This window comes from Haemophilus haemolyticus (assembly GCF_003490595.1).
In the GTDB taxonomy this organism is placed as follows: domain Bacteria; phylum Pseudomonadota; class Gammaproteobacteria; order Enterobacterales; family Pasteurellaceae; genus Haemophilus; species Haemophilus haemolyticus_L.
Genome location: NZ_QQGY01000009.1, coordinates 57,672 through 100,442, shown reverse-complemented (window position 1 = coordinate 100,442; position 42,771 = coordinate 57,672). Strand labels below are relative to the sequence as shown.

Annotated in this window: 39 protein-coding genes and 4 tRNA genes (1 of these 43 cut by a window edge); 26 read left to right on the top strand and 17 right to left on the bottom strand. The window is 38.1% G+C overall.

Features of this window, described 5'->3' with window-relative positions; translation table 11 throughout:
* The 3 genes from DV415_RS08230 to DV415_RS08220 form a co-directional block, all read left to right on the top strand.
* A partial coding sequence (locus tag DV415_RS08230) for an IS3 family transposase (protein ID WP_133253116.1) occupies positions 1-101 on the top strand: 101 nt, incomplete at its 5' end.
* Between the two features lie 114 nt (positions 102-215).
* Entirely contained in the window at positions 216-1,742 is a 1,527-nt protein-coding gene (locus tag DV415_RS08225; protein ID WP_118790888.1) for a sodium-dependent transporter, read from the top strand.
* Position 1,743: 1 nt separating this feature from the next.
* Positions 1,744-1,839: a methionine/alanine import family NSS transporter small subunit gene (locus DV415_RS08220; protein ID WP_114908471.1), complete on the top strand. Its 96-nt coding sequence runs from the start codon at positions 1,744-1,746 to the stop codon at positions 1,837-1,839.
* 236 nt (positions 1,840-2,075) lie between these two features.
* Here DV415_RS08220 and DV415_RS08215 read toward each other — a convergent pair whose 3' ends face one another.
* Positions 2,076-4,316, bottom strand: a complete 2,241-nt coding sequence (locus tag DV415_RS08215; protein ID WP_118790887.1) for a nitric-oxide reductase large subunit — start codon at positions 4,314-4,316, stop codon at positions 2,076-2,078.
* Between the two features lie 389 nt (positions 4,317-4,705).
* On the opposite strand from DV415_RS08215, the gene DV415_RS08210 reads away from it, so the two are divergent.
* The 5 genes from DV415_RS08210 (at position 4,706) to DV415_RS08190 (ending at position 8,633) form a co-directional block, all read left to right on the top strand.
* Positions 4,706-5,836, top strand: coding sequence for a cytochrome-c peroxidase (locus tag DV415_RS08210; protein ID WP_118790886.1), 1,131 nt, complete (start codon positions 4,706-4,708; stop codon positions 5,834-5,836).
* Positions 5,837-5,916: 80 nt separating this feature from the next.
* Positions 5,917-7,356: a DNA recombination protein RmuC gene (locus DV415_RS08205; RefSeq protein ID WP_118790885.1), complete on the top strand. Its 1,440-nt coding sequence runs from the start codon at positions 5,917-5,919 to the stop codon at positions 7,354-7,356.
* 85 nt (positions 7,357-7,441) lie between these two features.
* A complete protein-coding gene (locus DV415_RS08200) occupies positions 7,442-7,993 on the top strand; it encodes a TIGR00645 family protein (RefSeq protein WP_005635695.1) in 552 nt (183 codons plus the stop codon).
* Between the two features lie 143 nt (positions 7,994-8,136).
* Complete coding sequence (locus DV415_RS08195; RefSeq protein WP_005632698.1) at positions 8,137-8,418, top strand: BrnT family toxin; 282 nt, start codon at positions 8,137-8,139, stop codon at positions 8,416-8,418.
* Positions 8,415-8,633 (top strand): BrnA antitoxin family protein, encoded by a 219-nt coding sequence (locus tag DV415_RS08190; protein ID WP_239990918.1) that lies wholly within the window; start codon positions 8,415-8,417, stop codon positions 8,631-8,633. Before DV415_RS08195 ends, DV415_RS08190 begins: the two co-directional genes overlap by 4 nt.
* A 38-nt stretch (positions 8,634-8,671) precedes the next feature.
* Here the strand turns inward: DV415_RS08190 and DV415_RS08185 are convergent, their stop codons facing one another.
* The gene (locus DV415_RS08185) at positions 8,672-9,874 is read right to left on the bottom strand and encodes an aromatic amino acid transporter (protein ID WP_118790884.1); all 1,203 of its coding nucleotides are present in this window, start codon (positions 9,872-9,874) and stop codon (positions 8,672-8,674) included.
* A gap of 185 nt (positions 9,875-10,059) precedes the next feature.
* Between DV415_RS08185 and DV415_RS08180 the strand changes: the two genes are divergently transcribed.
* Both DV415_RS08180 and ygfZ read left to right on the top strand, forming a co-directional pair.
* Positions 10,060-10,923: a YicC/YloC family endoribonuclease gene (locus DV415_RS08180; RefSeq protein ID WP_118790883.1), complete on the top strand. Its 864-nt coding sequence runs from the start codon at positions 10,060-10,062 to the stop codon at positions 10,921-10,923.
* A gap of 9 nt (positions 10,924-10,932) precedes the next feature.
* Positions 10,933-11,775 carry a CAF17-like 4Fe-4S cluster assembly/insertion protein YgfZ gene (gene ygfZ, locus DV415_RS08175; RefSeq protein WP_118790882.1) on the top strand — a complete coding sequence of 281 codons (843 nt, stop codon included), beginning with the start codon at positions 10,933-10,935 and terminating at the stop codon, positions 11,773-11,775.
* A 30-nt stretch (positions 11,776-11,805) separates the two neighbouring features.
* Here the strand turns inward: ygfZ and xerC are convergent, their stop codons facing one another.
* Both xerC and DV415_RS08165 read right to left on the bottom strand, forming a co-directional pair.
* Positions 11,806-12,693, bottom strand: a complete 888-nt coding sequence (xerC, locus tag DV415_RS08170) for a tyrosine recombinase XerC (RefSeq protein ID WP_118794471.1) — start codon at positions 12,691-12,693, stop codon at positions 11,806-11,808.
* On the bottom strand, positions 12,693-13,127 hold the full coding sequence (locus DV415_RS08165; protein WP_005629228.1) for a GNAT family N-acetyltransferase: 435 nt from the start codon (positions 13,125-13,127) through the stop codon (positions 12,693-12,695). Before DV415_RS08165 ends, xerC begins: the two co-directional genes overlap by 1 nt.
* Positions 13,128-13,292: 165 nt before the next feature.
* Here DV415_RS08165 and tpiA point away from each other — a divergent pair, with 165 nt between their 5' ends.
* Entirely contained in the window at positions 13,293-14,084 is a 792-nt protein-coding gene (gene tpiA, locus DV415_RS08160) for a triose-phosphate isomerase (RefSeq protein ID WP_118782524.1), read from the top strand.
* A gap of 361 nt (positions 14,085-14,445) precedes the next feature.
* Here the strand turns inward: tpiA and DV415_RS08155 are convergent, their stop codons facing one another.
* Both DV415_RS08155 and DV415_RS08150 read right to left on the bottom strand, forming a co-directional pair.
* Positions 14,446-17,346 (bottom strand): TonB-dependent hemoglobin/transferrin/lactoferrin family receptor, encoded by a 2,901-nt coding sequence (locus DV415_RS08155; protein ID WP_118790879.1) that lies wholly within the window; start codon positions 17,344-17,346, stop codon positions 14,446-14,448.
* A 102-nt stretch (positions 17,347-17,448) separates the two neighbouring features.
* Entirely contained in the window at positions 17,449-20,523 is a 3,075-nt protein-coding gene (locus DV415_RS08150; protein ID WP_192879113.1) for a TonB-dependent hemoglobin/transferrin/lactoferrin family receptor, read from the bottom strand.
* Positions 20,524-20,823: 300 nt separating this feature from the next.
* Between DV415_RS08150 and DV415_RS08140 the strand changes: the two genes are divergently transcribed.
* Together DV415_RS08140 and DV415_RS08135 are read left to right on the top strand one after the other, a co-directional pair.
* Entirely contained in the window at positions 20,824-22,569 is a 1,746-nt protein-coding gene (locus DV415_RS08140) for an ABC transporter ATP-binding protein/permease (protein ID WP_118790877.1), read from the top strand.
* A complete protein-coding gene (locus DV415_RS08135; RefSeq protein ID WP_118790876.1) occupies positions 22,562-24,220 on the top strand; it encodes an ABC transporter ATP-binding protein in 1,659 nt (552 codons plus the stop codon). Before DV415_RS08140 ends, DV415_RS08135 begins: the two co-directional genes overlap by 8 nt.
* Before the next feature lie 103 nt (positions 24,221-24,323).
* On the opposite strand, the gene coaA is transcribed toward DV415_RS08135, so the two are convergent.
* Entirely contained in the window at positions 24,324-25,259 is a 936-nt protein-coding gene (gene coaA, locus DV415_RS08130) for a type I pantothenate kinase (RefSeq protein WP_118790875.1), read from the bottom strand.
* Between the two features lie 214 nt (positions 25,260-25,473).
* Between coaA and DV415_RS08125 the strand changes: the two genes are divergently transcribed.
* The 5 genes from DV415_RS08125 to tuf all read left to right on the top strand — a co-directional run bounded on the left by DV415_RS08125 (position 25,474) and on the right by tuf (position 27,146).
* Positions 25,474-25,549: transfer RNA gene (locus DV415_RS08125), tRNA-Thr, on the top strand.
* Between the two features lie 30 nt (positions 25,550-25,579).
* Positions 25,580-25,664 (top strand) — tRNA-Tyr (locus tag DV415_RS08120).
* Positions 25,665-25,706: 42 nt separating this feature from the next.
* Positions 25,707-25,781: transfer RNA gene (locus DV415_RS08115), tRNA-Gly, on the top strand.
* Positions 25,782-25,784: 3 nt separating this feature from the next.
* Positions 25,785-25,860: transfer RNA gene (locus DV415_RS08110), tRNA-Thr, on the top strand.
* 101 nt (positions 25,861-25,961) lie between these two features.
* Complete coding sequence (gene tuf, locus DV415_RS08105) at positions 25,962-27,146, top strand: elongation factor Tu (RefSeq protein ID WP_005646706.1); 1,185 nt, start codon at positions 25,962-25,964, stop codon at positions 27,144-27,146.
* Positions 27,147-27,273: 127 nt separating this feature from the next.
* Here tuf and DV415_RS08100 read toward each other — a convergent pair whose 3' ends face one another.
* From DV415_RS08100 to fkpA, 5 genes are all read right to left on the bottom strand, one after another.
* Complete coding sequence (locus DV415_RS08100; RefSeq protein ID WP_118790874.1) at positions 27,274-27,561, bottom strand: DsrH/TusB family sulfur relay protein; 288 nt, start codon at positions 27,559-27,561, stop codon at positions 27,274-27,276.
* Between the two features lie 8 nt (positions 27,562-27,569).
* Positions 27,570-27,929 carry a sulfurtransferase complex subunit TusC gene (gene tusC / locus DV415_RS08095; protein WP_118790873.1) on the bottom strand — a complete coding sequence of 120 codons (360 nt, stop codon included), beginning with the start codon at positions 27,927-27,929 and terminating at the stop codon, positions 27,570-27,572.
* Positions 27,926-28,306, bottom strand: a complete 381-nt coding sequence (gene tusD, locus DV415_RS08090) for a sulfurtransferase complex subunit TusD (RefSeq protein WP_118790872.1) — start codon at positions 28,304-28,306, stop codon at positions 27,926-27,928. Before tusD ends, tusC begins: the two co-directional genes overlap by 4 nt.
* The gene (locus tag DV415_RS08085; protein WP_118790871.1) at positions 28,306-28,971 is read right to left on the bottom strand and encodes a helix-turn-helix transcriptional regulator; all 666 of its coding nucleotides are present in this window, start codon (positions 28,969-28,971) and stop codon (positions 28,306-28,308) included. Before DV415_RS08085 ends, tusD begins: the two co-directional genes overlap by 1 nt.
* An 88-nt stretch (positions 28,972-29,059) precedes the next feature.
* Positions 29,060-29,785, bottom strand: coding sequence for an FKBP-type peptidyl-prolyl cis-trans isomerase (gene fkpA / locus DV415_RS08080; RefSeq protein ID WP_118776369.1), 726 nt, complete (start codon positions 29,783-29,785; stop codon positions 29,060-29,062).
* A gap of 97 nt (positions 29,786-29,882) precedes the next feature.
* Between fkpA and DV415_RS08075 the strand changes: the two genes are divergently transcribed.
* Positions 29,883-30,104 carry a SlyX family protein gene (locus DV415_RS08075; RefSeq protein WP_005630530.1) on the top strand — a complete coding sequence of 74 codons (222 nt, stop codon included), beginning with the start codon at positions 29,883-29,885 and terminating at the stop codon, positions 30,102-30,104.
* A 91-nt stretch (positions 30,105-30,195) separates the two neighbouring features.
* On the opposite strand, the gene pgdx is transcribed toward DV415_RS08075, so the two are convergent.
* Positions 30,196-30,921 carry a hybrid peroxiredoxin PGdx gene (gene pgdx / locus DV415_RS08070; RefSeq protein ID WP_005630531.1) on the bottom strand — a complete coding sequence of 242 codons (726 nt, stop codon included), beginning with the start codon at positions 30,919-30,921 and terminating at the stop codon, positions 30,196-30,198.
* A 122-nt stretch (positions 30,922-31,043) separates the two neighbouring features.
* On the opposite strand from pgdx, the gene oxyR reads away from it, so the two are divergent.
* Entirely contained in the window at positions 31,044-31,949 is a 906-nt protein-coding gene (oxyR, locus tag DV415_RS08065; protein WP_005635648.1) for a DNA-binding transcriptional regulator OxyR, read from the top strand.
* Entirely contained in the window at positions 31,949-32,566 is a 618-nt protein-coding gene (fabR, locus tag DV415_RS08060; RefSeq protein ID WP_005629669.1) for an HTH-type transcriptional repressor FabR, read from the top strand. The genes oxyR and fabR overlap by 1 nt, the downstream gene beginning before the upstream one ends.
* Positions 32,567-32,622: 56 nt before the next feature.
* Here the strand turns inward: fabR and greB are convergent, their stop codons facing one another.
* Positions 32,623-33,099, bottom strand: coding sequence for a transcription elongation factor GreB (gene greB / locus DV415_RS08055; protein ID WP_053466032.1), 477 nt, complete (start codon positions 33,097-33,099; stop codon positions 32,623-32,625).
* 107 nt (positions 33,100-33,206) lie between these two features.
* Here greB and DV415_RS08050 point away from each other — a divergent pair, with 107 nt between their 5' ends.
* The 4 genes from DV415_RS08050 to DV415_RS08035 all read left to right on the top strand — a co-directional run bounded on the left by DV415_RS08050 (position 33,207) and on the right by DV415_RS08035 (position 39,603).
* The gene (locus DV415_RS08050; RefSeq protein ID WP_118790870.1) at positions 33,207-35,516 is read left to right on the top strand and encodes a Tex family protein; all 2,310 of its coding nucleotides are present in this window, start codon (positions 33,207-33,209) and stop codon (positions 35,514-35,516) included.
* Between the two features lie 125 nt (positions 35,517-35,641).
* Complete coding sequence (gene gyrB / locus DV415_RS08045; RefSeq protein ID WP_118790869.1) at positions 35,642-38,062, top strand: DNA topoisomerase (ATP-hydrolyzing) subunit B; 2,421 nt, start codon at positions 35,642-35,644, stop codon at positions 38,060-38,062.
* Between the two features lie 146 nt (positions 38,063-38,208).
* Positions 38,209-38,883, top strand: coding sequence for a ribulose-phosphate 3-epimerase (gene rpe, locus DV415_RS08040; RefSeq protein ID WP_118789340.1), 675 nt, complete (start codon positions 38,209-38,211; stop codon positions 38,881-38,883).
* Positions 38,884-38,928: 45 nt separating this feature from the next.
* Complete coding sequence (locus tag DV415_RS08035; protein WP_118782567.1) at positions 38,929-39,603, top strand: phosphoglycolate phosphatase; 675 nt, start codon at positions 38,929-38,931, stop codon at positions 39,601-39,603.
* A gap of 229 nt (positions 39,604-39,832) precedes the next feature.
* Here the strand turns inward: DV415_RS08035 and hslU are convergent, their stop codons facing one another.
* Complete coding sequence (gene hslU / locus DV415_RS08030; RefSeq protein ID WP_114908444.1) at positions 39,833-41,167, bottom strand: HslU--HslV peptidase ATPase subunit; 1,335 nt, start codon at positions 41,165-41,167, stop codon at positions 39,833-39,835.
* 10 nt (positions 41,168-41,177) lie between these two features.
* Positions 41,178-41,705, bottom strand: a complete 528-nt coding sequence (hslV, locus tag DV415_RS08025; protein WP_005629407.1) for an ATP-dependent protease subunit HslV — start codon at positions 41,703-41,705, stop codon at positions 41,178-41,180.
* 217 nt (positions 41,706-41,922) lie between these two features.
* Between hslV and aphA the strand changes: the two genes are divergently transcribed.
* Entirely contained in the window at positions 41,923-42,630 is a 708-nt protein-coding gene (gene aphA / locus DV415_RS08020) for an acid phosphatase AphA (protein ID WP_118776364.1), read from the top strand.
* Positions 42,631-42,698: 68 nt separating this feature from the next.
* On the opposite strand, the gene secB is transcribed toward aphA, so the two are convergent.
* Positions 42,699-42,771, bottom strand: the final stretch of a protein-coding gene (gene secB / locus DV415_RS08015; RefSeq protein ID WP_005629412.1) for a protein-export chaperone SecB. The gene runs 437 nt beyond the window's last position; only the last 73 of its 510 coding nucleotides appear in the window; its start codon lies beyond the right edge, outside the window; the stop codon is at positions 42,699-42,701.

The following is a 42,771-nucleotide window of genomic DNA, read 5'->3' as shown; positions in this document are numbered from 1 at the left end:
ATGCTGTCAGAGATTATTTGGATTACTATAATCATCGACGGATTCAACTAAAATTAAAAGGACTGAGTCCGATACAATATCGAAAACAATCCTTTAAATAACAGTCTAACTTTTTGGGGTCAGATCATTTTTACCGCTCTTTTGGCTTATTTATTGACTGATGATTAGATTTCATTATATTAAAACTCTTTTCATTTTTTTACATAGGATAATTTATGGCGCACTCAGCTCAAAAAGCGCAAAAGCGAGAGACTTTTTCTGGTCGTCGTGCATTTATTATGGCCGCGATTGGTTCGGCCGTCGGTCTTGGTAATATTTGGCGTTTCCCTTATACCACTTATGAAAATGGTGGTGGAGCATTTATCATCCCTTACCTTATCGCGTTGTTAACCGCAGGGATTCCTCTTTTATTCTTAGATTATGCCATTGGGCACCGTCATCGTGGTGGCGCGCCACTTTCTTATCGCCGTTTTAGTGCACACTTTGAAGTGTTTGGCTGGTGGCAAATGATGGTAAATGTCATCATCGGACTATATTACGCCGTGGTATTAGGTTGGGCAGCAAGCTATACATATTTTTCTTTCACTGGTGCGTGGGGTGATAAGCCTATTGATTTCTTCATCGGCGAATTTTTAAAAATGGGCGATATTAAAAATGGTATCAGCTTTGAATTTGTTGGTATGGTAACCGCACCATTAATTGCGATGTGGATTGTTGCCTTAGGCGTACTTTCTATGGGCGTCCAAAAAGGAATTGCTAAGGTCTCCTCAGTATTAATGCCAGTGCTCGTTGTAATGTTTATGGCGCTTGTGATTTATTCCTTATTCTTACCCGGCGCGGCAAAAGGTTTAGATGCGTTATTTACACCAGATTGGACAAAATTATCCAACCCGAGTGTGTGGATTGCCGCTTATGGACAAATCTTCTTCTCTCTTTCAATCGGCTTTGGGATTATGGTGACTTACGCCTCTTATCTTAAAAAAGAATCCGATTTAACGGGAAGTGGTTTAGTTGTAGGTTTTGCTAACAGTAGCTTTGAAGTATTAGCGGGTATCGGTGTATTTGCAGCATTAGGTTTTATTGCAACTGCGCAAGGTCAAGAAGTGAGTGAAGTGGCAAAAGGTGGAATTGGTTTAGCATTTTTCGCGTTCCCAACCATCATCAACAAAGCACCATTTGGCGAAGTGCTAGGCGTGTTATTCTTTGGTTCATTAACCTTTGCCGCATTGACTTCATTCATCTCAGTTATCGAAGTAATTATTTCCGCAATTCAGGATAAAATTCGCATTAGCCGTGGGAAAGTAACATTCATCGTTGGTGTACCAATGATGTTAGTTTCTGTCATTTTATTTGGTACGACAACTGGCTTACCAATGTTAGATGTGTTCGACAAATTCGTGAACTATTTCGGTATTGTTGCCGTAGCATTTGCTTCTTTAATTGCGATTGTGGCAAATGAAAAACTCGGTTTATTAGGTAATCACTTAAACGAAACATCATCTTTCAAAGTAGGTTTCTTCTGGCGTTTATGTATTGTATTAACGAGTGGCGTTTTAGCATTCATGCTTTTCAGCGAAGGGGCAAAAGTCTTCTCTGAAGGTTACGAAGGTTATCCAAACTGGTTTGTAAACACCTTTGGTTGGGGGATGTCTATTAGCTTACTTGTCGTGGCGTTCTTCCTCTCTCGCTTAAAATGGAAAAGCGACACCAAATTAACGATTGATGAAACTAAAGGAGAATAAAATGACTACTGGTGCAATTATTATGATGATCGTGTCTCTCGCGTTAGTATGGGGCGGATTAATTTATGCCCTAATTCGATTACCAAAAGAAGAATAATCATAAATCTGACCGCACGTTGATCTGTCCCCCCAAATTTGGACTAAATAACCAATTGATTAAGGTGTAGGGTATTAACAAACATTATTCAATATTATTTAAGGGGCTGAAGCAGATTAACATAATTGATAATCTACTTTAGCCTCTAATATTTTTAATGTTTATATATAAGATATGATAGATGAGAATAAAAAAGCGACCTACTTTCACATAAGTCGCTTTGGGGGATAACCTAACTAAGTATGTTTAGGTCTGAAGAAAATCATCGTAAAGATTTGCCAGAAGAAGGCGAGTGCGCCTAATATAAATACAACATCACCTACTATACGAATCCACCGCAATGTATCGAATAATGATTGTTGCATAAATTCTTCACTACGTGCATACCATAAGCCTTCTGAGATACTTGCATATCCTTGGATAACGCCGATAGGTAGTAAGCTCGACACGATCATGAGTACTAAACCACCGTTTAATAACCAGAAGCCCCATTTCATTAATTTATCGTTAAATGGTGTATTTGGACGTAAGTAACGAGCGATTAAGAATACGAAGCCTAATGCTAAGAAGCCATACACGCCGAATAATGCTGCGTGAGCGTGAACAGCAGTTGTGTTCAAGCCTTGAACATAGTAGAGTGAAATTGGTGGGTTGATTAAGAAACCAAATACACCAGCACCTAACATATTCCAAAATGCAACGGCTACGAAGCAGTAAAGAGGCCATTTTAAGCGTTCCATCCAAGGTGCTTTTTGTTTCATAGCCCAGTGTTCCCAAGCTTCGTGACCTAATAATACTAACGGTACCACTTCAAGCGCAGAGAAAGAAGCACCTACAGCAATGATTGGGGTTGTTGCACCCGCGAAGTATAGATGGTGGAACGTACCTGGAATACCACCGATTAAGAACAATGCCGCTTCAGTAATGGTTGCCACCGTCGCAGTACGACGTGAAACTAAACCTAAACTTACAAAAATGAATGAAAGCGCTGCTACAGAGAATACTTCAAAGAAGCCTTCTACCCATAGGTGAACCACCCACCAGCGCCAGTATTCCATCACAGAAATGTGAGTGTGCTCGCCGTAGAATAATGCTGGACCATAGAACAAACCGATTGCAATTACGGAAGCGAAGAACAATGCCAATAAGTTTTTGTCTCCTGGTTGTTTGAATGCGTTCACTGTACCGCGAAGCATTAAGACTAACCAGAATAAGATACCTGCAAATTTTACCGCTTGCCAGAAACGACCTAAGTCAATGAATTCGTAACCTTGATGACCGAACATAAAGCTCCATTCTTCAGGAAGAATATGAGCAATTGCTAAGTAGCTACCAGTGAATGAACCTATTACTAATACTACTAATGCCCAGTATAGAACATCCACACCCAATTTTTGAAATTTCGGATCTTTACCGCCATTAATGATTGGTGCAAGGAATAAACCGCCAGCTAAGAATGCCATCGCAATCCAGAATAAGGCTGATTGAATATGCCAAGTACGTATTAATGAATAAGGAAAATATTGGGAAATATCAATACCGTAAAATTCTTGCCCCTCAACAGTGTAGTGAGCAACAATCGCCCCTAAGTTCACTTGCAGTAAGAATAATGCAAGCACAGTGAAGAGGTATTTACCTAACGAACGTTGAGAAGGGGTAAGTTGTAATTTTGTAAGTGGATCGAACTCAGGTGTTGCTGGTTCTTTTTCATCTTCACGTTTTTTAAATGACCAAATCCATACCACAAAACCAATACCTGCAATGAGGAATACCACACTCGCAATAGACCAAATCACATTTTCAGGTGTTGGCACGTTATTAATTAACGGCTCGTGTGGCCAGTTGTTGGTATAGCTTGCATTTGTATTTGGACGTTCAGCTGATGCAGTCCACGCAGTCCAGAAGAAGAATTTAGTTAAGTCTTTACGCGCTTGTAAATCAGGAAGCGTGTTATCCTTCATCGCAAAGTGTTCACGAGTCACTTTGGTAGTAGGATCATCGCCGTATAAAGAAATGTAGTATTGTGCAGTTTTTTCCATTGCCGCTAAACGGGTGTTAGAAAGCACAACGGTGCCGTTTTCAACTTTGCTGCCGCGATATTCTTTGGTTAAACGCGCTTTTAATAAAGTTTGTTGTTCATCATTTAAATCTGCAAAGTTTTTACTAAACTCTTGATTCGCTGTAATGTCCAACCAATTAGTTAATTCACGGTGAAGCCAATCTGCCGTCCAGTCTGGTGCTTGATATGCACCGTGCCCCCAAACAGAACCCACTTGCATACCGCCAGTAGTTTGCCAAGCTGTTTGACCATGTAAAATTTCATCGTGAGTAATCACTTTTTCACCTGATTCTGAAACATATTGTTGTGGAATTGGTGGTGCTTCACGATAAACTTCAAACCCATAGTAACCGAGAATGGAGAATGCCCCAATCAATACGGCGACTAATAGGTACCAGAACTTTTTATACTGTCCCATTTTATCACTCCTAGGTTATTGAAAAATTAACTTCCTATTTAAAATCATAGGTAAATATTTTACACAAAGCAAAATACCCGACTAATTATATCGGGTATTTGAACACCATAATAATACCTCAAATAAAGTAATTGACTAAATTAGTAGGTTATTTTTGATTGAGGTCATCAAAAAACCGCAGCTAAAAAATGTTTTAACAGTTCTTCAATTTACAAAAGTATTGCTTTTCTACTAGAAGTAGTAGTTAATTTAAGTATGTAAGAAAAGGTTTAAAAATTTGAGTTTGGTGTAAGATATCAATGTTTAAGTTAATTTATGTACAGTCTAAATTTATAATAGTGGATTTACTTTGACTAAGTGCAGTTATTTTTTATGTCCGTGGAGTTAGAATGAAAAAATATTTCTTGTCATTATTTGCCTTACCTATTTTTTGTTTTGCTCAAGAAGAACCTATAAATCCGGCATTGCTTGGATTGGGTCAAGCTTTCTTTTTTGATAAATCACTTTCTCACAATAAAACACAGAGTTGCTCTACTTGCCATATGCCCGCAGCGGCTTTTGCGGATTTACGCAAAAACGATATCAATAAAATGGTTTCACAAGGTGATGATCCGACAAAGTTTGGTAATCGCAACACACCAACAGCCATTTATGCAAAATATTCCCCTGATTTTCATTTCGATGAAAAAATTAAGGATTATGTTGGCGGTCAGTTCTGGGATGGTCGAGCAAAACATTTAGCTGAGCAGGCGGGGGGACCTCCACTCAATCCTGTTGAAATGGGCATGAAAGACAAAGCCAGTGTGGTGAAACGTATTGCCGAAAATCAAGCAGTGAAAGATTACATTACCAAGCATTGGGGCGAGGAAATTTGGCAAGATGATGAGAAAATTTACGCCATTATGGAACAGGCACTTGCTGCATTTCAGCAATTAGATTTGTTTGCTCAATTCAGTTCTAAATATGACCGCACTTTGGCAGGGCAAGATAAATTTACTGAGCAAGAGGCATTAGGAAAGGCGTTATTTTTTGATAAAGAAAAAACAACTTGTAGTAATTGCCATCAGCTGAATGAAAAAGATCATCGTGAAGAAACTTTTACAAATTATCGTTATTTCAATCTTGGTGTACCGAAAAATGAGGCATTGATTGCTCACAATAAATTAAGCGAAGATTGGGTGGATAATGGATTGTTAGATAATCCAATGGTGAAAGGTGATATCGCTCAAAAGGGCAAATTTAAAGTGCCGACATTGCGTAATGTAGCAGTTACTGCACCTTATATGCATAACGGTGTATTTAAAGAGCTGCGCACTGTATTATTATTTTTGGATAGCCATAACAACCCTGAGCGTAAAATTAATCCCGAAACCGGCAAACCTTGGGCGGCAGCAGAATATGCTCCAACGATAAGCAATAGTGATCTTAAAGGTAAACCGCTTACTGATGCAGAAATTGATGCATTGGAAGCGTTTTTGAAAACGTTGACTGATGCAGCCTATGATAAGGGCGGTGAGTGAGATAATTTCACCGCACTTAAAGCTAAAATTTAACTCACATTTCTATGTTACAATTTACGGCATTATGTTAAGGGGGATATATGTCAGAGAATTTGTGGCTTTTTAGCTTGTTAGCAATCGTTGTTTTATTGATTTTATTGCTTATTCTACGCCAACAAAAATATACACATCTTTATCAAGAATTATCGAAAACGACTCAATATTACAATCAACTTGCCAGTAAATTTGATGAACTTAGTAGCATTAAAAACCAGTTTGAACAACAAACAATTAAAGTACAGACTGAAAATCAAGGGCTGCAATATCGTTTAACTGAACGTGATGAACAAATACATCATCTTACACAAGAACGACAAAATTTGACTGAAAAATTGACCGCACTTTCTCAAGAATTAACGGGGTTACAAACAACCTTAGCAGAGAAAGAAAAATATTTTTCCGCGCAACAACAAAACTTTGAACAATCTAAGCAACAGTTGGGCGTGGAATTTCAAAATCTAGCCAATCGGATTTTGGATGAAAAAAGTCGATCATTTAGTCAATCAAATCAAACGGCATTGGAAACCTTGCTCAAGCCTTTCCGTGAGCAAATTGAAGGTTTCCAAAAACGGGTCAATGAAATTCACTCCGAATCGGTAAAAGGTAATGCAGGCTTGGAAGCGGAAATCAAAAAAGTGCTGGAAATTGGTCTGAATATGTCGCAAGAGGCGAGTAATTTAACTTCTGCGCTGAAAGGCGAAAAGAAAACGTTAGGTAACTGGGGTGAAGTGCAATTAGAACAAGCTTTGCAACTGGCTGGGCTTGAAGAAAATGTGCATTACCGTGCCCAAGCGCATTTTAAAGATGAACAAGGCGGGCGCAATTATCCAGATTTTGTGTTAAATCTACCTGATGAAAAGCACTTAATTATCGACAGCAAAATGTCGCTGGTGGCTTACGAAAGTGCGGTAAATTCTGAGGATGATTTTGAACGTGAGCGTTTACTAAAAGAACATATTTCTGCATTGAAAACCCATATTAATGATTTGCATAAAAAAGATTACAGTAATCTTATTGGCATGCGTAGCCCGAATTTTGTTCTCATGTTTATTGCAGTGGAACCCGCGTATATTGAGGCTTTAAAATCTGATCCTGCTTTATTTAATTACGGTTATGAACGTAATGTAATTATGGTCTCTCACACTACCTTAATGCCGATTTTACGCACCGTGGCAAACCTCTGGCGCATCGAACGCGGTAATACCGAGGCAAAAGAAATCGCTGAAAAAGCGGGTGATATTTATAACCAAATTTGCTTGGTCGCAGAACGTTTAAGTAAGCTCGGCAATACGCTTTCCACCGTCAGCAACCAATACAACCACACAGTCACCGCACTTGTTGGCCAACAAGGTTTAGTTGGCAAAGTAGAACGATTTAAAACCCTTTCCGCAAAAGCAAATAAAACGATGCCAGATGTGGAGTTGTTAAATAATCAGGTGGATTTGGCTAGGTTGACGACATTAGAGCAGAGAAATGAATAAAATATTGCTATTTTCAAAAAAACTGCTATTTTCTTGCGGTTTTTTTGTTTATTTAACCCACTATTTAATTTAGGAATAAAATCGAATGGAAGAAAACAAACCTGTTGATCCTTATGCGAAATATAACGAACAATCGAATATTATCGCGAAAATAATTTTTGCTAGTCGCTGGTTGCAAGTACCGATTTATTTGGGCTTAATTGTCACCCTTGCAATCTACTCTTATAAGTTTATTAAAGGCTTATGGGCATTGGTGATTAATGTCAATGAGATGGATTCCAACACGATTATGTTGGGTGTGTTGAATTTGATTGATGTCGTGATGATCGCAAACTTGCTTGTGATGGTAACTATCGGTGGCTATGAAATTTTTGTATCCAAATTGCGTACGCGTAATCATCCTGATCAACCAGAATGGATGAGTCATGTAAATGCGACTGTATTGAAGGTTAAACTTTCTATGTCTATTATCGGCATTTCATCTATCCATATGTTGCAAACCTTTGTGAACGCGAGCAATACGCCAGAAAAAACGATGATGTGGCAATTGTTGTTGCACTTGGGCTTTTTAGTTTCGGCAATTGCTTTGGCTTATACGGACAAAATTTTGTATAGCACAAGCCATAAAACGCATTAAAAATTTACCGCATTTTTTAAAGCACTAAAAATAAAAATCTTAGCGTTTTTTGTTAATGTTCGGTAATGATAACTTATATGTCGTTTGTTTTTTCATCAAATTATAAATATAATATATTGACATTTTAATATTGAATAATACTTATGCTAAATGGGTTTGAATGGGATCGTAATAAAGCAGAACTCAATAAAATTAAACATGGTATAAGCTTTGAAGAAGCGATGACAGTATTTTATGATGATTATGCATTGTTAATACCCGATCCAGAGCATTCTTTTTATGAAGAACGTTTTTTATTGTTAGGACGTAGTGAAAAAAATAATACACTTGTGGTTGTTCATTGTGAACGAGATGAGAATATTCGGATTATTTCAGCTCGCTTAGCAACTATTTATGAAAGCAAACAATATAAGGAGAATTTATGATGAAAGATGAATATGATTTTTCTCAGGGGATTCGTAACCCTTATGCGGGACAATTGAAAGCGAAAAAAATGGTGACAATTCGTTTAGACGATGATGCGGTTGATTACTTTAAGGCATTATCTAAAGAGGTAGGTATTCCTTATCAAACTTTAATTAATGCCTATTTAAAAGATTGCGCAATAAATCATCGTAAACTGAATATGATTTGGCGTTAAAAAAGCACCGTTCAAAATTGAACGGTGTTTTTATATTATTAACCCACGACAAATGGCAAGTAACCCGCACGAATCGCAAATGGAATGGATGTAATGATTACGCCTAATACCAATACGATAATTAAAGTCAGATTTCCTCCCCATACTTTGTATGGCAAATTAGCGTGGGCACGACGAGCTTTCCAAACAAGGCTAACTGGCAATACTACGGCATAGAATGCAAACATTTGACCTGCATAGCCTAGCGCTAAAATAAAACCTTCAGGATAGAAAAGCGCAAAGACGAGTGGTGGAATGAATGTCATTAAGCCAAGGGATATACGCCCTGCAGAAATATTAAAAGATCGTTTTAATAAATCTTCGATACATTCCAACAAGCCAAGCCCTACGCCTAAGAAAGAGGTAACCAGCGCCAAAGTTGAGAATAATTTTACCGCACCTGCGATCATGTTACTTCCTGTGATAGCAAGCGTTGCTTTTACTAAACCATTTAAGGTGGCATCTTCTTTTAAGATTTGTAAGAACTCATTTTGTGTGAGCAAACCATGAGTGGACATTTGCCACAAAATATAAGCGCAAAGGGTAATGGCTGAACCCGCCAAAATAGAAATGCGTAATGCTTTTACGTTGCCATCTAAGTATTTATTTAAACTTGGAATGGAGCCGTGGAAACCAAATGCCGTGAAAAATACAGGGCTTGCAGAGATAATTAAAGCATTATCAATTGGCGTCGCCATTAAGTTATCAAATTTGATTTCTGGCAACATTAAGCTTAACACCACGGCAAAGGCTGCAAGCATAACGAAAAATAACACGCGATTAATTTTATCTACGCTATGTGTACCGATGACGATAAATGAACCGAAAATCACGGTAAATAATAAGATGCTAACTTTATCGCCAAAACTTTCAGGCAATAAATCTTTTAGTAGTGAACCGCCACCGCTGACATAAGCGGCAATTAATGCGTATAAGAAAATAATTAGCACTGCCGTGGCAATAATGCGTCCTGCTTTACCAAAATATTGTTCAGCGAGTGTACCGATACCCGCATCACTTTCCGCAGTTTGATAGAGCTCAACGAATAAAAGTGCGCTAAAAGTTAATAATGCCCAAAGCCCTAATAATAAGACTAAAGTAAAGCCGAATCCGATACCTGCAGAAGTGAGTGGCATAGCCAACATTCCCGCGCCAATCATCGTACCGGCAACAAGAAGTGTGCTGCCTACAGTTTTGTTCATGTTTGCTTCCTTATTATGTAATAATAAATTTACGGTGATTGTATTTTAAAATTTACACCATGTAAATAACAGAATACAAAATATCTTTATTATTTACCGCACTTTTCTTTTCCCTTTCTGTGTTCATCTCGTTACAATACTTAGCAAATCAACTAAGACAGAGATAAGACAAAATAGGAGAGCTTATGATTTACAGTATGACCGCCTTTGCGCGCCTTGAAGTAAAAAAAGATTGGGGCGATGCAGTATGGGAAATTCGTTCCGTTAACCAACGTTATTTAGAAAACTTTTTCCGTTTGCCAGAGCAATTTCGTGGATTAGAAAACACGTTGCGTGAGAAACTTCGTCAAAGTCTTACTCGCGGTAAAATTGAATGTTCTTTGCGCATTGAAACGAAAAAACAAACAAATGCAGAATTGAATTTAAATAAAGAGCTTGCGAATCAAGTGATTCAGTCTTTGCAATGGATTAAAACTCAAGCTGGAGAAGGTGAAATTAATTTGACAGACGTGTTGCGTTATCCCGGTGTGGTGGAAGCGCAAGAGCAAGACTTAGATGCGATTAGTCAAGATTTGTTGACAGCCTTTGATGATTTACTGACAGATTTTATTGCAATGCGTGGTCGTGAAGGGGAGAAACTGAACGATATTATTCAACAACGCTTAGATGCTATTGCCGTGGAAGCGGATAAAGTGCGGTTACAAATGCCGGCAGTTTTACAATGGCAACGTGAACGTTTATTGCAACGTTTTGAAGATGCTCAAGTGAATCTTGATCCGCAACGTGTGGAACAAGAAATGATTTTACTCGCTCAACGCGTTGATGTGGCGGAAGAACTTGATCGTTTACAAATGCACGTGAAAGAAACCACGAATATTTTGAAAAAAGGCGGTGCAGTTGGTCGTAAATTAGATTTTATGATGCAAGAGTTGAATCGTGAATCGAATACGCTTGCGTCTAAATCCATTAATGCGGATATCACGGCTTCTGCGGTTGAGCTAAAGGTGCTTATCGAACAAATGCGTGAGCAAATTCAGAATTTAGAATAGGAAAGCAGAATGTCTCAATTTATTTCTCTTACTCAATATCAACTGATTGAGGCACATGGTGCGGATGCAGAAAAATATTTGCAAGGGCAGTTAACAACGGATGTTGTGCGATTAGCAAGTGGCGCAACGACGCTTACTGCTCACTGCGATCCAAAAGGTAAAATGAATGCAATTTACCGTTTGTTCAAAGTAAGTAGTGAACAATTCTTTTTGCTTATTAAGAAAGATCTTCTGCCAAGTGGGCTAGATGCCTTGAAAAAATATGCGGTATTTTCAAAAGTGAGTTTTGATTTACGTGATTGGCAAATCATTGGCGTGATAGGTGAAAAATGTGGAAAAATTACACTGCACTTTTCATGGGAAATTGATGGGCAGCGTTCAATTTTATTGAATGAAAGTGAATTATCTGTAAATTTTAATGGTGATGAAAAAATTTGGGATGTCGCAGATATTCAAGCAGGATTGCCAAATTTAAGCCCGCAAACGCAAAATGAATTTATCCCACAAGCGCTAAATTTACAGGCTATTGAGCAGGCCATTTCTTTTACTAAAGGTTGCTATATTGGACAAGAAACGGTAGCTCGTGCGAAATATCGTGGTGCGAATAAACGCGCAATGTTTGTCTTTAAAGCACAACCCCAGCAGGAAGTGGAAATTGGCAGTGAAATTGAAATGCAGATTGAATCTAATTGGCGAAAAACAGGCACGATTACAAGTGCGGTCAATTTAGACGGTGTTTTATGGTTGCAAGTTGTGATGAATAACGACATTGATTCGGAACAACAATTTAGATTGCCGAATAGTGAAATACTGTTAGAGCGAGTGCAGTTGCCTTATTCGATTACTGAATAATAACAATCCGCAGGTAAAACCTGCGGATTGTTATTTCTTACGTTTCGCTCTTGGATGAGCCTGATCGTACACTTCCGCCAGATGTTGAAAATTTAAGTGAGTATAAATTTGTGTGGTAGAAAGGTTGCTATGCCCAAGCAATTCTTGTACCGCACGCAAATCTGAACTGGCTTCCAACATATGCGTCGCAAAAGAATGCCGCAGTTTGTGTGGATTAAGATGGCTATTTAAGCCTTGACGAATTCCCCAAGTTTCCAAACGTTTTTGAATAGCTCGATGAGAAATACGATGTCCAAGCTGGCTAACAAATAACGCCTCATCTTTTGGGTTAAATAATGCCCGCACTTTTAACCATTCTTGAATGGCATGCGAAGCGTAACGCCCAAACGGCACCACACGCTCTTTGTTGCCTTTCCCAATAACACGCACTTCCCGCACACGAGTATTAATGCTGTTTAAATCTAAGCCTTGTAATTCAGATAAACGTAAACCTGAACTATACATTAATTCCAAAATAGCACGATCACGAATATCAATCGGCTCTTTGCTATCGTTGGCAAGCAACTGTTGAACTTGTTCACCATCCATATTTTTCGGTAAATGCTTGCCTTGTTTCGGTGCGGAAATACCTGTGGCGGGATTTACTTTCAATTCACCTTGTTGCACCAAAAAACTAAGAAATCGCCGCAATGCGGATAAACGCAAAGCCAAGCTTTTTTCTTTTAAGCCTTGTTTTTTGCTTTCCGCCAAAATAAAGCGCACCACGCTGGGTGTCACTTGTGCCCAAGCATGAATATCTTGTTGCGCTAAGATTTTGATGATGGCATCAAGTTGATGTTGATAATTGGTGAGCGTGTGCGGGCTCATTTGGCGTTCAATCCGCAAATAATCCCAATAACGATTTAACGCGGTTAGCATTACAAACTCAATTCAAATAAACGTTCTTTCGGGTTTAATTTAAACCCTTCCGATTCCAACATTGAATATTGATTTTGCGCTAATTCTGCCACTAAACGATTGGATTGCGTGAAATGCACAAAGTCTTTTGCTTTAGAAATTAACGCCGCATAAATCTCCGTTTGTTGCGCATGTTCTAACACAAAAATATCGGTGATTTGCCAATAGCGTTGTAATTGTAAAGAAGAAAGGCGAGGGAAAAGCTGCACAAAGCCGATAGCCTTTTCATTTTCATCCACTGCAATAAAAAACAGGCTTTCATTAAAACGCATGCGATTAGTTAAAAAAGCCAAGGTGCGTTCTGGATTCTCTGCTTGTCCATAGGCTTGGCGATAGGCTTCAAAAAGAGGAAGAAGCACGTCAATATTCCATTGTTCAGCTTTGAAAAGTTTCATAATTGGTTATTTTTTATTGGTTCCATACAGGTAATTGTAGCTTTTTAGCACAAGATAATCATCTTTCTATGAGAATTTTTTTAATTTTATGATCTTCTGCAAAGAATCGTGGCGAAATTTTGGTATAGTAAGCAAGTTAATTTTATCAACTATGGAGAAACAAAAATGGCACGTCGTCCTTTAGTTATGGGTAACTGGAAATTAAACGGTTCCAAAGCGTTCACCAAAGAATTAATCGAGGGATTAAAAGCAGAATTACATGATGTAACAGGTTGTGATGTGGCAATTGCCCCCCCTGTTATGTATTTAGGTACGGCTGAAGCAGCACTTTCTGGTTGTGGTTGCAGCTGTGGCGGTAAAAGTGTGGTTCAATTAGGTGCACAAAACGTAGATATCAATGTGAAAGGTGCATTTACTGGTGATATTTCTAGCGAAATGTTAAAAGATTTCGGTGCAAAATATATCATTATTGGTCACTCTGAACGCCGCACTTATCATAAGGAAAGCGACGAATTTGTGGCGAAAAAATTCGCTGCACTTAAAGAAGCAGGCTTAGTGCCAGTATTATGTATTGGTGAAACTGAAGCTGAAAATGAAGCTGGAAAAACAGAAGAAGTGTGTGCACGTCAAATTGATGCGGTGATCAACGCATTAGGCGTAGAAGCATTCAATGGCGCAGTGATCGCATACGAACCAATCTGGGCGATTGGTACTGGTAAATCTGCGACTCCAGCACAAGCACAAGCCGTTCATGCATTTATCCGTCGCCACATCGCAGCAAAATCACAAGCCGTGGCAGACCAAGTAATTATTCAATACGGCGGTTCTGTAAATGATGCAAATGCAGCTGAATTATTTACTCAGCCAGACATCGACGGTGCATTAGTAGGTGGCGCATCATTAAAAGCCCCAGCATTTGCAGTAATTGTAAAAGCAGCGGCAGCAGCGAAAAATTAATTTTTAGTTAATGAAAAGTGCGGTAAAAATCAGCCGCGCCTAAAAACCTAGATTATTTACTTAAGGACTGACGAGCATATTGTATTAGACTCAGTCCTTTTAATTTCAGTTGAATTCATCGACAATTCCCTCCACCAAATAATCCCTTACTACATCAACTATCTTCTCTCTACGGTTAAATAGCCAGCCATAAAACATCCCATTTTTAATGGTTCAAAGAAACTTTCCATTGCTTCATTAGCGAATATTTTTATAGCTATACTGTCTAGCTATAATAAAATCTGCACCTCAATTATTGGTAATTTAGCCCAACGTTTGAGGTGCAGATTATTTTTTACCGCACTTTTAGTTTTAGATATGATTAGAATTCAAATTGAACTGACATTCTATAGTTTCGTCCAGGTGCATAGAAACGGTTTATACCTAATCCTGTTGATTGTTCTATAACATTACTTGTTCCAAATGAACGAATTGAACGCGCAGATTCCCAAGTGATGTATTTACGATTTGTAAGATTATATACGCCGGCTCTTATGGTTAAGTTTTTAACTGGTTGCACATATCCAATTAAATCTAGAATAGTATAAGATTTACTGCGCCATTTTATGGTTGTATCACGTTCACCACGTTCTTTAGCATAAATATTATAAGTATCTTCCGGATTTTTACTTGCTACATGTGTCGTATAGAAATCGAAACCAAATTTATGATCTGGATGATCATAGCCTAAACCATACACCATCGTTTTAGGCTGAATTGCATTCATAGGAATATTGCCATTCATTCTTCCTTTTTGATAGGTGTATTTATAGCTTAAGTTAAACCCATTCATAAATTTTGCCATCTTACCAAGGAATAGTTTTGAATTAATTTCAATACCTTTTACAGACGCATTATCTCTATTTATATTTTGATAAAGAGAAAATGGTAATGAGCTACCTCCGCTACCTAAAGCAAAATCTTTTTCCCCTTTAAATATTAGGTCGATAAAGTTTTTATAGTTAGTTTTAAATATGCTTGTAGAGATAAATCCCCAATCATCATGATGTAAAGTTAATGCGATTTCTTTTGTTTTTGCTATTTCTGGTTTTAAATCAGTATTTGGCAGAATAGTAAAATCTGGATGTTTAAAAGTGAAATACATTTCATCTGAAGTTGGTGCTCTAAAACCTTTAGAGTATCTAAGTTGTAAACGAAGATAATTTGTTGGATCAATCGTTGAAACAAAACTATAAGAATGCGCTTTATATTTTTTCTTTTGGCTTGCAATATAATTTATATTATCTATAGCATTTTGTTTAATTTGTTCTTCCGTTGGATCATAGTAATGACCTGGATTCCACGAAATCTCAGGGCCTTTAGGCAATGGGATATATAATCCTTTTACTATATCGTCTGGTAATTTTGGTGTTGAACCAGATATGTAATGTGGTTTATAACCAATGTTGTCATAACGATAACCCAAATCAAATGATAAATAATCATTGATAATGATATTATCAAAGAAATAAGCTGATTTACCTGTAGTTGTCACAGGTAATAAGAATGAATACTCTGGATCAACTCGAGGACAAAGAAAGGCATTCCAGGTAGATGATCCTTCACAGGTTTCTGGAGTTTCTTCTGATGTGTACCAGTCTGTTTTAAGGCCTAGAGTACGTTCAGCCCACCATTTTACATCATAAGCATCATTACCCGCTCTATTTACCATTTGTTTTATTGTTTTACTATATGATGCACCATATTGGAGATTATGTTCACTATGTAAACTTGTAAATGACTTTGTTAAATCCAAATTAGTTTGCTGGGTATTGGTATCAAGATCTCGTTCTTGCCATAGGCGTTCTAAATAGCCTTTACTTGGCAAGACTATATTATCTCTCCAGGTTGCTTGAGATGATTTAGCAAAAGTTTTTCCATTCTGTTCAAATTTTTTATCTAACATCAAAGGCATTTTTTGAATATCGCCAGACCAACCTACAGTTCTCCAGTAAGTTATAGGTTTTGTACAGTCATAAAGAGAGCAATCAAACCAATATTCATCTCCTCTTTTTAGAGTAAAACCGTTAGTTTTTTCAGAATTATCTGTATCAATATAGGTGTCTTTATTTTTTAATTCGATATCAGTTCCATCTCGTCGAGTAATTTTTCCATCTTGAAGCTTTATTCCATGTGGATTGGCTGTTTCAAGACAATTACTACCATCACAGTATTCGTCAGTTCTTGCTCTCGTTTTTATTTTTTGTTTTGAAAACGTAATTTTTAACGTATCCCAAAATAAGTTCGTTGAAAAATTTTCGTAAGAAAATGAGAAATTACTTCGTTGAGTTTTATCATTTGTATGTCTAGATTCAACTTCAGGGGTCTCATTACCACTACGTTGATATTTTAGTGTATAGGATAAATCTTGCCCACGAGAATGATGTTCATATAAATCAGCTGATGCCGTAAAACGATGGTTTTCAGTAGGATTAAAAGATAATTTTAATAATGTACTGTCTTGCTCAATTTTGTATGGGTCTGCTTTTTCTCTACGTTTACCTTGGACGAGACTATCCGCATTTTTATAATCATAGTTTTCAAGTTCATGCCCATTTCTTCTTGTTGCAACCACTAAGGCATCGAACTTTTTATAACGTCCAGCAAGAGTAAGGGTATTGAATGATTGATTATTTTCCGTAGCGTATCCCGTTTTGTAGCTTACATAATAGTCCTTGTTAAGGAGATAATCCCTCGCATCTTTTGTTTTATAAATTACAGAACCACCTAAGGAACCACTACCATTCTTAATAGAATCAGCCCCCTTGGTAATATTTACTTCTTTTAATGTTTCAATTTCTGCACCATTACGAGTGTTATTGAAGTTACCATAACCTTCAAAAAGCTCTTTAAAGCCTTGAGAAGATAATGTTTCAGCTTGTGCTAATCCATCAATATTAATAGAAACTCGATTTTCATCAACGCCACGAATGGTAAAACCACTGTTACCAAAACGTCCAGCTTCAACAACAGTGACACCTGTTTCATATTTAACGATATCTTTGATATTTTGAGCCTGCTGTTTTTCTAAGCTTTTCGCTGTTTTTACAGTTTCGGCAATTTTGGGAGGTGTTTTCGGATCGTTATGTTCGGTAGAACCAGATACAGTAATTTGTTCTAGTTGTTCAGAAGCATTATTATCGCTGGCTCCAGCATAAGCAACACTTGCCGTCAGCCCAAGCATAACGGAATACGCAAGCAGATTTAATCTAAAATTGGTCATTTTTTCCCTCGTTAAAGATAATATGTAAATTAAATTATGTATTTAAATTAACCGCACATACTATCACTACTATTAGTATGTGCGGTTTAGGTAAGAGTACACCTAAAATTCTAATTGAATAGATGCTCTATAATTTCTACCTGGTGCGTAAAAACGATTTAAGCCTATACCTGTTTCAGTATCTATTCGGTTGATTGTACCGATAGTTCTAATGGATCGGGCTGATTCCCAAGTAAGATATTTTTGATCTGTTAAATTATAAACACCAGCTGTAAATGTAAGGTTTTTAATTGGTTTCCAGTAAGCAATGGCATCTATCACAGTGTAATGCTTATTGCGCCATAATGCTCTTCTATCAATAACTTTTTCGTTACCATTTACTGTTTTTGCTGGCACTGTTTCAATTGCACCAGTATTAATATTTTCTGCTTGACGTTCAATCATGCTATGCCATTGAGGGTTAAAGCTGTCTTTTGCCTTTTTGGCTGAGACGTCGGTAATATAAAAATCTAATCCCCATATTTTATTAGGTGAATCATAACCTAAATTGTATACGGATGTGGTCGGTTGCAAAGCATTCATTGGCTGGTCTTGCAAGACCATATTCATATATTTAGGGTTATGTTCTAATAATTCTTTATATCCCTCTAATGGTTTACCATCTTTTATTCGACCTTTTTGATAAGTCAATTTATAACCCAAATGGAATCCTTCTAATTTTTCAATAAGGTCTCCTATTTCTAGATGAGTAGAAATTTCGATTCCGTTTACTTTTGCCTTATCACGATTCAAACTTTGATAGAATGGATAATAAGACGATTTACTTTGATCAATTGGACGTTCACCTAAATATGCCAAATCAATAAAATTCTTATAATCGGTTTGGAATAAATTAGTAGTGAAATAACTACGTTCTCTATAAAAAGTAAAAGCGATTTCTTTTGTTTTAGCTTTTTCTTCTTTTAAATTAGTATTTGGTAAAAGTGAAAATTGAGGATGTTTAAATGTTATATACATTTCATCAGGCGTTGGCGCTCTAAAACCATTAGAATATTTAAACTGTATTCTTAACCAATCTGTTGGATCCAAGTTTAATCCTAAATTATAGGAATGGTGCTTAAATGCTGTTGATTTTTGAATTGCATTTAAATTGTCTTGTACATTTTTTATATAATCGGGATGATTATAATTATACCAGCCACTGCCTCCAGTTAATGCACTATCTGGAATAGGGATCATTGTACCAGCTAATAATCCACGTGGAATTTCAGGATCTTGCCCTAAGCGATAATGTGGCAAATGTCTAACATTGTCATATCTATAATTTAAATCAAAACCAAGCCAATTTGTTACTGTAAAATTATCACCTAAATAAAATGCATGGTTTTTAGTTTTAACAGGGATTAGGTAACTAGAGCTTCCTGCAGCACTTTCTTTAAGTTTGCAACCAGGCCACTTATTTGGATATGGAGTATATTGAACTGGGAATGTTCCAGAAACAGGCTCATTGCATATGAAATTATCCGCCCACCATTGAACATTAGCTCCTTTATATCCCTCTTTATTAACCATATTTTTTTCTGTTTCAGAATATAGTCCACCATATTGCACTGAATGGTTAGTTTTACCTAAAGAAAATGACTTATCAAAATCAAAGTTCAATTGTTTTGTATTTGTATTTAAATCACGATCATTGTAGTAGTTATTACTATATCCTCGGCTATGGGGTAATACGTAAAAGACTTCTTCTGACTGAACGCCCCCCCATGAGTTTGGAATTGATTTTGTCGGAATGTAACCATATGTTTTCCCATTTATAGACTTAGTTTGAATATCTCTAGGTTCAAATAAATATTTTTCATTATAGTTCTCATCATTTTTAATAAAAACTTGATATTTTTTTGAACAATCTAATTTACTACAGTCTAATAGCAAATGTTCTGTACCCACTTCACGATAATCAAAACCACTAATCTTATTACCGTGGGAATCGGTGTATTCAGATTCAGTACTCCAACCTTCTTCAACTCCTTTCCCAGTAATATATCCCCCCCATTTATCTTTTATTTTATAAGTGCCATCAGAACTATCTAATTTCAATCCTTGCTTATTATCAACATCAATACAATTTGTATTGTTACAATATTCATCACTACGAGCTTTATTTTTAATTTTTTGAGAGGAATAAGTTAGTTTAAAGTGATCCCAAAATGGAGTTTGTGTAAAGTTTTCATAAGAAAATTGGATATTTTCTCGTTTAGATTTATCGTGTATAAGACGTTCTCCTTGACTGGTTTCAGTATTGACATAAGAACTAGGACGTAATGAATAAGATAAATCTTGTCCATCAGTTTTTAATGTTGATTTATCAACAGCTACACTAAATCGATGATTTTCTGTTGGTTCAAACCCTAATTTCACTAACGTACTATTACGGGAAATGGAATAAGGATCTGTTTTTTCTCTTTTAATTCCGACAACCTTATCGTCATAATTTTCATAACCATAATTCTTCATTTCATTGCTATTACGCTCAGTATGAACAATTAACGCATCAAACCCTTTATATCGGCCAGCAGCAGTAAGAGACACCGTATCTTGACTATTCATACTTTGAGTAGCACGTTTAATACTAAAGTAATGATCTTTTCCTATTAGATAATCTCTAGCATCTTTTGTATCAAAGATAACCGAACCACCCAATGCCCCACTACCTGATTTTAAAGAGTCAGCACCTTTGGTAATGGTCGCTGTTTTAACATTCTCTATTTCTACATCATTACGAGTATTATTAAAATTTCCATAGCCTTCAAATAGCTCTTTAAATGCTTGTGAACTTAAAGTTTCAGCTTGACGAAGTCCATCAACCATAATACCCACACGGTTTTCATCAACTCCTCGAACAGCATAACCACTTGCTCCTGTTCTTCCTGTTTCAACAACGGTAATACCAGTTTCATAACGTACCAAATCTCGAGAATCTGAAGCCTGTTGCTTAGAAAGTTTTTTAGCAGTAATTTGGGTTTCACCAACTTTTTTTTCTTTCACATTTATTGTTTCTGTATTCCCTGAAACATTAATTTCCTGCAGTTGTTCAAGTTCGTTGGCGTAAACAGCTCCTGCTGTCAGTCCAAGCATAATAGAATACGTAAGTAAATTTAATCTAAAGTTGGTCATATTTGACTCCATAACAAGGGAAATGATAATTATTGCTAAATAATGGTACAAGAAAAAATATTTTCTCACAATACTAAAAGTATGTTTTTGATAAAGATCAAACAATAAAAATTATTCTCATTATGCCCTATATTTAAATGTACTTGTTCTCTATAATACAAGCCATCGATTGTTCATGTTAGTTGTAGGGTGGGCTTCAGCCCACCAACAAACAATCGTGAGATATTTTGGTGGTCTGAAGCCCACCCTACATTAAGTATGCATAATTCTATGCGTACTTCTTTTTTAGGAGCAATCATTATGATGATAGATAAACGCCTAATTAACACTGTGGCCGATAGTAAAAAATGGATTGGTGTCACGGTGTTGTGGAATTGGGTGGCGTTAGTTGGCGGGATTATTAGTGCCGTCGTGTTTTCTTATATTTTACAAGCCGCTTATTTTAAAGAGTTGACGATGTCAAGTGCGGTGGGTCTAGGTGTAATTTTAATTGCAGCATTGGCACTGCGTGCTTTTGCGGGTAAAAAATTAGTGCAGGCGTCTTATTTTGCCAGCACAAAAGTGAAGCATGAATTGCGTAGCCTCATTTATCGTAAATTGGCTTCTATGCCGCTTAACCAAGTGAACCAGCAATCCACTTCAAGTATTATCCAAGTGGCATCAGAAGGTGTAGAACAGCTTGAAATCTACTTTGGGCGTTATTTGCCGCAGCTTTTTTATAGCTTACTTGCACCGCTTACACTCTTTGCTTTCCTGATCTTTTTCAGTTTTAAAACAGCTATTATTTTATTAATTTGCGTGCCGCTTATTCCGATGTCGATCATTGCGGTGAATAAAATTGCGAAAAAACTCTTGGCAAAATATTGGTCCATTTATGTGGGATTAGGCAGCAGCTTTTTAGATAACTTACAAGGTTTAATTACGTTGAAAATCTATCAAGATGATGCTTATAAAGCGAAAGCGATGGATGAAGAAGCAGAGCATTTCCGCAAAATTACCATGAAAGTGCTTACCATGCAGCTTAACTCAGTTTCTCTTATGGATTTACTTGCTTATGGTGGCGCAGCAATCGGGATTTTAACCGCACTATTGCAATTCCAAGATGCACAACTCAGCGTCTTAGGCGTGATTTTATTTATCCTCCTTTCCTCCGAGTTTTTTATTCCGCTTCGTTTGCTCGGTTCATTCTTCCATGTTGCGATGAATGGTAAAGCGGCTTCAGATAAGATCTTCACATTACTTGATACGCCAGTGGAAACCCAACAAAGTGCGGTAAATTTTGAAGCCAAAAATAACGTTCAAGTGGAAATTAAAGATTTACATTTTGCATATTCTGCAGAAAAACCAGCCATTCAAGGGTTAACTTTAACGATTCAACCAAACCAACTTTCTGTATTTGTGGGTAAAAGTGGTTGCGGTAAATCAACCTTAGTTTCGTTGTTGATGGGCTTTAATAAAGCGCAACAAGGTGAGATTTTATTTAATGGACAAAACGCCTCTGAAATAGACCGCACTTCTTTCTATCAAAAAGTATCGTTGGTGAGCCATAGTAGCTACGTGTTTAAGGGCACGCTGCGTGAAAATATGACGATGGCGAAAATTGATGCAACAGACGAGCAAATTTATGCGTGTTTAGAACAAGTGAATCTTGCCCACTTTGTACGTGAAAATGGCGGATTAGATATGCAGCTATTAAGCCGTGGTGCAAATTTATCGGGCGGTCAGATTCAACGTTTAGCCTTAGCACGTGCTTTATTGCACAATGCGGCGCTTTATATTTTTGACGAAGCAACCAGTAATATTGATGTGGAAAGCGAAGAAATTATTTTGCAGTTTATTCAACAATTTAAACAACAAAAAACCATTGTGATGATTTCTCACCGCTTGGCAAATGCAGTAAATGCAGACTGTATTAACGTACTTGACCAAGGCAAATTGATTGAGCAAGGCACACACGAAACCTTAATGGCAAAACAAGGTGCGTATGCTGAGATGTTCCAACAACAAAAAGATTTAGAACAAATTAGAGAGGTGGCAAATGCGTAAAAATGGTTTTGTTGTAATGGGGCATTTGTTGAAATTAGTGACCCCACTGGCGCATATCATGGCGTTTACCATCACGATGGGAACGCTCGGTTTCCTGGCTGCCATCTTTATTATGGTGCTAGGTGCGATGGGGTTAGTGAATCTTCTTAACTTTGACACCCATTTAAGTTTTTCTGGAATTTTGACCGCACTTATCGTATTGGCGGTGGCTCGTGGTGCATTGCGTTATTTAGAGCAAATGTCTGGGCACTATATTGCTTTTAAATTATTGGCATTATTGCGTGACAAAGTGTTTTCTTCTTTGCGCCGTTTGGCTTTTGTGAAGTTGCAAGATAAACAAGCTGGGCAATTAGTGTCATTGGTGACTAACGATATCGAATTACTCGAAGTTTTCTATGCGCACACCATTGCGCCAATTATGATCGCGTTCTTTACCTCTGCGATTTTATTGTTGGTCTTTGCGCATCTTTCTGGTTGGTTTGTACTTGTGGCATTGGCTGCTTATTTAACAGTGGGCGTGATTTTACCGATTATCACCACCAAATTAGCACGTGAAGATGGCAGACTCTATCGTGAATTAGTCGGCGAAATGAATGATTTCTTCCTCGACAGCGTGCGTGGTATGAAAGAAATTCAGCTTTTTGGTTATGCAAAACAACGTTTAGCAGAAATCCAACAACGCAGCCAAAAAATTGATACGGCTTTTGAGCGCATTAAAGACCAAGAAGCGAAAGTGCGTGTTTATACTGAAGTGGCCGTATCTGTTTTCAACATCATTATGCTGTTTACTGGCTTAATTTTATTTAGCTTAGATAAAATTGATTTCTCAGCCTTTTTAGTTGGTGTGATTTTATTAATGTCGAGCTACGGGCCAGTTATCGCCTTAAGTAACCTTTCAAGCAACTTATTACAAACTTTGGCTTCAGGTGAGCGAGTATTAAGTTTATTAGCGGAAGAGCCAGAATTAAAAGATGTAGAAAGTGCGGTCGATTTAAAAGATGTTTCTCGCATTGATGTTGAGAATGTAAACTTCGCTTACGGTGAAGAACAAATTTTATCGGATGTCAGCTTATCTGTGAAAAAAGGTGAAATCTTGGGTATTCACGGCAGAAGCGGTAGCGGTAAAAGTACTTTGTTGAAATTGCTGATGCGTTTTTACGATCCAAAATCAGGTAGCATTAAAATTAACGGCGAAACTTTACCGAATATCAACACTCGTAGCTTGCGTGACAATATGGCGTACATTACTCAGCAAACCTATATTTTCAACGAAACCATTGAGGAAAATATTCGCCTTGCGCGCCGTGATGCAACGTTAGAAGAAATTATGGAAGCGGCGAAGAAAGCCTCAATTCATGATTTCATTTTAAGCTTGCCACAAGGTTATCAAACAAAAATGACGGAGTTGGGCGGCAATCTCTCTGACGGTGAAAAACAACGTATCGGTATTGCCCGAGCATTCTTGCATAATGCACCGATTATCTTGCTTGATGAGCCAACCAGTAATTTGGATAGCTTAAACGAAGCAATGATTTTGAAATCATTACTCAATGTTAAAGCTGAGAAATTGATTATTCTAGTTAGCCACCGCCAGTCTACGATGGCAATTTGTGATCAGGTAATTGGCATAGAAAACGGCAGAATGTCCTAAACTAAGACAACAAAAAATCGCACTGTTAAAGGTGCGATTTTTTTGTTAGAAGAGACTGATATTTTAAATAGTGTAGACTTTTTATTTTCACCGCACTTTTGAGCTATTTCCTCAATTTAACTAACTCTACCTGATGGTTTTCACCTTTTGTTAGAATTAAATTTGCTCGCTCACGGGTGGGAAGAATGTTTTGATTGAGATTTAACCCGTTAATTTCATCCCAAATTTTACTTGCTGTCGCAACAGCCTCTTCTTTTGATAAGCTTGCGTAATGCTTAAAGTAAGAATTAGGATCATTAAATGCACTTTCTCGGAATTTTAAAAAGCGTTTGATGTACCATTCTTTCAGTAATTTTTCTTCTGCATCGACATAAATAGAGAAATCAACAAAATCTGACACAAAGGTTTGATTGGTTTTGTTATTGCCTGTTTGAAGAACATTTAATCCTTCTAAAATGAGAATATCGGGTTTATCTACCACATCAAATTCATCGGGAATAATATCGTACGTTAAATGAGAGTAGATTGGTGCTGTCACATTGCTTTTACCTGATTTTACATCTGCTAAAAAGCGAATGAGTTTAGGTGTGTCATAAGAAACGGGAAAACCTTTCTTTTGTAAAAGATTCTCTTGTTTAAGCTTGTCTAATGGATAAAGAAATCCATCTGTTGTGATGAGATCAACCTTTCTTTCAGTTGGCCAATGAGAAAGCAGAGATTGTAGAATACGTGCTGAAGTGCTTTTCCCAACAGCAACACTGCCAGCAATACTAATTATGTAAGGTGTTTTGGCATTATTTCTGCCTAAAAAGCGATGTAGTACCGTTTGGCGATGTAAATTTTCATCAATGTAATAGTTAATAAGACGAGTTAACGGTAGGTAAATCGTACTTACTTCATCTAATGAAAGGTCTTCATTAAAACCTAAAAGCGGTTTCAGATCCTGTTCTGTCAATTTTAATGGCACGGATTTACGAAGTTCTGCCCATTGTTCACGATTAAAGCTTAAAAAAGGTGTTTGCTGAGTTGAAAATTCCACAATAATTTTATTTGATAGCTAAATAAACGAAGAAAAATATACTCTATAACCAGCATGTTCGCATTTATTTTTCAGTAAATTTAATAAGATTTGGTTAAAAATTCACATTTTTGCTTGTGATTTAAACGAACACGCAAAAAAAATAATTTTTTTAGAAAAAAAACTTGTCACGAAAAGTTTTTTCCATATAATACGCCTCACTTGCTTACGACACGCCGACTTAGCTCAGTAGGTAGAGCAACTGACTTGTAATCAGTAGGTCATCAGTTCGATTCCGATAGTCGGCACCATTCTTTCGTACACAAGTATTCATTTAGCGTGGAGGGGTTCCCGAGCGGCCAAAGGGGGCAGACTGTAAATCTGTTGGCTCAGCCTTCGAAGGTTCGAATCCTTCTCCCTCCACCATCTTTTAGATGAATCCTGATGGGACAGACGAATTTAGGACTTGCGGGCATCGTATAATGGCTATTACCTTAGCCTTCCAAGCTAATGATGCGGGTTCGATTCCCGCTGCCCGCTCCAAACGCTGATATAGCTCAGTTGGTAGAGCGCACCCTTGGTAAGGGTGAGGTCGGCGGTTCAAATCCGCCTATCAGCACCATCCTTCAATTCTCTTTCCTTCATTTAGAATAAACAATTTTATTGGTTAATGTGGTTTTATTTACCCATCGATAACCGTGTCTATTTAGAGGGACTCTTTAAATGTCTAAAGAAAAATTTGAACGTACAAAACCGCACGTAAACGTGGGTACAATCGGCCACGTTGACCACGGTAAAACAACTTTAACAGCAGCAATCACAACCGTATTATCTAAACACTACGGTGGTGCAGCTCGCGCATTTGACCAAATCGATAACGCGCCAGAAGAAAAAGCGCGTGGTATCACCATCAACACTTCACACGTTGAATACGATACAGCAACTCGTCACTACGCACACGTTGACTGTCCAGGACACGCCGACTATGTTAAAAACATGATTACTGGTGCGGCACAAATGGATGGTGCTATCTTAGTAGTAGCAGCAACTGATGGTCCTATGCCACAAACTCGTGAGCACATCTTATTAGGTCGCCAAGTAGGTGTTCCATACATCATCGTATTCTTAAACAAATGCGACATGGTAGATGACGAAGAGTTATTAGAATTAGTAGAAATGGAAGTTCGTGAACTTCTTTCTCAATATGACTTCCCAGGTGACGATACTCCAATCGTACGTGGTTCTGCATTACAAGCATTAAACGGCGTAGCAGAATGGGAAGAAAAAATCCTTGAGTTAGCAAACCACTTAGATACTTACATCCCAGAACCAGAGCGTGCGATTGACCAACCGTTCCTTCTTCCAATTGAAGACGTGTTCTCAATCTCAGGTCGTGGTACAGTAGTAACTGGTCGTGTAGAGCGTGGTATCATCCGTACTGGTGATGAAGTAGAAATCGTAGGTATCAAAGATACAGCGAAAACTACTGTAACGGGTGTTGAAATGTTCCGTAAATTACTTGACGAAGGTCGTGCAGGTGAAAACATCGGTGCATTATTACGTGGTACCAAACGTGAAGAAATCGAACGTGGTCAAGTATTAGCGAAACCAGGTTCAATCACGCCACACACTGACTTCGAATCAGAAGTGTATGTATTATCAAAAGAAGAAGGTGGTCGTCATACTCCATTCTTTAAAGGTTACCGTCCACAATTCTATTTCCGTACAACTGACGTAACTGGTACTATCGAATTACCAGAAGGCGTGGAAATGGTAATGCCTGGTGATAACATCAAGATGACAGTAAGCTTAATCCACCCAATCGCGATGGACCAAGGTTTACGTTTCGCAATCCGTGAAGGTGGCCGTACAGTAGGTGCTGGTGTTGTAGCGAAAATCATCAAATAATTGATGTATTCTTAAATGTCTTAAAGACAGAAAGAAGACAAAAGAAAGTGCGGGGAAAATTCTCCGCACTTTTTGTTTATGGTAATATCTGATAATTCACTCGAGTATTTACTAGATTATTTGATTTTTATAGTGATAGCTGTGGTGAATAATTCTCTGTGATTTCAACAAGTTCTTCTATTAAAATTAATTTTATCTTGCTGCTTTGAGGTAAAAGTGCGGTGAGATTTCTTGCTAAAACATCTTGTTCTAACATCATACAATTCGCCTTACATCTAGCAAAATAATCAGGGTATTTTACTGCCAATAACACACCATCTTGCCATAATACTACCGCATCTTTTTCTGTAATATATGAAAAATAGTCATCTAGTTCAGTTTTGGGATAATCTGATTGAGAAAATGTATAAAGCATAATATTCCTTAGAAAGTGAACAATTTTTCTGCTTGACTAAGCTTTTCTATCAATAAAGAGCGGTCAATTTTTTCATAAGATAGGATGAGTTGCTTATCCTCTAGCTTAAATTTCTGTAAAGATTCCGTGCATATAAAGCGTTGTTCTACATCATATAAATCTAATAATTTAAAGATTCTAATGAAGTCTTTCTGTTGAATGAGTTCAGGTTGTTGATGATTAATAAGATTTAGTACACCATCATCTATAAAAAATACGCCAATGTCATCTGGATCACAAAAAGCTGTTGCGGCAAGAATTGCATCTAAGCCTTCTCGTGAAATGGATGTCCCATGTGGCGATGTGCGAAATAAAAAGGCTATCTTCATAGGGTTATTACTCGATCTGCTTTTAAACTTGCTGTCATAAATTCACCAAGGCCTGCAATTGTGAATCCCTCTGCAAGATTGTAGTGATCTGTGGTTGATGTGGTTAAGTTATCGACGACGCCTCGTCTTTGAGATGCTGCAACACATAAATGCAAAGGAACATTGTGGGTGATGGAAAACATTTGCCAATGTTTTTGTAAATTAACTTCATCATTGGCTGGATACACTAATGCATTTCCGTTACTCACGCCATCTTGAAAGAAAAAAATCTGTGAGATTTTGTGTCCTTTTTTGATTAAGGCGTCTGCAAATTGATAAGCTAAAAATGCCCCTTGCTTTCCGTAAATAGGGCTTTTGACGGCGATAACATAGCGCATTATTCTTGCTCTTGTTTGATTTGGCGGATGTAGAGGTAAACCGTATGTCGGGAAATATCTAAACGTTCTGCGACTAAATTAATCGCATCTTTAATATCAAAAATACCTTTTTCGTAAAGAGAAAGGACGATTTGTCGGTTTTTAGTATTATTAGCAACAGAGCGATCTGCATTGACTTCTTCTATTGTTTTTTCAATAGTCTGCGCAACCAAGTCTTCCACAGAACTCGCAAAATTAACCGAAGATGTTTCATTCGTATGCACCGTTGGCATAAAGCATTGCAAAAATTGAGACATGGGCACATCTAAATTAATATTGATACAAAGCAAACCAATAATACGTTGAGTTTTATTGCGAATGGCAATAGTGACTGATTTCATCAGTACGCTGCCTTTTGCTCGTGTAAAATAAGGCTTTGAAACACTTTCGCTTTGCATATTTCGTAGCGAACGTAAGGCAAGATCGGTGATTGGCGAACCAACTTGTCGATTAGTGTTATGTCCGTTAGCAATACAAATAGCAGAATGTTCAATATCTTCTAGAGAATGAAGCACGATTTCGCAGTGTTCGCCAATCAGTGCGCTGACACCATCAACAACCGCTTTGTAGGAGTTTATGATAGTGCGATCTTCGTCGGTGAAAGGATATTTGTCGTTTAAAGTCATGGTGTTAGGTTAAAAGTGCGGTAAAAATTCCGCTCGTTTTTATAATAAAAAGCACGCGTTAAAGAACGCGCGCTATTAAACTCATTAATTATTTTGTAGCTTTTGGATTGACGTCTAATACTTCCACATCAAAAATTAATGTTGAATTTGGTGGAATAGATGCGCCAGCACCTTGTTCGCCATAGCCTAATTCAGGGGCAATGACTAATTGAATTTTTCCGCCTTTTTTCACTAATTGAAGACCTTCAGTCCAGCCTTTAATTACTTGATCAAGTTGGAATTCTACAGGTTGACCGCGCTCTACGGAACTATCAAACACTTTTCCATTTGGTAATTTACCAGTGTAATGTACTTTAACTGTATCTGTAGCTTTGATTGCATCGCCTTTACCAGCATTTTCAATTTTATACATTAAACCAGATTGTGTAGTTTTTACATCTTTACCTTTAGCAAATTCAGCACGGAATTTATCACCTTCTTCTTTTGCTTGTTTAGCAATCGATTCTGCTTTTGCTTTTGATGCAGCCATTAATTTTGCCTCAATAGATTCTAAGGTTTTTTGGATTTTTTCATCTTTACGAACATCCACTTTGCCTTCTAAGGCATCTTTTAAACCATCTAAAATACGCGCATTATCATATTTGATGACTTCTTTGTGTGAATCTACAAGATCTTTCATTTGGCCGCCCATGAGCACACCCACGGCATAAGATGCCGCTTTCTCATCGAATGCGCTATCCTCTGCAAAAACTTGGCCAGAAATCACCGCACTTACCATTAATGCTGCGATAGATAATTTTTGAATTTTTAACATATGAGTTAATCCTTTATAATGAATGGAATAATACAAGGAATAGATTAAATGGCTTTCTATCTATTCTCAACTTTTTTTTAGAATTTAGAGAAAATTTATGCAAATTCAACAAATGTTAGAAAATCGCATCGAGGAACTTGAAACGAAAATTGCATTTCAGGAACAGTTATTAGATGAATTAAATCACGCTTTAGTTCAACAGCAATTTGATATTGATAAAATGCAAGTCCAATTACGTTATATGGCAAATAAATTAAAAGACTTTCAACCCTCTAACATTGCAAGCCAATCTGAAGAAACGCCACCGCCTCATTATTAATTTTTGCAATAAATTCATACAAATGAAAAGGGCGCTTAATGCGCCCTTTAAATTACATTCCCAAATAATAATCAGCTAAATACTTGCCTGCTTATGCAAAGTATTTTTCCAAATCGTCGCTACCGCCAATGTGTTTACCACCGATAAACACTTGTGGAACAGTAGTACGACCTGAAACTGCACGTACGCTCACGATTGTTGCATCGTGACCTAATACGATTTCTTCGAAGCTTAAGCCTTTATCGTGTAAAAGTTGTTTTGCTTTTGCACAGAAAGGACAGCCAGGTTTTGTGAAGATTGAAATAGACTCTTGTACTTGATGTTGTGGCGCAAGATATTTCAACATAGTGTCAGCATCTGATACTTTGAACGGATCGCCTGGTTCGTTTGGTTCGATAAACATTTTTTCAACTACGCCGTTTTTCACAAGCATAGAATAACGCCATGAACGTTTACCGAAACCTAAATCTTCTTTACCAACTAACATACCCATACCTTCGGTAAATTCACCATTACCATCTGGAATGAAAGTGATGTTTTCAGATTTTTCATCTTCTTTCCATGCGTTCATTACGAAAGTATCATTTACAGATACAACAAGAATATCGTCTACACCGTATTTTTTGAATACTGGCGCTAATTCGTTGTAACGTGGTAAGTGTGATGATGAGCAAGTTGGAGTGAATGCGCCCGGTAATGAGAACACGATCACTGTTTTGTTATCAAATAATTCAGAGGTAGTTACATCAACCCATTTATCACCCTGACGAGTGCGGAATGTCACTTGAGGTACTTTTTTTCCTTCCATACTAGACATTGTTTTTTCTCCTATTGGTTGTTAATTTAAATTTTATGCGCTGTATTATAGGGAAAATTATGATATAGTCATAATCAATTAATTCTATTCTTTTAATTGAATTTTTCTATAGGGAAAATCTCATGAATATCCGTGATCTAGAATATCTTGTTGCCTTATCTGAATATAAACATTTCCGCCGTGCTGCCGATTCTTGTAATGTGAGTCAACCAACATTAAGTGGTCAAATTCGTAAATTAGAAGATGAGCTCGGTATTATCTTGTTAGAGCGCACTAGCCGTAAAGTGTTGTTTACTCAATCTGGGATGTTATTGGTTGATCAGGCTCGCACAGTTCTTCGTGAAGTAAAATTATTGAAAGAAATGGCGAGCAATCAAGGTAAAGAAATGACCGGGCCATTACACATCGGTTTAATCCCAACAGTTGGTCCTTATTTGCTCCCTTATATTGTACCAACGTTAAAAGCGGCATTCCCTGATTTAGAAGTTTTTCTTTATGAAGCGCAAACGCATCAATTATTAGAACAATTGGAAACGGGGCGTTTAGATTGTGCTATCGTTGCCACTGTTCCGGAAACTGAGGCTTTTATTGAAGTACCTATTTTCAACGAGAAAATGTTACTCGCCGTATCAGAGCATCATCCTTGGGCTCAAGAAAGTAAACTTCCAATGAACCAGTTAAATGGTCAAGAAATGTTAATGCTTGATGATGGTCATTGTTTGCGTAATCAAGCGCTAGATTATTGCTTCACTGCTGGCGCAAAAGAAAATTCCCATTTCCAAGCGACTAGCCTTGAAACTTTGCGCAATATGGTGGCAGCAAATGCAGGTATCACTTTTATGCCTGAATTGGCAGTACTGAATGAGGGTACGCGCAAAGGTGTGAAATATATTCCTTGTTATTCGCCTGAGCCATCACGCACCATTGCGTTGGTTTATCGTCCTGGTTCACCATTACGTAACCGTTATGAGCGTGTGGCAAGTGCGGTCAGTGATGAAGTTAAATCTATTCTAGGTGGGTTGAAATAATGGCTGGTGTTCGTGCTGTTCAAAAAGAAAAGACTCGTCGAGCTTTAGTGGATGCGGCATTTAATCAACTTAGCGCAGAAAAAAGTTTTTCTAATTTAAGTTTACGAGAAGTGGCACGCGAGGCTGGTATTGCGCCTACCTCTTTCTATCGCCATTTTAGTGATATGGATGAACTTGGCTTAGAAATGGTGGATGAAGCAGGTTTGATGTTGCGCCAATTAATGCGTCAAGCGCGTAAACGCATTGATGCGGGCGGTAGTGTTATTTCTGTTTCTGTGGATACATTTTTTGAATTTATTACTAACAGTACGAACGTTTTTCGCTTGCTATTACGCGAAAGTTCAGGCACTTCTCAAGCTTTTCGTACTGCGGCAGCACGTGAAATTAAGCATTTTGTTGATGAGTTAGCAGAATATATTTCCTACAAACATCAATATTCACAATATGTTGCTTATGTTCAAGCGGAAGGCATCGTAACAATCGTATTCACTGCAGGGGCGAATGCTTTAGATATGAGTAAAGCTGAACGAGAGCAACTTAAAGCTCGAGTGATTTTGCAGTTAAGAATGCTTGCAAAAGGCGCTGATTTTGCAGCGAATAAGGAAAGAGGCAAGTAAGATAGTTTGTATCTAGCCTATTAGTTTAGATATTCACTATCTTTTATTTTTCCGAGTTATTTCTCATACCAAATTTTATTCACATAAAGTGTAATAAAACCTGAGGGCGTTTCTACCCGCACTTCGTCGTCTAATGTTTTTCCGATTAAAGCTCGAGCAACTGGGGAATCAATGGATATCCAATTTTTCGCAGGGGCAAATTCATCGCAACCGACGATACGATATTGCTTAATTTCACCATCTTCATTTTCCAATTCTACCCATGCCCCGAAGAAAATTTTTCCCTCTTGCTTTGGGTTGTAATCGACAATTTGTAGCACTTCCAATCTTTTAGTTAAAAAACGTACACGACGATCAATTTCACGTAATCGGCGTTTACCATAAATATATTCGGCATTTTCGCTACGGTCGCCTAAAGCAGCAGCATCTGAGACAGCTTGAGTGACTTTTGGGCGTTCTTCTTTCCACAAAAACTTGAGTTCTTGATCAAGCTCATTCCAGCCTTGACGGGTAATATAATTTGATTTTGCCATAATAAAAATAAAAGAAAGTTTTTCGAATTATATTTGAGCCAACGGCCTAAAACCAGTATTCTATCCCCATTTTTTCTCGAATCCTTTCATAACAAAGAAGTATGACAATGTTAAATCAACAAATTAGCCAAATTATTGCGGCTGAATTAACCGTTCAACCCCAACAAATCCTCGCCGCCATTCAATTATTAGATGATGGCAACACGATTCCATTTATTGCACGTTATCGTAAAGAAGCCACTGGAGGCTTAGATGACACCCAGCTTCGTCATTTTGAAACTCGTTTAATTTATTTACGTGAATTAGAAGATCGTCGGCAAACCATTTTGAAATCTATTGAAGAGCAAGGGAAATTGACCAATGAATTGCGTGACAAAATCCATGCGACACAAAGCAAAACTGAATTAGAGGATTTATATTTACCGTTCAAACCAAAACGCCGTACCAAAGGCCAAATTGCCATTGAAGCTGGTCTTGAGCCATTGGCTGATTTACTTTGGAACGAGCCAAATGATCCAGAATCAACCGCACTTTCCTTTGTTGATGCTGAAAAAGGCGTAGCTGATAGCAAAGCTGCGTTAGACGGTGCACGCTATATTTTAATGGAGCGGTTTGCTGAAGATGCGGGTTTATTAGCGAAAGTCCGTGATTATTTAGCGAAAAATGCAGTTATCGTATCTAAAGTGATCGAAGGCAAAGAAACGGAAGGCGCAAAATTCCAAGATTATTTCGACCACCAAGAATTATTGAAAAATGTGCCTTCTCACCGTGCATTAGCCATGTTTCGTGGACGTAATGAGGGTATTTTACAATTAAGCTTAAATGCTGATCCTGATGCGGAAGAGGGAAGTCGCCAAAGCTATTGTGAAGAGATTATTCGTGATTATTTAGATGTACGTTTCACGGGACAGCCTGCGGATAAATGGCGTGAGCAAGTGATTGCGTGGACATGGAAAATTAAAGTTTCGTTGCATTTAGAAACGGAATTAATGGCAAGTTTACGTGAAAAAGCGGAAGAAGAAGCCATTGATGTTTTCGCCAGAAACTTGACCGCACTTTTAATGGCAGCACCGGCAGGGGCGAAAAGTACTATGGGCTTGGATCCGGGCTTGCGTACGGGAGTTAAAGTCGCGGTGGTGGATAACACAGGTAAATTATTAGATACCACCACCATTTATCCACACACGGGGCGTGAAGCTGAAGCGCAAGTGGCGATTTTCAGCTTAATTCGTAAGCATAACGTGGAATTAATTGCCATTGGTAACGGTACCGCTTCTCGTGAAACTGAACGTTTTGCGAAAGAAGTGATTAAAGAAATTAAAGAAAATAAACCACAAACCGTAGTGGTGAGTGAAGCGGGCGCATCGGTTTATTCCGCCTCTGAATTTGCGGCAAATGAATTCCCGAATTTAGATGTATCTTTACGTGGTGCGGTATCTATTGCACGTCGTTTACAAGATCCATTGGCAGAATTGGTGAAAATCGAGCCGAAGGCCATTGGTGTAGGGCAATATCAGCACGATGTAAACCAAACTCAACTTGCGCGTAAACTCGATGCGGTGGTGGAAGACTGTGTAAATGCGGTGGGTGTGGATTTGAATACGGCATCCGCGCCATTGCTTGCTCGCGTGGCTGGAATGACTAAAACCTTAGCGCAAAACATTGTGGAATACCGTGATGAAAATGGTCGTTTTGAAAGCCGCAGCGAATTGAAAAAAGTGCCTCGTTTAGGGCCAAAAGCCTTTGAGCAATGTGCAGGCTTTATGCGTATTGCAGACGGGAAAAATCCACTTGATGCCTCTGGTGTTCACCCAGAAGCTTATCCTGTGGTCGAAAAAATCTTGCAAGCTACCGCGCAATCTATTCAAGATTTAATGGGCAATGCTGGTGTGGTACGTCAGCTTGATGCAAAACAATTCATTGATGAGCAATTTGGTTTACCGACCGTCCAAGATATTTTCAAAGAGTTGGAAAAACCAGGTCGCGATCCGCGTGGTGAATTTAAAACGGCTGTATTCGCAGAAGGCGTGGAAGAAATCACCGATTTAAAACCAGGCATGATTTTAGAAGGTACCGTCACCAATGTGACTAATTTCGGCGCATTTGTGGATATTGGTGTTCACCAAGATGGTTTAGTACATATTTCATCATTAAGCGATAAATTCGTAGAAGATCCACATCAAGTGGTGAAAACTGGCGATATCGTAAAAGTGAAAGTGTTGGAAGTGGATGTGCCGCGTAAACGTATTGCGTTGACGATGCGATTAGATGAAAGTGCGGTCAAAAATGACGGCAAATCTGACCGCACTTTATCTACAAGATCTCGTGGAAATACGCAGCGAGAGGAACGTAATTCAAGAGGTAATAATGCGATGGGCAATGCCTTTGCTGATGCGCTAAAAAATTGGAAAAAATAACAAGTTATAGGGCGAGATTATTCGCCCTTTTTTTATCGCTTTCCTTTCCCGAAAAGCATCGCCAAAACGGCGATTTTTTGCTATAATCCCGCCCAATTTTTATTTACAAAAGAATGAGATAAATTATGTCAGAAACGACCAATGATAACTATGGTGCATCGAGCATTAAAGTATTAAAAGGCCTTGATGCGGTGCGTAAACGTCCAGGTATGTATATTGGTGATACCGATGACGGTACTGGTTTGCACCATATGGTATTTGAAGTGGTGGATAATGCCATTGATGAAGCCCTCGCTGGCCATTGTTCCGATATTATCGTGACTATTCATGATGATAATTCAGTATCGGTGCAAGATGATGGGCGTGGTATTCCGGTGGATATTCATCCAGAAGAAGGTGTTTCTGCAGCAGAAGTGATTATGACCGTGCTTCATGCTGGCGGTAAATTTGACGATAACTCTTATAAAGTATCGGGCGGTTTACACGGTGTGGGTGTATCTGTAGTGAATGCGCTTTCTGATAAATTACAGTTAACCATTCGTCGTCAAGGTCACGTTCATGAGCAATTCTATCATTTAGGTGAGCCACAAGCGCCATTAAAAGTAATTGGCGACACAGAGGTAACGGGGACAACGGTTCGTTTTTGGCCAAGCTCAGATATTTTTGCTATCACAACCTTTGATTATAAAATCTTAGCAAAACGCTTACGCGAGCTTTCTTTCTTGAATTCTGGCGTATCTATTCGTTTAATCGATAAACGTGATGGCTCTGAAGATCATTTCCATTACGAAGGCGGTATTCAAGCATTCGTCGAATATTTGAATAAAAATAAAAACCCAATCCATCCAAAGCCATTTTATTTTACGGCTGAGAAAGATGGCATCGGTGTAGAAGTCGCCTTGCAGTGGAATGATGGTGTAAATGAAAACGTGTATTGCTTCACCAATAACATTCCTCAACGTGATGGCGGTACTCACCTTGCAGGTTTCCGTGGGGCTTTAACTCGTAGCTTAAATAGCTACATGGAAAACGAAGGTATGCTGAAAAAAGAAAAAGTGGCCACTTCAGGCGATGATGCGCGTGAAGGTTTGGTGGCGATTATTTCAGTTAAAGTGCCTGATCCAAAATTCTCATCGCAAACTAAAGACAAACTCGTGTCGTCAGAAGTTAAAAGTGCGGTGGAGTCCGCCATGAATGAAAAAATGCAGGAATATTTATTGGAAAATCCTGCAGATGCAAAAATCATTGTAAACCAAATTATTATGGCAGCTCGTGCGCGCGAAGCCGCACGCAAAGCGCGTGAAATGACGCGCCGTAAAGGGGCATTAGATATTGCAGGTTTGCCGGGTAAACTTGCAGACTGCCAAGAAAAAGATCCTGCGCTTTCTGAACTTTACTTGGTGGAGGGGGACTCCGCGGGTGGTTCTGCAAAAGTTGGTCGTGATCGTAAAACTCAAGCAATTTTGCCATTGAAAGGTAAAATCTTAAACGTAGAAAAAGCACGTTTTGACAAAATGTTGTCTTCCCAAGAGGTAGGCACATTGATTACAGCTTTAGGCTGCGGTATTGGTCGTGATGAATATAACCCAGATAAATTACGTTATCATCATATCATTATCATGACTGATGCTGATGTGGATGGTTCTCACATTCGTACTTTGCTTTTAACCTTCTTCTATCGTCAAATGCCTGAGCTTATTGAGCGTGGTTATGTTTACATTGCTCAGCCGCCACTTTACAAAGTGAAAAAAGGAAAACAAGAACGCTACATTAAAGATGCGGATGAAATGGAGCAATATGAATTAACGCTTGCGTTAGATGGCGCGGAATTACATATTAGCGCAAATGCACCAGCAATGAATGCCCTTGTATTTGAGAAATTGGTGGCAGAATATAACAGCGTACAAAAACTTATCGGTCGCTTAAGTCGCCATTATCCAGCCCCTGTATTGCAAGGATTAATTTATCAATCGCCAATTTCTGTTGAGATGATGAAAGAGGAAAGTGCGGTTGAAAATTGGGGTAAATCTTTTGTTGAACAACTGACTGCAAAAGAAACAGAAGCGCATCAATATTCAGTGCGTACACAATTTAATGCGGAACGCCAAGTGTATGAAGCGGTGATTACTGTTCGCAAACACGGTATTGATACCGATTATTTCTTGAATTTTGATTTTGTTCACGGCAATGAATACGCGAAAATTATTTCTCTTAATAAACAACTCAATGGTTTATTAGAAGAAGGCGCTTATGTCACACGTGGTGAAAAAGTACAACCAGTGCGTAGCTTTGAACAAGCTGTTGAATGGCTAGTAAAAGAATCTCGTAAAGGCCTTGAAGTACAACGTTATAAAGGACTTGGTGAAATGAACGCAGACCAACTTTGGGAAACTACAATGGATCCAAATTCACGTCGTATGTTGAAAGTTTCTATTAAAGATGCTGTTGCAGCAGATCAACTCTTCACGACCTTAATGGGAGATGAAGTTGAGCCACGTCGTGAGTTCATTGAGCTGAATGCGTTAAGAGCAAATTTGGACGTGTAAATTTCCGTCTATTTATATTCATGACTGAAAGGGCACTCAAGTGCCCTTTCTTTGTTTATCTTATTATTTCATATAAGGATTACTATTGGTTTTTTGAACTTAAGTGAGTAAACTAAATGCACTCATTTTCTCAACGGAGAACCTTTATGAAACCTTATCTTATCGCCCCATCAATTCTTTCTGCCGATCTCGCTCGTCTTGGTGATGATGTACAAAATGTACTTAATGCGGGCGCAGATGTTATTCATTTTGATGTAATGGATAATCATTATGTACCTAATCTCACTTTTGGGCCTGCGGTATGTCAAGCTTTACGTGATTATGGTATTACCGCACCGATTGACGTGCATTTAATGGTAAAACCGGTCGATCGTATTATTCCCGATTTTGCTAAAGCAGGTGCGAACTACATCACTTTCCACCCAGAATCTAGCGAACATATTGACCGCTCTTTGCAGCTTATTCGTGATTGTGGTTGTAAATCTGGATTAGTTTTTAATCCTGCGACGCCCTTGAGCTATTTAGATTACGTTTTGGATAAAGTGGATGTGGTTTTATTAATGTCAGTTAATCCTGGATTTGGCGGACAATCTTTTATTCCTGCAACATTGAAGAAATTACAACAGGCTCGTAAGATCATTGATGAAAGTGGTTATGATATTCGTCTTGAAGTAGATGGTGGTGTGAAAGTTGATAATATTGCAGAAATTGCAGCGGCAGGTGCTGATATGTTTGTGGCAGGTTCCGCAATTTTTGGTAAGCCAGATTATAAACAAATTATTGACCAAATGCGTACTCAGCTCGCGAGTGTGGGCGCATAACCGTCGTTTTAATGAAATGCGATTGCAATAGAACAGAGAAAAACAATGAATACACAATTTAAACTTATTGGCTTTGATTTAGATGGCACCTTGGTAAATAGCCTGCCTGATTTGGCATTATCAGTAAATTCTGCCTTGGCTGAATTTGATTTACCGAAAGCACCAGAAGAATTAGTGTTAACTTGGATCGGTAATGGTGCGCCTGTATTAATTGCCCGTGCGTTAGATTGGGCGCAAAAACAAACAGGAAAAGTTTTAACTGAAGAAGAGATTAAGCAGGTAACGGAGCGTTTTAATTTTTATTATGGCGAGAATTTATGTAATGTAAGTCGTCTGTATCCGAATGTAAAAGAAACATTAGAAACCTTAAAAGAAAAAGGCTATGTTCTAGCAGTTGTTACTAATAAACCCACAAGGCATGTTCAACCAGTATTGGCCGCGTTTGGAATTGATCATTTATTTAGTGAAATGTTGGGGGGGCAATCGTTACCTGCCATTAAACCACATCCAGGTCCGCTTTATTATTTATGCGGAAAATTTGGTTTTGAACCACGCCAAGTACTTTTCGTGGGTGATTCTAAAAATGATATTATCGCAGGCCACGCTGCAGGCTGTGCAGTTGTTGGTTTAACTTACGGCTACAATTACAATATCCCTATCAGCGAATCCAACCCAGATTGGGTGTTTGATGATTTTGCCCAGCTATTAACTATCCTTTAATATTTTCTATTGAATAAAAAAGTGCGGCGAACCTTTAGCTTCCCCAAAAACAGTTCGCACCGATGTGATAGAATTTCAAGTTGAACAGAATAAACTCTATTTTGTTCTATTAATAGACTTATAAAAAAGCTGAGTCCCGTACAATGCAGAACTCAGTATTTGATTAACTGTTCAATTTGGGGATATAGATCCAAAATTCACCGCATTTTTATATGTAAGACCTTTATCGTTAAAGAATAAAACGACTCAAATCTTCATTTTCGACCACTTCGCCGAGTGCATCCGATACATAAGCCGCATCAATATTGATAGTTTGACCATTCATGTCGCTTGCACTGAAAGAAATTTTATCCATTAAACGCTCCATTACCGTATGCAAGCGGCGTGCACCGATATTTTCCGTTTTTTCATTCACTCGGAATGCAGCCTCAGCAATTTTCTTCACTGCGTCGGTTGTAAATTCAATATTCACCCCTTCTGTTGCCATCAAGGCTTTGTATTGCTCGGTTAAAGAGGCATGTGGCTCCGTTAAAATACGCTCAAAATCAGCCGCACTTAATGCGGTAAGTTCAACACGAATCGGCAAGCGCCCCTGCAACTCTGGAATTAAATCTGAAGGACGAGCAACTTGGAATGCACCAGATGCAATAAATAAGATATGATCAGTTTTAACCATTCCGTGCTTGGTGCTAACGGTCGAGCCTTCCACTAACGGAAGTAAATCACGTTGCACACCTTCACGCGATACATCTGCACCGCTGTATTCACCTTTCTTACAAATTTTGTCGATTTCATCGATGAAAACGATACCATTTTGTTCTACCGCATCAATCGCTTTTTGTTTAAGTTCTTCAGGGTTAATTAATTTCGCTGCTTCATCATCAATCAACGCTTTCAACGCATCTTTAATTTTCATTTTGCGTTTTTTCGTTTTATCTGAACCTAAATTTTGGAACAATGATTGCAACTGGTTTGTCATTTCTTCCATGCCTGGAGGAGCCATAATTTCAACACCCATAGACACGCCAACAGACACATCAATTTCGATTTCTTTATCATCTAATTGACCTTCACGTAATTTTTTACGGAACGCTTGACGAGTACTGCTATGGCTATCATGGCTTTCAACTTCGCCCCATTGATTTTTAGCTGGAGGGAGTAAAGCATCCAAGATACGCTCTTCGGCAGCATCTTCAGCTCTTGCTCTGTTCTTCGCAATTTCCTGCTGGCGAACAAGCTTCATCGCACTATCCGTTAAATCACGAATAATGGAATCCACCTCTTTCCCCACGTAGCCCACTTCGGTAAATTTCGTTGCTTCTACTTTGATAAATGGCGCGTTAGCTAATTTAGCTAAACGGCGCGCAATTTCAGTTTTACCCACACCAGTTGGACCAATCATTAAAATATTTTTTGGGGTCACTTCATGACGCAAAGGTTCTTGAAGCTGCATACGGCGCCAGCGGTTACGCAAGGCAATCGCTACAGCACGTTTTGCATCAGCTTGACCAATAATATGTTGATCTAATTCAGAAACTATTTCGCGAGGAGTCATTTCAGACATGGCTTTTTCCTTAATTCGGTAATTCTTCAATAGTGAAATTTGTATTTGTGAACACGCAAATATCACCAGCAATTTTCAAAGATTTTTCAACAATTTCACGAGCAGAAAGTTCAGTATTTTCCACCAATGCACGTGCTGCAGACAACGCATAGTTACCACCCGATCCGATTGCTAAAATTTGATCTTCTTCTGGTTGAACCACGTCGCCAATACCCGTGATGATTAAACTTTCTTTTTCATCCGCCACAATTAGCATCGCTTCTAACTTACGGAGTGCACGATCTGTACGCCAATCTTTTGCTAATTCCACCGCACTTTTTAACAAGTGCCCTTGGTGCATTTCAAGTTTACGTTCAAATAATTCGAAAAGTGTAAATGCATCTGCAGTACCACCCGCAAAACCAGCAATCACTTTGCCATTATATAAACGGCGCACTTTACGTGCATTGCCTTTCATTACGGTATTACCCAAAGAAACTTGTCCATCACCGCCTACGACGACTTGCCCATTACGACGTACGCTTACAATCGTTGTCATTGTTCTGTCCTTTATAAAGTGAAAAGTTGTTCGTTATATGGCGGTAAATTAACAAAATTCAAGGGAAAATACTCTTTTGCCGATTTATTCGCCAAAAATAATAAAAAAATGTGAGCCTGATCATACTTCAAGACAGCAAACGTTTGCTTTAAATTGATATAAAACATAGAATGTGTATGATACATAGCATTCAATGACCATCCAACTAGGAGTTTTTATGAAAAATATGATTAAGCTATCTGTCGTAGCTTTATTAACCGCAGCAGCAATTCCAGCTATGGCAGGAAAAACTGAGCCTTATACTCAATCAGGTACAAATGCACGTGAAATGTTGCAAGAACAACCAATTCACTGGATCTCAGTAGATCAAATCAAAAAAGAATTAGAAGGCAAAGGCCCAATTAATGTCAGCTTTGATATTGATGATACCGTACTTTTCAGCAGCCCTTGTTTCCATTATGGTCAACAAAAATATTCTCCAGGTAAACAAGACTACTTGAAAAACCAAGATTTCTGGAATGAAGTTAACGCAGGTTGCGACAAATACTCAATTCCAAAACAAATCGGCGTTGATTTGATCAAAATGCACCAAGAACGTGGAGACCAAATTTATTTTATTACAGGTCGTACTGCAGGGAACGTGGATGGCGTAACACCTGTATTACAAAAAGCGTTTGATATTAAAAATATGCACCCTGTTGAATTTATGGGCGGACGTGAACGCACAACTAAATACAACAAAACCCCAGGCATTATTGCGCATAAAGTTACCATTCACTATGGCGACAGCGATGATGATGTATTAGCAGCTAAAGAAGCGGGTATTCGTGGTATTCGTTTAATGCGTGCAGCAAACTCAACTTATCAACCAATGCCGACTTTAGGTGGCTACGGTGAAGAAGTGTTAATCAATTCAAGCTATTAATTGACCGCACTTTAACAACAAAAAAGGCAAGTTAGGATTCCTAGCTTGCCTTTTGTTTTATAACTTAATTAGTGTTTAGTTTGACCTTCTTCAGATTTTTCTTCTGCATTTTCTGCTTGTTGACGATTCATATATTCAACA

What these genes read in the sequence shown, in the direction of transcription:
- fkpA (WP_118776369.1), bottom strand. Translation starts at nt 29,785, where the DNA reads ATGTTAAAAATTCAAAAATTATCTATCGCAGCATTAATGGTAAGTGCG.
- DV415_RS08185 (WP_118790884.1), bottom strand. Translation starts at nt 9,874, where the DNA reads ATGAACAAAACTGTAGGCAGCACACTTCTTGTTGCCGGTACGATGATT.
- DV415_RS08180 (WP_118790883.1), top strand. Translation starts at nt 10,060, where the DNA reads ATGATTTACAGTATGACCGCCTTTGCGCGCCTTGAAGTAAAAAAAGAT.
- DV415_RS08035 (WP_118782567.1), top strand. Translation starts at nt 38,929, where the DNA reads ATGAATACACAATTTAAACTTATTGGCTTTGATTTAGATGGCACCTTG.
- tusC (WP_118790873.1), bottom strand. Translation starts at nt 27,929, where the DNA reads ATGAAGATAGCCTTTTTATTTCGCACATCGCCACATGGGACATCCATT.
- DV415_RS08195 (WP_005632698.1), top strand. Translation starts at nt 8,137, where the DNA reads ATGCTAAATGGGTTTGAATGGGATCGTAATAAAGCAGAACTCAATAAA.
- DV415_RS08205 (WP_118790885.1), top strand. Translation starts at nt 5,917, where the DNA reads ATGTCAGAGAATTTGTGGCTTTTTAGCTTGTTAGCAATCGTTGTTTTA.
- DV415_RS08150 (WP_192879113.1), bottom strand. Translation starts at nt 20,523, where the DNA reads ATGACCAACTTTAGATTAAATTTACTTACGTATTCTATTATGCTTGGA.
- DV415_RS08190 (WP_239990918.1), top strand. Translation starts at nt 8,415, where the DNA reads ATGATGAAAGATGAATATGATTTTTCTCAGGGGATTCGTAACCCTTAT.
- DV415_RS08155 (WP_118790879.1), bottom strand. Translation starts at nt 17,346, where the DNA reads ATGACCAATTTTAGATTAAATCTGCTTGCGTATTCCGTTATGCTTGGG.
- aphA (WP_118776364.1), top strand. Translation starts at nt 41,923, where the DNA reads ATGAAAAATATGATTAAGCTATCTGTCGTAGCTTTATTAACCGCAGCA.
- tuf (WP_005646706.1), top strand. Translation starts at nt 25,962, where the DNA reads ATGTCTAAAGAAAAATTTGAACGTACAAAACCGCACGTAAACGTGGGT.
- greB (WP_053466032.1), bottom strand. Translation starts at nt 33,099, where the DNA reads ATGGCAAAATCAAATTATATTACCCGTCAAGGCTGGAATGAGCTTGAT.
- tpiA (WP_118782524.1), top strand. Translation starts at nt 13,293, where the DNA reads ATGGCACGTCGTCCTTTAGTTATGGGTAACTGGAAATTAAACGGTTCC.
- DV415_RS08100 (WP_118790874.1), bottom strand. Translation starts at nt 27,561, where the DNA reads ATGCTTTATACATTTTCTCAATCAGATTATCCCAAAACTGAACTAGAT.
- DV415_RS08220 (WP_114908471.1), top strand. Translation starts at nt 1,744, where the DNA reads ATGACTACTGGTGCAATTATTATGATGATCGTGTCTCTCGCGTTAGTA.
- tusD (WP_118790872.1), bottom strand. Translation starts at nt 28,306, where the DNA reads ATGCGCTATGTTATCGCCGTCAAAAGCCCTATTTACGGAAAGCAAGGG.
- DV415_RS08215 (WP_118790887.1), bottom strand. Translation starts at nt 4,316, where the DNA reads ATGGGACAGTATAAAAAGTTCTGGTACCTATTAGTCGCCGTATTGATT.
- DV415_RS08225 (WP_118790888.1), top strand. Translation starts at nt 216, where the DNA reads ATGGCGCACTCAGCTCAAAAAGCGCAAAAGCGAGAGACTTTTTCTGGT.
- pgdx (WP_005630531.1), bottom strand. Translation starts at nt 30,921, where the DNA reads ATGTCTAGTATGGAAGGAAAAAAAGTACCTCAAGTGACATTCCGCACT.
- DV415_RS08050 (WP_118790870.1), top strand. Translation starts at nt 33,207, where the DNA reads ATGTTAAATCAACAAATTAGCCAAATTATTGCGGCTGAATTAACCGTT.
- hslU (WP_114908444.1), bottom strand. Translation starts at nt 41,167, where the DNA reads ATGTCTGAAATGACTCCTCGCGAAATAGTTTCTGAATTAGATCAACAT.
- DV415_RS08210 (WP_118790886.1), top strand. Translation starts at nt 4,706, where the DNA reads ATGAAAAAATATTTCTTGTCATTATTTGCCTTACCTATTTTTTGTTTT.
- rpe (WP_118789340.1), top strand. Translation starts at nt 38,209, where the DNA reads ATGAAACCTTATCTTATCGCCCCATCAATTCTTTCTGCCGATCTCGCT.
- DV415_RS08140 (WP_118790877.1), top strand. Translation starts at nt 20,824, where the DNA reads ATGATGATAGATAAACGCCTAATTAACACTGTGGCCGATAGTAAAAAA.
- fabR (WP_005629669.1), top strand. Translation starts at nt 31,949, where the DNA reads ATGGCTGGTGTTCGTGCTGTTCAAAAAGAAAAGACTCGTCGAGCTTTA.
- oxyR (WP_005635648.1), top strand. Translation starts at nt 31,044, where the DNA reads ATGAATATCCGTGATCTAGAATATCTTGTTGCCTTATCTGAATATAAA.
- gyrB (WP_118790869.1), top strand. Translation starts at nt 35,642, where the DNA reads ATGTCAGAAACGACCAATGATAACTATGGTGCATCGAGCATTAAAGTA.
- ygfZ (WP_118790882.1), top strand. Translation starts at nt 10,933, where the DNA reads ATGTCTCAATTTATTTCTCTTACTCAATATCAACTGATTGAGGCACAT.
- DV415_RS08200 (WP_005635695.1), top strand. Translation starts at nt 7,442, where the DNA reads ATGGAAGAAAACAAACCTGTTGATCCTTATGCGAAATATAACGAACAA.
- DV415_RS08075 (WP_005630530.1), top strand. Translation starts at nt 29,883, where the DNA reads ATGCAAATTCAACAAATGTTAGAAAATCGCATCGAGGAACTTGAAACG.
- DV415_RS08165 (WP_005629228.1), bottom strand. Translation starts at nt 13,127, where the DNA reads ATGAAACTTTTCAAAGCTGAACAATGGAATATTGACGTGCTTCTTCCT.
- xerC (WP_118794471.1), bottom strand. Translation starts at nt 12,693, where the DNA reads ATGCTAACCGCGTTAAATCGTTATTGGGATTATTTGCGGATTGAACGC.
- DV415_RS08085 (WP_118790871.1), bottom strand. Translation starts at nt 28,971, where the DNA reads ATGACTTTAAACGACAAATATCCTTTCACCGACGAAGATCGCACTATC.
- DV415_RS08135 (WP_118790876.1), top strand. Translation starts at nt 22,562, where the DNA reads ATGCGTAAAAATGGTTTTGTTGTAATGGGGCATTTGTTGAAATTAGTG.
- hslV (WP_005629407.1), bottom strand. Translation starts at nt 41,705, where the DNA reads ATGACAACGATTGTAAGCGTACGTCGTAATGGGCAAGTCGTCGTAGGC.